Genomic DNA, 56878 nt, shown 5'->3' on the forward strand with positions numbered 1-56878 from the left:
CTGCTGGTGGACATCACCCAGTACGTGATGCTGGAACTGGGCCAGCCGATGCATGCCTTCGACCTGGACACCTTGCAGGGCCCGGTCGGCGTGCGCCACGCGCGCGACGGCGAGACCCTGACCCTGCTCGATGGCCGCGAGGCCGTGCTGGATCCGGCGTTCCTGCTGATCACCGATGCCGATCGGCCGGTGGCGCTGGCAGGCCTGATGGGCGGCCACGCCACCCGCGTGACCGAGACCACCTGCCACGTGTTCCTGGAGGCCGCGCATTTCGCGCCGGCCGCGATCATGGGCCGCGGGCGCAAGCTCGGCCTGCACACCGATGCCGGTCACCGCTTCGAGCGCGGCGTGGATCCGGCGCTGCCGCGGCAGGCGCTGGAGCTGGCCACGCGGCTGGTGCTGGAGCTGGCCGGCGGGCGCGCCGGCCCGGTGGTCGAGGCCGCCTTGCCCGAATTCCTGCCGGCACCGGCACCGATCGCGCTGCGCCGCGCGCGCATCCTGCGCGTGCTCGGCATCGAGATCGCCGACGCCGACGTCGAGCGCATCCTGCGCGCGCTGGGCATGGACGTGGTCGCCTCGGCCGACGGCTGGCAGGTCACCGCGCCGAGCCGCCGCTTCGACATCGCCATCGAAGAGGATCTGATCGAGGAGCTGGCGCGCATCCACGGCTACGACCGCCTGCCGACCACCTTGCCCGGCGGCGCCACGCGCATCGCCATGGACAGCGAGACCCAGCTGGACGAGCGCAGCGTGCGTCGCCAGTTGCTGGCGCGCGATCTGCTGGAAACCATCAACTACGCCTTCGTCGATGCTGCGCTGCTGGACCAGTGGGGCCTGCACGACGGGCGCGTGGCCCTGGCCAATCCGCTCAGCGCCGAACTGGCGGTGATGCGTCCGTCGCTGCTGCCTGGGCTGGTCGCCGCGCTGGGCCGCAACGCCGCGCGCCAGGCCGGGCGCGTGCGCCTGTTCGAGCTTGGCAAGGTGTTCGCCGCGGCGGCGGAAGCCGGCGCCGCGCCGACCGAAACCCAGCGGGTGGCGGCGGCGGTGTGCGGCGATGCCGACGCCCTGCAATGGGGCCTGCCGGCGCGCAAGGTCGATTTCCACGACCTCAAGGGCGACCTGGAAGCCTTGGCCGCGGCCTCCGGCGCACGCCTGGACTACCGGCCGTCGGCGCACCCGTTCGCGCATCCGACCCGGTCGGCCGACGTGTATCGCGACGACGTGCGGATCGGCTGGATCGGCCAACTGCACCCGCGGCTGCTGCAGGCGATGCAGATCGACGTCGATGTGCTGGCGTTCGAGCTGGACCTGGCGCCGCTGGCCGCGCGTGCCCTGCCGCGCGCCGCCGAGCTGTCGCGGTTCCCGTCGGTGCGTCGCGACCTGGCCTTCGTGGTGCCGGACGCGGTGAGTTGGGCGGCGCTGGCGCGCAGCGTGCGCGCGGCGGTGGGGCCCTTGCTGCGCGAGGTCGTGCTGTTCGACCGCTACGTCGGCGCGGGGGTCGAGGCTGGTTGCAAGAGTCTCGCTATGGGCTTGATTTTGCAGGACAACACGCGCACTCTGACGGACCGCGATGTGGAGGCGGTGGTCGCCGATGCGGTGGCCGCGCTGGCGCGGGAACACGACGCGCGGATGCGTGGTTGAGAAGCACAGGGGATAGCAGGGCGATGCCTTCGTGGTGCCGGACGCGGTGAGTTGGGCGGCGCTGGCGCGCAGCGTGCGCGCGGCGGTGGGGCCCTTGCTGCGCGAGGTCGTGCTGTTCGACCGCTACGTCGGCGCGGGGGTCGAGGCTGGTTGCAAGAGTCTCGCTATGGGCTTGATTTTGCAGGACAACACGCGCACTCTGACGGACCGCGATGTGGAGGCGGTGGTCGCCGATGCGGTGGCCGCGCTGGCGCGGGAACACGACGCGCGGATGCGTGGTTGAGAAGCACAGGGGATAGCAGGGCGATGGCGTTGACCAAAGCGGAAATGGCCGAGCGGTTGTTCGACGAAGTCGGGCTGAACAAGCGCGAGGCCAAGGAATTCGTCGATGCGTTCTTCGACGTGCTGCGCGATGCGCTCGAGCAGGGGCGGCAGGTGAAGCTGTCCGGTTTCGGCAACTTCGACCTGCGCCGCAAGAACCAACGACCCGGCCGCAATCCCAAGACCGGCGAAGAGATCCCGATTTCGGCGCGGACGGTGGTGACCTTCCGCCCCGGACAGAAGCTCAAGGAGCGAGTGGAGGCTTATGCTGGACCCGGGCAGTAACCGCGAACTTCCGCCGATTCCGGCCAAGCGCTACTTCACCATCGGTGAGGTCAGCGAGCTGTGCGACGTCAAGCCGCATGTGCTGCGCTATTGGGAGACCGAATTCCCCAGCCTGGAACCGGTCAAGCGGCGCGGCAACCGGCGCTACTACCAGCGCCACGACGTGCTGATGGTGCGGCAGATCCGCAGCCTGCTGTACGAACAGGGCTACACCATCGGCGGCGCGCGCCTGCGCCTGGAAGGCGAGGGTGCCCGCCAGGAATCGGCGCTGAGCAACCAGATCATCAAGCAGGTGCGGCAGGAGCTGGAAGAAGTCCTGCAGTTGCTGCGGCGGTGAGCCATGGCGGCGCTGCTGCCGCTAGGAATGGCCGCGGCAAACCCGCTATAATCGCCAGCTCGCCGCAAGGCGGGTCCGCCTTGACGGCGGAGACGCAACACACCGGGGTATAGCGCAGCCTGGTAGCGCACTAGTCTGGGGGACTAGTGGTCGTCGGTTCGAATCCGGCTACCCCGACCATCTTTCGAAGGCCCATGTCTGCGACATGGGCCTTTTTTGTTTGGGCGCGTCGGATCGGCGGCGCGCGTGCGGCCGGTGTCGGCAATGGGCTGCCCGCCGGGATGGCAACGCGTGTCGATATCGCGACATAGGGCGATCTGTATCGGCGCAGAGAGGCTGGCGCGTCGCCGTAGACAAAATGCGCGGGATTGCGCTGTCCCGCGACGAGGTCGTCGCCCCACCAGAGCGGAAAGCCCCATGGGAACTGAGAGCTGCGCAGCGTCAATGCCTTGACATTGATCACGTTAACATCGCGTCGATGGAACGTTCACGGGTCCTTGCTACGCTGAATAGCCGGACATGTAGTTGAACCCTCACGTTACTGCGTCAAAAAAATGTCGGGTAACGCCTTGGTGGCGGCAGATGCCTGTGCCATAGTGCGTTGCAACACGAAGCTTCGCTGTTGGCCAGGGCCGTTCGTCCCAGGCAGGAATTGACACCGTAATCATCCTCCGACCGGGAACGGAACCCTGGCCGGCTGGGGGAGTGCGGCGCTTCGAAAACCAATCGACAGAGGGCATCAGCATCGCGCATGGGTAAACTTTCCGTGACCTTCCAATGGGCGCTTGCCCTGTTCTGCCTGGGGCTGCTGTCCGCATGCAGCAGCGGGCCGGCGATGCGTACCGACCTGCCGGCGGGCGATCCGCTTGCCGCTTCAATGGGCAAGCCGGAATACCTGCTCGGCCCGGGCGACCTGCTGACGGTCAAGGTGTTCCAGGTCGACGATCTGGAACGGCAGGTGCGGGTCGACAACGAGGGCCGCATCTCGTTGCCGCTGATCGGCGACGTGAAGGCCGCCGGCTCCAGCGTCAATGCGCTGCAGAAGGAGATCGCCGACCGTTACCGCAACGGCTATCTGCAGAACCCGCAGGTGTCGGTGCTGGTCGACGAGTTCACCGGCAACCGGGTCACGGTCACCGGCGCGGTCAGCGAGCCGGGCATCTATCCCATCCAGGGCTCCGCCTTGACCCTGCAGCAGGCACTGTCTCTGGGCAAGGGCGTCAGCGACGTGGCCAGCCGCGGCAATGTGGTGGTGTTCCGCACGGTGGGCGGGCAGAAGATGCTGGCGCGTTTCGATCTGCGCGATATCCAGAAGGGCGCCGCGCCGGATCCGGCGATCTACGGCGGCGACATCGTGGTGGTGTACCGCTCCGATGCGCTGGTACTGCTGCGCACCGTGGTGCAGCTGACCCCGTTCGTGATGGTCTGGAGGGCCTACCGATGAGCGCCTCCACCTTGCCTCCCGTTTCCGCGCCGCGCCCGCGTCCTGTGGGTGCCCCGCTGAGCCCGGCCGACATCGGCCTGCTGGATTACTGGAATGCGCTGTACCGGCAGCGTTGGCTGATCATCGGTATCACCGGGGCAGTCGTCCTGCTGGCGTTGCTGGTCCTCCTGCTGATGACGCCGAAGTACCGCGCCACCAGCGTGCTGCAGATCGAGCGCGAATCGCTCAACGTCGCCAATGTCGCCAACCTGATGCCGGTGGAATCGCCGCAGGATCGCGACTTCTACCAGACGCAGTACGAACTGCTCGGCAGCCGGTCGCTGGCGCGGCAGGTGATTCGCGAGGCCAAGCTGACTGAGGCGCCGGCGTTCAAACCGCTGGTCGATGAGGCCCTGGAGAAGCTGCAGGACAACGGCGACGGGCGTGCGCCGACGCCGCAGGCGCGTGCCGCCGCGGCGGAGAACGCGCTGGTCGGTCCGGTGCTGGACGCCTTGACCATCGAGCCGGTGCGCGACTCGCGGCTGGTGCGGATCAACTTCGATTCGCCCGACCGCGTGCTGGCCACGCGCGTGGCCAACACCTACGCCAAGATGTTCATCGCCTCGACCCAGGAACGCCGCCTGCAGGCGTCCTCGTTCGCCGCGCGCTACCTGTCCGAACGCCTGGCGCAGCTGCGCGACAAGGTCGAGGAGTCGGAGAAGAACGCGGTCGACTATTCCAGCCAGGAACAGATCGTGTCGATGGGCGAGGACAAGCCCTCGCTGCCGACGCAGAACATGAGCGAACTGAATGTGCGCCTGGCCGCGGCGCAGGATGCGCGGATCAAGGCCGAGGCGGCCTGGCGCCAGGCCGGCATCGGCGACGGCATGGGCCTGCCGCAGGTGGTCAGCAACCCGTTGATCCAGAATCTGCGCGCCGAGCAGGCCAAGATGACCGCCGATTACCAGCAGAAGCTGGCGACGTTCCAGCCCGGCTACCCGGAGATGCAGCGCCTGCAGAACCAGATCGCCGAGACCAAGCGGCAGATCGCCGACGAGGTCGCCAACATCCGTAGTGCGCTGAAGAACGACTACGAGTCGGCGCGTCAGCAGGAAACCTTGCTGGCCGACCGCATCGCAGCGCTGAAGAACGACGAACTGGACCTGCAGACCCGCAGCATCCGCTACACCATGCTGCGCCGCGAGGCCGACACCAACCGCCAGCTCTACGACGCGCTGCTGCAGCGCTACAAGGAGATCGGCGTGGTCGGCAACGTAGGCACCAACAACATTTCGATCGTCGACCGCGCCGATGTGCCGGGCAAGCCGAGTTCGCCGAAGAAGCTGCTCGGCCTGGCGCTGGCCTTCGTGTTCGGCCTGTTCCTGGCGGCGGCGGTGGCGCTGGTGCGCTACTTCATCCGCGAGGCCGAAGCCGCGGCGGCGGCCTCGGCGTGATGTCGCGGTGTCATGGCGCGCCGCACCGCGCGAGGCGCGGGTGCGTGCCGCACCGCACACAACAGCATCGGTTCGACGCACAGTCTTCAGTGAGGTGATACGTGGTTCAGCTAGGCAATGAGGTGCTCCATTATTTTCCAGCGCGGTTGTACGAAGACGTTGTTCTGTTGAAGTAATCACGGGCTGCCGTGGACCTGGGGTCGGCGAGGGAGGCGCCGCAGCGGTCCACAGGCAGGCGAAATCGAGGCCCGGCGGCGTCGCATGTTCCCCCGCATGCCGATCGACCGGGTTTGGATAGGAATCCCGATCATGCTTTTGGCAGACCTGAGTAGCGCCACCTATACGACCTCCTCGCCGCGCATGTTGTCCAAGTACGCGGCCGCGGCAGACATCCTGTTGCGCGTGTCCGACCTGACCGTCATGGTCGGCGGCGCGTTGCTCACCCACCGGTTGCTGTTCGGCACCTGGATGCCGGAACCGGCCTACCGGGTGGCGATTGGCACCACCCTGCTGTACGCGGTGATCTGCTTCGCGCTGTTCCCGCTGTACCGCAGCTGGCGCGGGCGCGGCCTGTTGCGCGAGATGATGGTGTTGAGCCTGGCCTGTGGCGGTGTGTTCGCCCTGTTCGCCATGCATGCCTTCGTGGTGCAGTTCGGCCAGCAGGTCTCGCGGCTGTGGATCGGCACCTGGTTCGTCACCAGCCTGGCGACGCTGCTGCTCTCGCGCACCCTGGTGCGCGGAGTGCTCAACCGGCTGCGCTCGGAAGGCGTGGACGTGCAGCGCGTGGTCGTGGTTGGCCTGCGCCATCCGGTGGTGAAGATCCACAACTACCTGAGCCGCAATCCCTGGGTGGGCATGCAGGTGGTGGGCTACTTCAGCAGCGACTACGACCTGTCGGTGGCCGACCATCCGCAGAAGCTGCAGTGCCTGGGCGAGGGCACCGCCGACGCGCTGATCGACTACCTCGACGACCACCAGGTCGAGCAGGTGTGGATCTCGTTGCCGTTGGGCGAACGCGACCATATCAAGCAGCTGCTGCAGCGCATGGACCGCTATCCGATCCAGGTCCGGCTGATTCCCGATCTGTTCGACTTCGGCATGCTCAACCAGTCCGGCGACCAGATCGGCAACGTACCGGTGATCAACCTGCGCCAGGGCGGGGTGGACCGCAACACCTACTTCGTGGTTGCCAAGGCGCTGCAGGACAAGCTGGTGGCCCTGGCCGCACTGGCCGTGCTGTGGCCGCTGATGCTGGCGATCGCGGTGGGCGTGAAGCTGAGCTCGCCGGGTCCGGTGTTCTTTCGCCAGCGCCGCCACGGCCTGGGCGGGCGCGAGTTCTACATGTACAAGTTCCGCTCCATGCGTGTGCAGCAGGAGCCCAGCGACGTGGTGGTGCAGGCCACGCGCGGCGACAGCCGGGTGACCCGTTTCGGTGCGTTCCTGCGCCGCACCAGCCTGGACGAACTGCCGCAGCTGTTCAACGTGCTCGGCGGCAGCATGTCTGTGGTGGGGCCGCGTCCGCACGCGGCGCAGCACAACACCCACTACGAAAAGCTGATCCACCATTACATGCAGCGGCACTACGTCAAGCCGGGCATCACCGGCTGGGCGCAGGTCAACGGCTTCCGCGGCGAGACGCCGGAACTGCGCACGATGAAGAAGCGCATCCAGTACGACCTGGACTACATCCGCCGCTGGTCGTTGTGGCTGGACACGCGGATCATCGTGCTGACCGCGTTCAAGGTGCTCGGGCAGAAGACCGCCTACTGATGCGCCCGATGCGTTTTCTTCCCGCCGACCGTGTACAGCGCCGGCGCCGCCTCCGCGTCGCCGTCGTTCCCGTGCTGCCTGCGTCGAATGACGTGGCGCGCGACACGTTTCTGCCGCGCGTGACGGCAGCCGATGGCCGCGTTGGCGTGCAACGCGCCGCCGCCGCAGCGAGGTGCGCATGCTGAGCGTGCCGGACATGCCGCTGCGCGAGCAGCGCCGCAACCTGCTGATCGAGCTGGTGCTGCTGTTCGCCGTCGGCTACAACTTCGTGCTGGCGGTGATCAACGCCAAGGTGTTCCGGGTCAGCCCGGCGATGACCTACGCGGTGGAACTGGCGGTCTATGCGGCCTGTTTCCTGCTAGGTATGCGCGCGCTGGACCGCAAGCGCATGGCGATGGTGTTCACCGGCATCGCGCTGCTGGCGCTGCTGATGCTGGTGCGCCTGTTCATGGCCTGGACGCTGGATCCGAAGTTCTTCCGCGATGCGCTGATCCCGTTCGCCTTCCTGCTGCTCGGCGCGGCCTACACCGGCTCGCTGCCGCGCATGTTCGTACGCATGGCGCTGCTGGTGTCGCTGGTGGCGGTGTTCGAACTGGCGCTGCCCAAGGTTTACGGCGACGTGGTCAACCCCAAGAGCTATTTCGTCAACGCGCGCGGCGCCAGCGCGTCGAGCTTCTGGAATCAGGACAGCAACCTGTTCGTCAGTGCGACACGGCCGGGCGCGCGCAATTTCCTGCCGTCGTCGAACCTGCCGCGCGCCTCCTCGGTATTCATCGAGCCGGTGACGATGGGTAACTTCATCATCTTCTTCACCGCGATCCTGCTGACGTTCTGGCGCTGGATGCGGCCGTTGGCGATCGTCGCCTCGGTGGCGATGATCGGCTTCCTGATCGTGGCCTCGGACGGGCGCCTGGCCGCCGGTACCTGCGTGATGATGGCGCTGCTGAGTCCGTTGCTGCTGCGTATGGACCAGCGCCTGGGCTTCTTGATCTTCTTCGCGGTGATGGGCGGAGCGTGGCTGCTGGTGTGGGCCTCCGGCATCCAGAGCTACGAGGACACCACATTGGGCCGGGTGTTCTTCACCGTCGATTCGCTCCGCAGGATGAGCGCCGATGCGTGGATGGGGCTGGACGTGGACCAGCCGTACCGTTACTTCGACAGCGGCATCGCCTACTTCATCTCCTCGCAGTCGGTGCTGCTGGTGCTGGCGTTCCTGCTGGCGTACTCGTTCGCGATGCTGATGCGCACCATCGAAGGGCAGCTGTTCAAGAACCTGCTGATCTTCGCCTTCTCGCTGAGCCTGCTGGTTTCCAACGGCTATTTCTCGATCAAGACCGCGGCGCTGTGGTGGTTCGTGTGCGGGTGCCTGTGGCAGATGGCGCCCCGCCTGCGCGAGTCAGCCGCAGTGCCTGCGGCGCCGGCTCCCTGCATCCCGGCGGTGCCGGCATGAGCGCGCCCGCCACGGCCGTCTCCGCGTCCGTGCCGGCGCAGGGGCGCAGCGCACGGGCGAGCGCGCCGCGCGACATGCGCATCGATGCGGCCAAGGCGATCGCGATCCTGCTGGTGGTGTTCGGGCATGCCAAGGGCATTCCGCACGCCTACGTGATCCTGGCCTACAGCTTCCACGTGCCGATGTTCTTCCTGTTGTCAGGCTGGGTCGGCGAGGCCTTCGGCAACCGCCCGCTGAGCCTGGCCACGGTCGGCAAGCTGGCGCGCAGCCTGTTGCTGCCGTACGTGGCGTTCTTCTTCGTCGCCTACGCGTACTGGATGCTGACCCGGCATATCGGCAGCAAGGCGCAACTGTGGGGCGACCGGCCGTGGTGGGAGCCGCTGCTGGGCCTGGTCAGCGGCATCGGGCCCAAGCTCTACGTGATGCCTGCGCTGTGGTTCCTGCCGGCGCTGTTCGTGACCACGCTGGCCTATCTGGCGCTGCGCCGGACGCTGTCGGTGTCGGCCCTGGCCGCGCTGTCGCTGCCGGTGGCGTGGGGCTGGGCCTGCTGGTTTCCGGGGCAGGACATGCGCCTGCCGTTCTCGCTGGACGTGCTGCCGGTGGCGTTGTGCTTCTTCGCGATCGGCGCGCTCGCCGCGACGCGGGCGCAGTGGTGGCCGGCACGGCCGGCCGGCAATGCGCTGGCGGCGGTGCTGCTGGGCGCGGCCTGGTTCGCGATCGCCTGGCACAACGGCCGCGTGGACGTGAACATGCTCAAGTTCGGCGATTCCCCGCTGGAGTTCCTTGCCGCCAGCCTGCTCGGCAGCGCCATGGCGCTGTGCGTTGCTGGGCTGGTGCAGCACTTGGGCTGGCTGCAGTGGATCGGGCGCAACACCTTGCTGATCCTGTGCACGCACACCTTGCTGTTCTCGGTGATGGCCGGCGTCGCCGCCCGCACCGGTCTGGTCCGCGGCGATGCCTGGGGACCGGCCTGGGCGGTGTCGGTGAGTGTGCTGGCGGTACTGGCCAGCGTGCCGATCCGCGTGGTGCTGGTGCGGATCGCGCCGTGGATGATCGGCGTGCGTCGCAGCGCGGTCGCGGGAGCGACGGCATGACGGCGGCGTTGCGGGCCGCGCACGGGCGCGATGGAGGCCGGGCATGAAGGTGGTGCACGTGGTGCGCCAGTTCCATCCGTCGGTCGGCGGCATGGAAGAGGTGGTGCTGAATATCGCGCGCCGCCATCTGCAGCAGGGCCGCGACCAGGTCGAAGTGGTGAGTCTGGAGCGGGTGTTCACCGATCCGCAGCAACGCCTGGCCCCGCGCGACAGCCATCAGGGTGTGCCGATCGTGCGCTTGCCGTACCGCGGCTCCTCGCGCTACCCGCTGGCGCCGTCTGTTTTGTCGGCAGTGCGCGGCGCCGATCTGCTGCACGTGCACGGCATCGATTTCTTCTACGACTTCCTGGCCCTGACCCGGCCGCTGCACCGTGTGCCGATGATCGTCTCTACCCATGGCGGTTTCTTCCATACCACCTATGCCTCGCGCCTGAAGATGCTCTGGTTCAAGACCCTCACCCGTGCCTCCGCACTTGCCTACGCGCGGGTGGTGGCGACCAGTGAGAACGACGGCCAGCTGTTCTCGCAGGTGGTCGCGCCGCAGCGGCTGCGGGTGATCGAGAACGGGGTGGACGTGGACAAGTTCGCCGGGCAGGGCAGCGCCACGCCGGGGCGCACGCTGATCTACTTCGGGCGCTGGTCGGTCAACAAGGGCCTGCTGGAGACCCTGGACCTGGTGCGCGCGCTGGCCGCGCAGGATCCGGCCTGGCAACTGATCGTGGCCGGGCGCGAATACGACTTCAGCATGGCCGACCTGCAGCAGGCGATCGCCGAGCGCTGCCTGCAGCAGCGGGTACGCCTGCAGGTGGCGCCGACCCAGGCGCAACTGGCGCAACTGCTCGGCAGCGCGCAGTACTTCGTCTGCCTGTCGCGGCACGAGGGGTTCGGCCTGGCCGCGGTGGAAGCGATGAGCGCGGGGCTGCTGCCGATCCTCAGCGACATCCCGCCGTTTGCGCGCCTGCAGCGCGAGTCGGGGCAGGGCGTGCTGGTCGATCCGGCCGATGCGCAGACAGCCGCGGCCACGGTGCGTGCCTTCGCCGCCGGCACCGATGCGGACTTTGCCGCGCAGCGCGCAGCGGCAATGGCCTACGCGCATCGCTACGACTGGGACCGTGTGGTCGGCGCCTATCTGGACGAATATCGCCTGGCGCTGGGCGGCACGGAGGGCGGCCGATGAGCGGCGAGAGCCAGCGCCATGGCACGTCGCAGCAGGCCGCGCCGGCGGTCACCGTGCTGCTGTCCACCGAGCGTCCGACCGCGACCACCAATCCCTATCTGACCCAGCTCTACGCGGCGTTGCCGCCGCAGGTGCAACTGCGCTTCTTCTCGATGCGCGCGGCGCTGCTGTCGCGCTACGACGTGCTGCACCTGCACTGGCCGGAGTACCTGCTGCGGCATCGCACGGCGCTCGGCACGCTGGCCAAGCAGCTCTGTATCGCCGTTCTGCTGCTGCGCCTGCGCCTGGCCGGCGTGCCGCTGGTGCGCACCCTGCACAACGTGGCGCCGCACGAGGACAAGGGCCGGCGCGAACGCCTGCTGCTGCGCTGTATCGACCGCCAGACCGTGCGCTGGATCCGCATCAATGCGACCACGCCCGCACGCGTGCCGGCCACCGACACCATCCTGCACGGCCATTACCGCGACTGGTACGCGACGCTGCCGCAACCGCCGCGGGTGCGCGGGCGCCTGCTGCACTTCGGGCTGCTGCGCCCGTACAAGGGCGTGGAGACGTTGATCGCGACGTTCGGCGCATTGCCCGATCCCCAACTCAGCCTGCGCATCGCCGGCAACCCGATCGATGCGCAGATCCGCGGCGTGGTCGAGCGCGCCTGCGCCGAGGACCCGCGGATCAGTGCGCGCCTGCAGTACGTGGAGGACGCGGTGCTGGCGCAGGAGGTCGGGGAGGCGGAACTGGTGGTGCTGCCGTACCGGCAGATGCACAACTCCGGCACCTTGCTGCTGGCGCTGTCGCTGGCGCGCCCGGTGCTGGCGCCGTGGAGCGAGGCCAATGCCGCCATCGCCGACGAAGTCGGCGCGCAGTGGGTGCAGCTGTACCAGGGCGAGCTGGATGCGGCGCAACTGGCGCAGGCCCTGGCGCACGCGCAGCAGTTGCCCGCCGACGCCGTGCCGGACCTGTCGCGGCGCGACTGGAACGGTATCGGCCTGCAGCATTACCGCAGCTATCTGCAGGCGCTGACCGTGCGCCGCGGGGAGGACGCATGAGTAGCGCCGAGACCCCGCGGCCGGCAGCGCCGCAACCCGGACTGGGCGCGCGCGCCGCCGGCGGCGCGGCGGTGACCATGGCCGGGCAGCTGGCCAAGATGGTGGTGCAGTTCGGCGGCATCATTCTGCTGGCGCGGCTGCTGACGCCCTACGACTACGGCCTGATGGCGATGGTGACGGCGATCGTCGGCATGGCCGAGATCCTGCGCGACTTCGGCCTTTCCTCGGCGGCGATCCAGGCCAAGCACGTCAGCCGCGAGCAGCGCGACAACCTGTTCTGGATCAACAGCGGCATCGGCCTGGCGTTGGCGATCGTGGTGTTCCTGTCCTCGTCGTGGATCGCGCACTTCTACCGCGAGCCGGCCTTGCTCGGCATCTCGCAGGCGCTGGCGGTGACCTTCCTGCTCAACGGCATGACCACGCAGTACCGCGCGCACCTGAGCCGTGCGCTACGCTTCGGCCAGGTCTCGCTGAGCGACGTCGGCGCGCAGGTGCTGGGCCTGCTGGCCGGCGTCGGCGTGGCCCTGGCCGGCTACGGCTACTGGGCGCTGGTCTGGCAGCAGGTGGTGCAGGCGCTGGTCAATCTGCTGATCGCCGGCGCCTGCGCGCGCTGGCTGCCGCGCGGCTACCGGCGCGATGCGCCGATGCGCACCTTCCTGAGCTTCGGCTGGAACCTGATGGCCGCGCAGCTGCTCGGCTATGCCAGCCGCAACGTCGGCCAGGTGATCATCGGCCACCGCATCGGCGCCGAGGCGCTGGGCCTGTACAACCGCGCATTCCAGCTGCTGATGATGCCGCTGAACCAGATCAACGCACCGGCCACCTCGGTGGCGCTGCCGGTGCTGTCGCAGCTGCAGGACGACCCGCCGCGCTTCGGCAACTTCCTGCTGCGCGGGCAGACGGTGATGGTGCACCTGATCGTCGCGCTGTTCTCCTTCGCCTGCGCGCTGGCGATGCCGTTGATCGTGCTGGTGCTGGGCGAACAGTGGCGGCCGGCAGTGCCGCTGTTCCAGGTGCTGACCCTCGGCGGCATCTTCCAGACCGCGTCCTACGCCACTTACTGGGTGTTCCTGGCGCTGGGCCTGATGCGCCAGCAACTGGTGTATTCGGTGGTCGGGCGGGTCATGCTGATCGCCTGCATCTTCGCCGGCTCGCTGTGGGGCGTGATGGGCGTGACCGTGGGCTACACGCTGGGCTTGTTGGTGATGTGGCCGCTGTCGGTGATCTGGATCGCGCGCATCGCGCCGCAGATCCCGGCCTGGGAACTGTTCAACAACGCCTTGCGCGCGGTGCTCGGCTACGGCGTCTGCGGCGTTGCCGCGTACTTTGCCGCACAGCAGTGGGGTGGCACGTCGTTGTGGCTGCAACTGATCGTCGGCGCGGTGGCGATGGCGCTGGGCTGCCTGCTGGTGTTCGCGCTGTGGCCGGCGTTCCGCCGCGACGTGCTGGCGATCCTGCAGATGCGCACGCTGCTGCGCCAGGCGCGGGGGCCGCGATGAACGCCGGATTGCCGCGTCTTTCTTTCCCTTCCACCCGCCTAGGAGCGAGCGCATGAGCGATTCTTCCGCAGCGGCGCTGCCCGCATCGGCACCGGCCGCGGCCACCAGTGGGCGTGCGCCGTGCTATCTGGTGCTGTCGGCGCACGACTACCGCACGCCGCGTCGCGCCAACATCCACTTCATTGCCGACGAGCTGGCCAAGCGCGGCCCCACGCGGTTCTTCTCGCTGCGCTACAGCCTGCTGTCGCGGCTCAAGGGCGACCTGCGCCTGCCGCTGGACGCGACCGCCAACCAGGTGGTCCGCCACAACGGCGTGGACTGCTATCTGTGGCGCGCGCTGCTGCATCCGTTCAACACCCGGCGGCGCTGGCTGCGGCCGCTGGAAGACCTGATGTTCAAGGTCTACGCGGCGCGCGCGCCGGCCACGTTGATCCGCTGGATGCGCGAGGCCGACGTGATCGTGTTCGAAAGCGGCATCGCGGTGGCGTTCATCGCGCTGGCGGCGCGGATCAACCCGACCGCACGCAAGGTGTACCGCGCCTCCGATGGGTTGAGCACGATCAACGTCGCCGACTACATCGAGCGCGAATTCGACCGCGTGGCGCCGAGCCTGGACGTGATCGCACTGGTGTCGCCGGCGATGGCCGAGGAGGTCGCCAGCCGCCACAACGTGTACCACGTCGGCCACGGCGTGGACCACGATCTGCACACGTTGGGCGACCCGTCGCCGTACGGCGAGGGCATCCATGCTGTGGCGGTGGGCTCGATGCTGTTCGATCCTGATTTCTTCGTCGCCGCCAGCCGCGCCTTCCCGCAGGTCACCTTCCACGTGATCGGCTCGGGCATGGGGCGCGCGCCGGGCTATGGCGACAACGTGGTGGTGTACGGCGAGATGAAGCACGCCGAGACCATCCGCTACATCAAGCACGCCCGCTTCGGCATCGCCCCGTACGCGTCCGAGCAGGTGCCGGCGTATCTGGCCGACAGTTCGATGAAGCTGCTGCAGTACGACTTCTTCGGCCTGCCGGCCGTCTGTCCCAATGCCGTGGTCGGCCGCTATCCGTCGCGCTTCGGTTACACGCCCGGCGACGAGGCGTCGATCATCACGGCGATCGGGCAGGCGCTGCAGGCGCCGCACGTGCGCCATCGGCAGTGCCTGAGCTGGTCCGATACCACCGACCGGGTGCTGGACCCGGCCGCCTACCCGGAGACCCGTCTGTTCGCCGACGGCGTGGCCTGAGTCCAGGCCCCGGCTTGTCCGCCGTACCCCCCGCGCAACCAAGGAGGACCGATGTCCGCATTGCAAAAATGGATCGATTACGAAGAGCGCCGGGCGCTGTTCTGGTGGAAGCCGAAGAACGGCGAGATCAACGTGGGCGATCATCTTTCCAAGATCATCGTCTCCAACGTGCTCGGCCAGCGCGACCGCACCTTGCTGGACAAGCGCGACAAGCGCACGCGGCTGATCGCGATCGGCTCGGTGCTGCACTTCGCCCGCGACGGCGACACCGTGTGGGGCAGCGGCGTCAACGGCAAGATTCCCGCCGACCGCCATACCTTCCGCCAGCTCGATGTGCGTGCGGTGCGCGGCCCCAAGACCCGCGCGTTCCTGCGCGAGCGCGGCCTGCAGGTGCCGGAGGTCTACGGCGATCCTGGTTTGCTGATGCCGTTGTTCTTCCCGCGCGAGGCGCTGTTGGCGCCATCGGCGCGGCAGCCGTTCCTGGTGGTGCCGCACTTCAACGAACCGTTGGACAAGTATGCGCAGTACAAGGACCACCTGGTGCTGCCGAACCGCCAGCCGGCCGCCTTCGTGCGGCAATTGCTCGGCGCCGATCTGGTCGTGTCCAGTTCCCTGCACGGGTTGATCCTGGCCGAAGCCTACGGCGTGCCGTCGGTGTACCTGGACTGGGGCAACGGCGAGGACCGCTTCAAGTACGACGACTACTACGCCGGCACCGGCCGCGGCCGCTGGCATGCCGGGCACACGGTGGAGGAATGCGTGGCGCTGGGCGGCAATACCGTGTTCGACCTGGCCGCGGTGCAACGCGGCCTGCTGGAGAGCTTTCCGCATGACCTCTGGTGAACGCGCGACCGGCGAGGTGCTGGCGCTGGGCGGCTATCCGATCCTGCGCAGCACCGAGACCGAGTTCGTTGCCGCGTTGTTGCAGGCGCTGGCGCGCGGCGAGCGCCGCCAGGTGTTTTTCGCCAACACCAACTTCGTGGTGCAGTGCCAGGCTCTGTGCGAGCGCCTGGCCGCGCCGGACGTGTGCATCGTCAACGACGGCATCGGCATGGACCTGGGCGCGCTGCTGGTGCACGGCCGCCGCTTCGCCGGCAACCTCAACGGCACCGATCTGATTCCGGCGCTGTGCCGGCAGAGCCCGCGGCCGCTGCGCTTCTTCCTGCTCGGCGGCCGTCCCGGCGTGGCCGACGCCGCGGCGCAGACCTTGCGGCAGTCGCTGGGGCAGCAGGTGGTCGGTACCTGCGATGGCTATGCCGAGTTCGCCGCGGCCGGCGACGGGCTGGCCGCACGCATCAACGCCAGTGGCGCCGACGTGCTGCTGGTGGCGTTCGGCAATCCGCTGCAGGAGCGGTGGCTGCTGCAGCAGGCGGGACAACTGCAGGTGCCGCTGGCGTTCGGCGTGGGCGCGCTGCTGGACTTCCTGTCCGGCACCGCCCGGCGTGCGCCGGCCTGGGTGCGCCGGCTGCGCCTGGAATGGATCTACCGCCTGCTGCGCGAGCCGCGGCGCCTGCTCAAGCGCTACAGCTGGGACCTGCTGGTGTTCTTCGCGCTGTGCCTGCGGCATGGCAGGCGGCTGGGCGCCATGCCGCCTGCACGCGACTCGCTGCGCCCCTCGTGACGTCGAGCGGCCGCCGCCGCGGAAATGGCGCGGCCTGACATCCGCACGGCCGTGCGCCGGATTAGACTGGACGCATGTCCAGCGCCGCCGCTTTCCGAATCGCCGCCTTGGTGCGCGACCTGTCGCTGCTGCCGCACCCGGAGGGCGGGCGCTACGCGCGCGTGCATACCTCGGCCCTGATGGTGCAGCACGAGCAGACGTTGCGCCCGGCCTGCACCGCGATCCGCTTCCTGCTGGCGCAGGGCGAAGTCAGCAATTGGCACCGCATCGATGCCGACGAGACCTGGCAATGGGAAGAGGGCGGTGCTCTGGAACTGCTGGGCTTCGATCCGCAGCATGGCCTGCAGCGCTACCGCCTGGATGCCAGCGAGCGCGGCGGCATGCCGTCGGTGGTGATCGCGGCCGGCACCTGGCAGGCCGCGCGTCCGCTGGCCGACTACTGCCTGGTGCGCTGCGTGGTGGCGCCGGGGTTCCTGTGGGAGCGCTTCGAACTGCTGGCGGACACCGACCCGCTGGCCACGCACCTGCCGAAGCTGGCGGACTGATGCCGGGGCGGCGCGGGGTGCGCGCAGCGACCGCGCCGGGGGCCGTTGCGCGCCGGCTCGGCCCGGCGTTGTGCCTGGCGGCGGCGTTGCTGGCGGCGGGCGTGCCCGCCGTGCAGGCGCAGACCGCGACGCCGGCCGCACCAGCCCATCCGCCGGTGGTCGACCTGGAGGCGGTGCTGGTGAGCGGGCGCCAGCCCGGCCCGGGGCTGTGGCAGGTCCGCCGCGGCGATCACGTGCTGTGGATCCTCGGCACGGTGTCGCCGCTGCCCAAGCGCATGCAGTGGGAATCGGGCGAAGTGGAGCGGGTGATCGCCCAATCGCAACAGGTGATCGCGGCGCCGACCCTCACCCTGGACTCGGGCCTGGGCATGTTCCGCAGCCTGATGCTGCTGCCGTCCTTGCTCAAGGCGCGGCGCAATCCCGACGACCGCACCCTGCAGCAGGTGCTGCCGCCGGAGCTGTATGCGCGTTGGCTGCCGCTGAAGGCGCGCTACCTGGGCCGCGACAGCAGCGTGGAACGCTGGCGGCCGGTGTTCGCGGCGCAGGAGCTGTACGAAGCGGCGATGCGCACTTCCGGCCTGAGCCTGGGCAGCGTCGTGCAGCCGGTGATCGCGCGTGCGGCCAAGCGCGCCAGGGTGCCGATCGTGCCGGTGGTGATGGAGGTCAAGGTGCCCGACGCCAAGCGCGCGCTGCAGGAGTTCCGGGCGACCTCGCTCAACGACAGTGCCTGTTTCGCGCGCACCTTGCAGGTCATCGATCGCGACCTGGAGACGATGCGCCAGCGCGCCAATGCGTGGTCCGAAGGCGATCTGGACACGCTGGCCGCGTTGCCCGCCAACGATCAGTACCGGGTCTGCCTGGACGCGGTCGGCGAAGCGGCGATCGCGCGCAAGCTGGGCCTGGGCGATGTGCGCCAGCGTGCGCAGGCGGCCTGGTTGCAGGTGGCCGAGCGGGCGCTGGCGCAGAACCGCTCCAGTTTCGCGGCGTTGCCGATGCAGACCCTGCAGGAGCCGGGCGGGCCGCTGGATCGGCTACGCGCCAGCGGCGCCGAGGTGATCGCGCCTTAGGTCACGCGCTTGAGACGCCGGCGCAATCGGAAGCGGCATGCGGCGCATCGAGAACCGTGCGCAATGCCGCAAGCAGGCACGGCATGCGCCAACCGCCGTGCCGTTGCTCTGCTCGCAATCGCGACGGGTCAGCCCGCCGCGGTGCGCGGTGCGCTGGCGCTGGCGCTGGTGGCCAGTTGCGGCCAGCGCTTCAGCACCGCGGCGCGGATGCCGGCGGCGTCGATGCCGGCTTCGGCCAGCAATTGCTCGCGGCTGGCGTGGTGCTGGAACGCGTCGGGCAGGCCCAGGTGCAGCACCGGGCGCAGCACGCCTTCGGCGTTGAGCAGCTCGGCCACGCCGGAACCGGCACCGCCGGCCACCACGTTGTCCTCGATGGTCACGAAGCCTTCGTGGCTCTGCGCCAGCTCCAACAGCAGGGCGCGGTCCAGCGGCTTGACGAAGCGCATGTTGACCACGCTCAGGCCGAGCTCGCGGCCGACCTGTTCGGCCGCCGCCAGGGTCGCACCGAACGCCAGCAGCGCCACCGTGTGGCCCTGCGCGCGCACTTGCGCCTTGCCGATCGGCAGGGGTTCCAGCGTGGTCCCGGGGGCGACCCCGGGGCCGGTGCCGCGCGGGTAGCGCACCGCGGCCGGGCCGGCATGGTGCAGGCCGGTGCTGAGCAGTTGCCGGCACTCGGCTTCGTCGGCCGGCGCCATCACCACCAGGTGCGGCACGCAGCGCAGGAAACTCAGGTCCAGGTTGCCGGCGTGGGTGGCGCCATCCGGGCCGACCACGCCGCCGCGGTCGATCGCGAACAGCACATCGAGCTGCTGCACCGCCACGTCGTGCACCAACTGGTCGTAGCCGCGCTGCAGGAAGGTGGAATAGATCGCCACCACGGGCTTGGCACCGTGCACGGCCATGCCCGCGGCCAGGGTCACCGCGTGCTGCTCGGCGATGGCCACGTCGAAATAGCGTTGCGGGTATTCCTTGCTGAAACGCACCAGGCCCGAGCCCTCGCGCATCGCCGGGGTGATCGCCAGCAGCGCCGGCTCGGCCGCGGCCATGTCGCAGATCCAGTCGCCGAACACGTCGGTGTAGGTCGGCGCCTTGGCGCCCGGCTTGGCCACCAGACCCTTGCTCGGATCGAACGGGCCCACGGCGTGGTAGCCGATCTGGTCGCCCTCGGCCAGTTCGTAGCCCTTGCCCTTGGTGGTGATGACGTGCAGCAGCTGCGGACCCTTGAGGGTCTTGAGCGTCTTCAGCGCGCCGAGCAGCGCCGGCAGGTCGTGGCCGTCGATCGGGCCGGTGTAGTGGAAGCCCATTTCCTCGAACAGCGTGGACGGCACGAACATACCCTTCCAGTGCTCTTCCCAGCGCCGCACGAAGCGTGCGGTGGGGTTGCTCTTCTTGTCGCCGAGGATCTTCTTGCCGCCCTCGCGGATGGCGTTGAGGGTCTTGCTGCCGCTCATCCGCCCCAGCATCTTGGTGACCCCGCCGACCGCCTCGGAGATCGACATGCGGTTGTCGTTGAGGATCACCAGCAGGTTCGGTTCCGGGTCCATACCGCCGGCGTGGTTCAGCGCCTCGTAGGCCATGCCCGCGGTCATCGCGCCGTCGCCGATCACCGCCACCACCTTACGTTCGTCGCCCATGCGCTGCAGCGCCACCGCCATGCCCAGCGCGGCCGAGATCGAGGTGGAGGAATGGCCGACGCCGAAGGTGTCGTACTCGCTTTCCTCGCGCTTGGGGAACGGCGCCACGCCATCGGCCTGCTTGACCGTGTGGATGCGGTCGCGGCGCCCGGTGAGGATCTTGTGCGGATAGGTCTGGTGGCCGACGTCCCACACCAGTTGGTCGACCGGCGTGTCGTACAGGTAGTGCAGGGCGACGGTGAGTTCGATCACGCCCAGCCCGGCGCCGAAATGGCCGCCGCTCTTGCCGACGCACTCGATCAGAAAGGCGCGCAGTTCCTCGGCGATGGCCGGCAGCTCCGATTCATCGAAGCGACGCAGTTCTTCGGGGACCTGGATGCGCGAGAGGCGCGGATAGCGGGTGGGGTCGATCATCGGAATGGAGGTTCAGCGGACCTGTCATTTTCCTCTCCATTCCGGGCACGCGCAATCAACCCGTTCATCCGCGGGCGCGTGGATGGCCGGTTTCGGCCGGGGTGCGGCAATCCGTCGCAGCGGGCGTGACGGCGGCGTGAGGCCGCGCGGCTACAACGAGAGCTTCGAGCGCTTCGGCAACTGCGCCTTCAGGAACGACATCTGGTCGGCCAGGATATTGCGGTTGGACAGGATCAGATGCTCGATCCAGCTCGGCCGGTACGGCACTGCCAGCAGCGGCATCGACGCCTGCTGCGGGGTGCGGTTGCCCTTGCGCGAATTGCAGTGGAAGCACGCGGTGACCACGTTCTCCCAGATGTCGCGGCCGCCCTTGGACACCGGCAGCACATGGTCGCGGGTCAGTTGCGGGCGGCTGAACTGCTGGCCGCAGTACAGGCACAGTTGCGCGTCGCGGGCGAACAGCGCGGTGTTGGTCAGGGTCGGGGTGGGGTCGAGCGCACGCGCATGCGCGTGGCCGCGCGCGGCGATGATCGGGTGCAGCTCCAGCACGCTGCGCTCGCCGCTGGCGCGACAGATGCCACCGTGGATATGCAGGCACGGCTCGCCCAGGGTCCAGGCCACCGCGCCGCGTGCGTACAGGCAGGCGGCGTCCTGCCAGTTGATCCAGTCCAGCACGCGGCCATGCGCGTCCAGCGACAGCAGCCGGACCGAAGGCAGGTGGGAAGGGGACGCCGCAGGCGACGGGACCGCGGCCGAGGCGCCGCAGGCCCCGGTATCGATCAGACCAAGCGTTGTTGTGTCTGTCTCCATCGGGAAGACAGCTTATACCCGATTGGTGACGGTTTGTGTATCGGCCGCGGCGGGCCGTGCGGCCCCGGCACGGCGTGCATGCCGGGGCCGCGTCCGGACCTGGATGTGCGACTCAGAACTGCGCGTCGGCCAGCGTCATCAGCGGCGCGGCGCCGCTGTCGATGGCCGCGGCGTGGGTCAGCGTGCGCGGCAGCAGCCGGGCGTAGTAGAAGCGCGCGGTCTCGCGCTTGGACTGCTTGAACGCCTCGCCATGCGCCGAGGCCTCGGCTGCGGCGACGCTGCGCGCCCACCAGTAGGCCAGCACCACGTAGCCGGAATAGAACACGTAGTCGTAGCTGGCCGCGCCCAGTTCCTCGGGATTGCCGGCGGCGCGCTGCAGGATGCGCTTGGTCAGCGCCGCCCACTCGGCGGCCTTCTCGCGCAGCGGGGCGATGAATTCGGCTACCGCCGGGCTGTCGGCGTGCTCGGCCAGGAAGGCCTCGATCTGCGCCAGGAACAGCTTCAGCCCCGCGCCCTGGCTGGACGCGGTCTTGCGCCCGATCAGGTCCAGCGCCTGGATACCGGTGGTGCCTTCGTACAGGGTGGTGATGCGGGCGTCGCGCGCCAACTGCTCCATGCCGTGTTCGTGGATGTAGCCGTGGCCGCCGAAGCACTGCAGCGCGTGGTAGGTGTTCTCCACCGCCCACTCGGTCTGGCAGGCCTTGGAGATCGGGGTGAGGAAGCTGACCAGCACGTCGGCCTGCTCGCGCTCGGCCGGGTCCTGGGCGCTGTGCGCGATGTCGATCAGGGTGGCGGCATGCAGCGCCAGCAGGCGGCTGCCTTCGGTCAGCGCCTTCACCGTCAGCAGCATGCGGCGCACGTCCGGATGCACCAGGATCGGGTCGGCCGGCTTCTCCGGCAGCTTGGCGCCGCTCAGCGAACGCGACTGCAGGCGCTCGCGGGCGTAATGCAGCGCGTTCTGGTAGGCGCGCTCGGACAGGCCGATGCCCTGCAGGCCGACGCCGAGGCGCGCGGTGTTCATCATGGTGAACATGGCCTGGAGGCCCTTGTGCGGCTGCCCGACCAGGTAGCCCTCGGCGCCGTCGAAGTTCATCACGCAGGTGGCCGAGCCGTGGATGCCCATCTTGTGCTCCAGCGAGCCGCAGCGCAGCGCGTTGCGCTCGCCGACGCTGCCGTCGCGGGCGACCTTGAACTTCGGCACCACCAGCAGGGAGATGCCCTTGGCGCCGGCCGGCGCGTCCGGCAGCCGCGCCAGCACCAGGTGCACGATGTTGTCGGTGAAGTCGTGCTCGCCGGCGGTGATGAAGATCTTGGTGCCGCTGACCGACCAGCTGCCGTCGGCGTTGGGTTCGGCGCGGGTCTTGAGCAGCCCCAGGTCGGTGCCGCAGTGCGGTTCGGTCAGGCACATGGTGCCGGTCCAGCGGCCATCTACCAGCGGCTTCAGAAACACCTCCTGCTGCCAGGCCTCGCCGTGCTGCTTGAGCGCCTCGACTGCGCCGTGCGACAGCAGCGGGAAGTTGCCCCAGGCCAGGTTGGCGGCGTTGACCATTTCGTTGAGCGGCACGCCCAGGGTGTGCGGCAGGCCCTGGCCGCCGAACTCGGCGGCGGCGGTCAGCCCGGTCCAGCCGCCCTCGGCGAACTGCCGGTAGGCCTCGCGGAAGCCGGGCGCGGTGGTCACCGCGCCGGTGGCCTTGTCCAGGGTGCAGCCGTGCTCGTCGCCGACCCGGTTCAGCGGCGCCAGCACGGTGCCGGTGAAGCGCGCCGCTTCTTCCAGCACCGCATCGATCAGTTCGGCATTGGCGTCGGCATGGCCGAGGCGGGCAAACAGCGCCTCCACCTGCAGCACGTCGTGCAGCGCGAAGCGGAGATCGGTCAACGGGGCTTGATAGGTGCTCATGCGATCGCTCGTGACGAGGGCCGCGGTGCGGCCGAGGCGCCCAGGATACTATGGCGTATGGAGTATGCGCAGCCGCGCCGAACCCGCCGCTGCGCGGCGCCGTTCAGTCGAGCAGGCCGTGGCGGACCGCGTAGCGCACCAGTTCGGCGGTATTGCGCATGCCCAGCTTGTTGAGCACGCGGAAGCGGTGGTTCTCGGCGGTCTTGACGCTAATCTGCAGCACTCGCGCGATCTCCTTGGTGGTGCGGCCCTCCACGATCAGGTGGAACACCTCGCGTTCGCGCGCGGTCAGGCTGCGGTAGGGATCGGGCGGCAGCGCCTGCGGCTGCTGCATCTGCGCCACCAGTGCCTGCGCGGCCTGCGGCGAAAAGTGGCCGCGGCCGGCGTGCAGGTTGCGCACCGCGGCGATCAGGTCGGCGCTGGCGCTGTCCTTGAGCAGATAGCCGGAGGCGCCGGCGCGCACCGCGTGCAGCACGTATTCGTGTTCCTCGTGCATGGTCAGCACCAGGATCCGCGCCAGCGGCACGGTCTCGCACAGCCGCCGGACCACGTCGATGCCGTTGAGCCGCGGCATCGAGATGTCCACGATCGCCACATCCGGGCTGGTCGCCTCGGCCTTGGCCAGCGCCTCGATGCCGTCGGCGGCCTGCGCCACCACCTGGATGCCGTCGATCGCGTCGAGCACGGCGACCAGGCTTTCGCGCACCAGGGTGTGGTCGTCGGCGATGAGGACCCGGATCGGCGCGCTCATGCCGGTGCGCTCCAAGCGCGCCGACAGGCGGGATGTCGCGGCGTGTGCAGCGCCGCGCGGGTGTCGGGGCGGGGCAGGGCGATCACGTTCAATCGGCCTCCAGCGGGACCCGGATCTGCACGCAGCAGCCCTCGCCCGGGGACGATTGCAGGCGCAGGCTGCCGCCGCTCAGGCGCAGGCGTTCACGCAGGCCGCTCAGGCCGCTGCCGCCGGCCACCAGCGCCTGCTGCGGGTCGCAGCCGCGGCCGTCGTCGAGCACCTGCAGATGCGCCCAGCCGTCGCGGGCCACCAGCCGCAACAGCACCGACTGCGCAGCCGCGTGCTTCAGCGCATTGGTCAGCGCTTCCTGCGCGCTGCGGAACAGCAGGGTCTGCAGCGCTTCGTCCAGCGTCGGCAGCGGGCCGATCTCGACGCTGACCGGGGTGGCGCCGGCGGCGGACTGGCTGCGGCCGAGCCAGCCCAGCGCGGCTTCCAGTCCCAGGTCGTCGAGGATCGGCGGGCGCAGCAAGCGCGACATCTGCCGGGTGTCTTCCAGTGCCTGCGTACACAGCTGGATGGCGTCCTCGAGCGGCGCGCGCAACGCGGCGTCGGCCGCGCCGAGCGCCGCGCCCAGTTGCGCCAACCGGTGCTTGAGCACGGTGAGGTTCTGGCCGACGCCGTCGTGCAGTTCGCGCGCCAGGCGCCGGCGTTCGTCCTCCTGCACCTTGACCACGGCGCGGCCGAGGCGGCGGAATTCGCGTTCGTTGGCTTCCAGCCGCTGCAGCAGCAGGCGGTAGCGTTCGGCGGCGGTCGTGGCGGCGTCGTTCATGGCGTGGTCTGTGCGCGCGCGACAGTGGCCTGTGCCGCGGCGCGGCGGGCGCGTTGTGCGGCGGCGTGGTCGCCGAGCGCGTCCAGGCGCTGCGCGGCCTGCGTGTGCAGGGCGGCGGCGAACAACGGGCTGCCGCGCAGCAGCAGGGCCTGCGCCTGCGCATAGCGCGCCGCGACCTGGTCGGTCGCGCCGTAGCGCAGCGCCTGCTGCAGATAGCGCAGGCGCAGCCCGGCATTGCCCAGGCGGGCGACGTCGCCCTCCAGCGCGGCGAGCGCGGATTCGTCGTGCGCCGCGTGTACCTGGACCTGCAGTTGCAGCAGGCGGGTGCCGCTGGCGCGTGCCAGCGCCTCGGCCTGGCGCAGCGCGGCGGCGGCCGCGGCGTCATCGCCGTCGCGTTCGGCCAGTTGCGCCTGCAGCAGCGCCGCGCTCGCGCGCTGTTCGCTGGACACCGAGGCGGGCGCTTGCCGCTGCACCTGCTGCAGCGCCAGCCGCGCCTGCGCCGGGTCGTCCAGCGCCAGCCACACCTGCGCGCGCAGCAGGGCGATGTCGGTCTGCCCGCGCTGGTCGCGGCTCTGCTGGAACAGCCGCTGCGCCTGGTCCAGTTCGGTCAGCGCCACCGCGCGCTGGCCTTGCCAAAACGCCAGTTCGGCCAGGTTGCGCCGGCTCACCGCCACTTCCTCGAGCATCTGGTGGCGCTCGGCCTCGCGCAACGCTTGGCTCAGCAAGGTCTGCGCCTGGGTCCAGTGGCCGCGTGCGGTGGCCAGCAGGCCGAGATTCTGCGCGGTGCGCACGCGGCCGGTGGCGTCGTTGAGGTCGGCATAGGCGCGCGCGGCCTGTTCCCAGAATGCCTGGGCGCTGTCCAGGTCGCCCAACTGGAAATGCGCGAAGCCGATGTTGTTGAGCGTCTCGGCGACGCCGTGCGCATCGGCGATCGCGCGCCAGGCGGTCAGCGCGCCGCGGAACGCCTGCAGCGCCTGCGGATAGTCGCCGCGCTCCTCGGCCAGCAGGCCGAGTTCGTTGGCGGCGGCGGCCTGACCGTCGCGGTCGCCGAGTTCGACGTACAGCGCCTGTGCCTGCTGCAGTTTCTGTTCGGCCTCGGCGAAGGCGCCGCCGATGCTCAGCGTGCCGGCCAGGTTGCGCAGGCTGGTGGCGACGCCGCGGCGATTGCCGACCTGCCGGCGCAGTTCCACCGCGCGCAGGTACTGCGCCTGTGCCTGCTGCGCCAGGCCGAGCCGGCCATAGCCCACGCCCAATGCGTTCACCGTCTCCGCTTCGCCATAGAGGTCGCGGCCGCGGCGGAACAGCAGTTGCGCGCGCAGCAGGTCGTCGTCCACCGCGGTGGCGGCGTTGCCGCTGAGGATCGCCAGCTTGCCCAGCGCCAACCACAGCCGGGGGTCGTCGGGGTCGCGCTGCGCCAGCGCACGCAGGCGATCGCGTGCCGCGTCCAGGTGGCCGGCCTGCGCCTGGATGCGCGCGACCTGCAACTGCACCTCGCTGTCGTCGGGCCGGGCCGTGGCCAACGCCTGCCAGGCGCTGTCGGCAGCGGCGAGATCGTCTTCGGCTTCCAGGCGCAGCGCCGCCAGCAGGGCCAGGGTGCGCGGTCGCGCCGGCGCCGCAGGCGCGCGCGCATCCAGCGCCTCGCGCGCCTTCTGTTCTTCGCCGATGGCTTGCGCCGCGACCACCTCGGCCAGGCGCAACGGCGCGGACTGCGGCGCCTGCGCGCTGGCCTCGGCGAACTGCTGCAGCGCCTGCGCGCTGTCGTCGTGCTGCTGCGCTGCCAGGCCGCGCGCATACGCCTGCAGCGCGGCAGGTGCGGGCAGGTCGTCGGGCAGGGTGGCGCCTTCGCCGAGCAGCGCCCTGGACGCGATCGGCAACCAGGCGGCGTAGGCCGCGGCCGGATCGGCGGCGGTCGGTCCGTCGATGTGTTGCGGCGCGCCGCTGGCCGGGTGCAGCAGCGCCTGCAGGCGCCAGCCAGCGCCTTGGTGTTGCAGGCTCGGCTGCAGCACGCGCTGCGCCGAAGCGAGCCGGCGCAGCGCCGCCACGTCCAGCGGCGCCTGGCCGGTGGGGTCGTACTGGCGCAACGCCTGCCGGGTGCGCGCGTCATCGACCACGGTCAGCGTTTCGCCGAGGCTGCCGCGCAGCCAACTGCCGAGCGCCAGGCGTTGCTCGGCGCTGCCCGGGTCGCCGGCCAGCGGCAGGACCAGCAGGCGCGGCAGCGGTTGCGCGGCGACCACCGGCGGCGGGGCGCTGGCGCGTTGCGCCTGCCACTGCCAGGCACCGACGCCAAGCAGGGCAACACCGGCGAGCGTCGCGGCCAGGCCCAGGCCGAGCCGGCGCCAGCGCCGACGATCGCGCGGTAATTGCCGGCGCTCGATCGCCACGATGACCTCGCCGGCGTGCTGCAAGCGGTCGCGCGGCTGCGGGCGCAGCAGCCGCTGCAGCAACCGCACTAGCCAGCCCGGCACGTCCGCGCGCAGCCGGTCCACCGGCGGCGGCTCACGCAGCATGCGCTGGGCCAGGGTCTCGGACAGGGTGCCGCCGGCGAACGGCACCTGCCCGGCGAGCATTTCGTAGAGGATCAGGCCCAGCGCGTAGAGGTCGCTGCGCGGGTCGAGCGCGTCGCCGCGCGCCTGTTCCGGCGACAGGTAGGCGGGCGTGCCGATGACGTTGCCCAGGGTCGCGCCGAGACCGCTGCTGGCCATCGAGCAGGCCACGCCGAAGTCGCTGATCAGCGCATCGCCGCCACGCTGCAGCAGGATGTTGGCCGGCTTGAGGTCGCGGTGCACGACGCCGCGCGCATGCGCCGCCTGCAGGCCGCGGGCGATGTCGCCGGCGATGCGCAGGGCGGTGTCGACGTCCAGCCGTTCCTCGCGCTGCAGCCGCGCCTCCAGCGACTCGCCGTCCACGTAGTCCATGCTGATCAGCCAGCGTCCGGCGTGTTCGGCCAGGTCGTGGATGCGCATCACGTGCGGGCTGGACACCTGCCGCGCCAGCAGCAGTTCCTGGCGGAAGCGGGCGAAGGCCTGCGGCCGTTGCGCCAGCTCCGGGCGCAGCAGCTTCACCGCCACGTCGATGCCCAGCGCCTGGTCGTGGGCCAGGTACACCAGGCCCATGCCGCCGATGCCGAGCAAACGCTCGATGCGGAAGCGGCCCGCCAGCACGTCGCCCGGGGTCAGGCTCTCCTGCGCGTAAAGGCCGGTGACGGTGGCCGCATCGCTCATGCCGGCCCAGGCCCCTGTTCCGCACCGGTGTCGCGCAGCGCCTGGCGTGCGGCGATCCACAGCGCGGCGCGCTCGCAGAAGGCCTCGAGCAACTGCATGTCCAGCGCGCCGATGGCGCTGCCGGCGCGGCGGCTGTCGGCATAGATCGCGCCGAGCACGCGGGTGCCGTCGCGCAGCGGCAGGCACAGCAGGGTGCGCAGGCCGGCGGCGCAGACCGAGGCGCGCTCGGCCAGCCACGGCACGCCACCGACGTCGTGGGCCACGGTGGCCTGGCCGTCGCGCAGGGCGCGGTGCAGGGCGCCCTCGCTGCCGGGGAGGCTGTGCTGCAGCGGCCGCGGCCCGATCCCGTGGCTGGCCGCGACGCGCTGGCCGTGCGAATCGGTCAGAACCAGTAGGCCGCGTTCGGCCTGGGCCAGTTCGACCACCGCGTCCAGGCTGGCGCCGAGCAGATCGTCGAGACCGCCGATCTGGGCAAGCCCTTGGGTGAGGGCGGTGGCGCGATCGCAGCGGGCGCGCTGGCGGCGTTCGGCCAGGTCCGCATCGGCCGGGCTGAGCGGGGCGAACTCGGCGTAGATGTCGCCAAAGCGCAGCCAGGTCGCGGTCTCCAGCGCGATCGGCGCGGCCACCCGCACGCCATCGCGGAAGCTGCCGTTCTTGCTGCCCAGGTCGTGCAACTGCCAGTGGCCGTCGGCCTGCGGCTGCAGTTGCGCGTGCCAGCGCGACACCGAAGGGTGTTCCAGCGCCAGCGCGTTGTCGGCCGCGCGGCCGATCGCCAGGGTCTGCCCGGCGGCGAGCAGCAGCGTCGGTGCCGGCGCGTCGGGCAGGTAGGCAGTCAGGCGCGCGGGCATCGCGGCGTGTCCTCCGTCGCGGTGGGTGCGACCGGTCCCGCAGCGCTCAAGGCGCGTAGAGACGTTGGTAGTCGATGGAGAAGCGCAGCGTCGCGGCGCCGGCCAGCAGTTCGCCGGCGGGGTTGCCTGCGCTCATGCCGGCGTTCCAGGTTTGCGCGATGCCATGGCCGGCGCGCGACGACACCTGCTCGCGGAACCCGTCCAGCGCGACTGTGGCAGCGGTGTAGTCGGCATTGGCCAGGGCGCTCTGTACGCTGTTCAGCATCGCGGCCAGCGGCGCTGCCTCACTGGCGGGTAACTGCGCCACCAGCGCCTGCAGCCGGCTCAGCTTGGCGGCCACCACGTTGGCGGTCGGGCGCAGGTCGTGGAGCACGATGAACTGCGAGAAGCCGCCGGTGGTGCCGCGGGCGCGGACGCTGCCGGGGGCAATCTCGTCGGTGATGTCGCGGAAATCGCCGCCCTCCGGGGCCTTGAACAGGCGCAGGGTGCTGTCGGCGGTATAGGCCAGCGCATGGGTGTGCAGCTCCACATGCACGACGCGCCGGAACGTCAGGCCGCCGCTCGGTGGCGGTGTCACCGTGATCAGCAGCGGCAACTGCGACGGCACCTGGCCGGTTTGCGTGCTGGGCAGCCGCGGCAGCAAGGCCGTGACCTGGGCCGGGGTCAGCAGTTCTGCGCTCAGGCCGAGGTTGGCCGGGCTGAGACCGCTGGCGTTGTCGAACTCCAGCGTCAGTTCCGCGAGCGGGTGCGGGCCGGCGCCGATTGCCGCCGTCGCCACATTGCCGCTCACGTCCACCTGCACCGGCAGTGGTTGCGCGGCGAGCCCGCCGCACGCCGCGACGGCGCAGAACAGCAGGCAAACCCTTGCGAACATCGTGTGCATCTGAAACCCCCTGTTGCATGTGCCGGCACTGCGCACCGCGCCTGCGTTCCGCCCGGCACCGCGGCGCGCGGCAGCGGCCTTCGTCCAGATCATACCGATCCGTACGGGTGATGCACGCGGCCCTGGGTGTTTCCACCCACGTGCAGTAGGGGCGATCCCGGATAGGCGCCACCGCGCGGCCGCGTCAGGCTGCAGTCACCCGCCCGTCCCGGGCCCACCAACCGGAGATTCCAGATGCCCATCCGTCGTCCCGCACTCGCCATCGGCATTTGCGCTGTGCTCGCCAGTGGAGTCTTCGCTGGCGGCAAGGCCGAAGCCGCCGCGCATCTGGACAGCCTGCTGGAGTCCAAGCTGGCCAGCACGCCGCTGACCGACGAGTTGCAGATCGTCATCACCTACAAGCAGTCCAAGCCGGTTTCGGCGGCGCAGCTGACCGTGTTGCACGACCTGGGCATCACCCGCGGCGTCAGCATGCAGACCCTGCCGATCGCCGGTGCGCTGGCCACGCCGGAGGAGATCCTGGCGCTGGCCGAGCGCGACGACGTCGCTTCGATCTACTACAACGCGCCGCTGCGCTACTTCAACCAGGACGCGCGCCAGGCCACCGGGGTCGACCGCGCGCAGAGCAATCCGGGCGACTTCGGCCGCACCGTGCCGTACACCGGCCGCGGCGTCGGCGTGCTGATCAACGACTCGGGCATCGACGCCACCCACCGCGACCTGGCCTATGGCGACCGCGTGGTGCAGAACGTGCTGGCCAACACCAACCTGCACAATCTGAACTCGATGCTGCCGGTCACCTACCTGGAGGGCGTGCCGAACACCGACGCCGGTTCCGGCCATGGCACCCACTGCGCCGGCACGGTCGGCGGCAGCGGCGCGCAGTCCGGCGGCAAGTACCGCGGCGTGGCGACCGGCGCCAGCCTGGTCGGCTACGGCTCCAGCGGTGTGCTGCTGGTGCTGGATGCGGTGGGCGGCCTGGACTACGCGGCCTCGCACCAGAACAGCTTCAAGGATCCGATCCGCGTCGTCAGCAACTCCTGGGGTACCTCCGGCAAGTTCGACCCGGCCGACCCGGTCAACGTCGCCACCTACGAGCTGTACAAGCGCGGCATCGTCAGCGTGTTCGCCGCCGGCAACGACGGTCCCAAGGAGGACACCCACAACCCGTATGCGCAGGCGCCGTGGGTGATCTCGGTCGCCGCCGGCAATGTCGACGGCACGCTGGCCGACTTCTCCTCGCGCGGCAAGGCCGGCGAGCGCGATACCTTCACCACCGCCGACGGCAAGAGCTGGACCCACATCAACCAGCCCAGCATCACCGCGCCGGGCGTGGATATCATCTCCACCCGCGCCTCCACCGGCCTGTTGCCGCCGCTGGCCGCGCAGAAGGACGAAAAGCTGATCGCGCCGGCGCAGCTGCCGTTCTACACCACCATGAGCGGCACCTCGATGGCCACGCCGCATGTGGCGGGTGTGGTGGCGCTGGTGCTGGAGGCCAATCCGAACCTGACCCCGGACCAGGTCAAGGACCTGATCGAGCGCACCGCCACACCGATGGCGGGACGTGCGTCCTGGGAAGTGGGCGCCGGCTATCTCAACGCCTACTCGGCGCTGCGCGAAGCCAGCAAGAAGTGACCGGATCGGGCGGACGCCAGCGTCCGCCCGATCCGCTGCAAGCGCAGTCGACCGCCGTGTCGGTGCTTGCGATGCAGTCCGGAGGCCGCCGTTCTTCGACCAAATGAAGCGCCGTCCGATCGACTGATGTCGTTGACGTTTTCGCGGTTGCCTTCGATCACGCTGTCGCCGTTCGGCGGCGTGGTCGGCAGCCACCGCGATCCCCCGTGCTGGACGTGCGGGGTTCCACCGCTCCCCGGAATGGCGTCCGGGAATCGGAATGGGCCCCGCACGTCCCGCATTCCTTTCGGCCGCACCGCGCGCCGATGCGCCGGATCGGGCACGCCGCTCCCGCCCCCTGTTTTTGCCGCATGTCGGCGCCCTCTGCCTGCAATGCACTCTGTTGCCGTTCCAGCCGCGGTGTTCGCTGGGTCGGGTGGCATGCCCCGGCGTGTGGCTCGCCGTGCAGTGCCGACTGCCGCGAGCGGCGACAGGGGAGCGCACCCTCCAATCCCGTGGTAGTTGCATGCGCCGCGGCTGAGTGTTTCCACCCGGCCGGCCTGGGTGCGATACCGGATTGGCCGCGCATCGGCGCGCCCGGCACGCTGCGGTGGCCGCCCGCTACGGGCTTCGACGATCCGGAGATTCCGCAATGTCCATTCGCCGTCCCGTTCTTGCCGTGGGTATCTGCGCCGTCCTCGCCGGCGGTGTGTTCGCCGGCGGCGACGCCCTGGCCGCTGCCCATCTCGACCAAGTACTGGAAGCCAAGCTCGCTGCTGCGCCGGCCGGTGACGCACTGCAGATCGTGATCACCTACGATCAGTCCGGGCCGGTCTCGGCCTCGCAACTCACCGCGCTGCATGCGCTGGGCATCACCCGTGGGATCACCATGCGCACGCTGCCGATCGCTGGCGCGCTGGCCACGCCTGCCGAGATCCGCGCGCTGGCGCAGCGCGACGACGTCGCCTCGATCTACTACAACGCACCGCTGCGCTATTTCAACAAGGAAGCCCGCGAGCTGACCGGCGTGGACCGCGCGCAGGGCAATCCCGGCGATTTCGGCCGCGCGCTGCCCTACAGTGGCCGCGGCGTCGGGGTGATGATCAACGACTCCGGCATCGATGCCACCCATCGCGATCTCGCCTACGGCACCCGCGTCGTGCAGAACGTGCTGGGCACCACCAACCTGGCCAACGTCGATGCGATGCTGCCGATCACCTATGCAGAGGGCGTGCCCAACACCGACCTCGGCTCCGGCCATGGCACGCACTGCGCCGGCACGGTCGGCGGCACCGGCGCGCAGTCCAACGGCGCCTATCGCGGCGTGGCGACCGGCGCCAGTCTGGTCGGCTACGGATCCGGCGCGGTGCTGCTGATCCTGGACGCGGTCGGCGGTCTGGATTATGCGGCCACGCATCAGTTCAGCTTCAAGGATCCGATCCGCGTCACCAGCAATTCCTGGGGCTCCTCCGGCAAGTTCGATCCGCAGAATCCGGTCAACGTCGCCACCTACGAGTTGTACAAGCGCGGCATCGTCAGCGTGTTCGCCGCCGGCAATGACGGCCCCAACGAGGACACCCACAATCCGTACGCGCAGGCGCCGTGGGTGATCTCGGTGGCCGCGGGCGAGAAGGACGGCACGCTGGCCGACTTCTCCTCGCGCGGCAAGCGCGGCGAGAGCGGCAGCTTCACCATGGCCGACGGCAAGACCTGGACCTATCTCAACGAGCCGACGATCAGCGCGCCCGGCGTGGACATCGTCTCCACCCGCGATTCCACCGGCGCGCTGCCGCCGTTGGCCGCGGACAAGGACAGCAAGCTGATCGCCCCTGCGCAACTGCCGTTCTACACCACCATGAGCGGTACCTCGATGGCCACCCCGCACGTGGCCGGCATCGTCGCGCTGCTGCTGGAGGCCAATCCGGACCTGACCCCGGACCAGGTCAAGGACCTGCTCGAACGCACTGCCACCAACATCCCCGGGCGCACATACTGGGAGGCTGGCGCGGGCTACGTGAATGCCTATGCCTCGCTGTTGGAAGCGAGCAAGCAGCGCAGCGGCTTCGGCAAGACGGTCAATTCCCTGCATCCGTTCTACAGCAATGCGCTGGTGCTGCCCGGCGGCAGCCAGCCGTTCGAGGTGGCGTTCTCGCCGGTGGGCACGCCGCAGACCCAGGCGTTCACCGTCGGCAAGGACGTCGCCTGGGTCAGCGCCAAGGCCACCATCGACGCAAACACCCAGGCGCTGGTGCTGACCGATCCGGACGGCGTCAGCCATGGCTCGCCGGTGGCGTTGCCGTTGCTGGGCAGCACGGTCAGTGTCGGTGCGCCGGGCAAGCCGGGCACCTGGACCATCAGTGTGCGCGGCATCGGTTCGATCAGCGGCGTGCCGGTGGCGCCCAAGGGCAGCAACGGCATCGCGGCCCCGGGCACGGTGCGCGGCACCCTGGATTTCCTGCGCAGCGGCGGCTACACCGGCCTCAACGACGTCGCCAGCGGCGATCGCGATCGCGGCGCGGTGGAGTACGCAGTCGCCAACCGCCTGATCGACGGTTACGCCGATGGCCTGTTCCGCCCGCAGAATCCGCTCAAGCGCGCGGAGTTGGCGCGTTACCTGGTGATGGGCGCCGGCGTGCGCCAGGCGCTGCCGGCCACGCCCAGCTTCAGCGGGCTCGGCCGCAACGACCCGGCCTATCCGTTCGCCGAGGCGGCGGTGGGCAAGGGCGGGGTGCTGCGCGACCTGCAGCAGAACCAGGCCGCGGTGCTGGGGCTGGTCGCCGGCGATTTCCGCCCCAACGACGCTGTCAGCAAACTGCAGCTGGCGTATTCGCTGGTGCAGGCGCTGGGCCTGCAGACGCAGGCGCTGGCCTTCGACGGCACGCTGTCGGTGAGTTACAACAACCAGCGCCTGCCGATCGAGGACGTGGCGGCGATCCCGAGCAACCTGCGCGGCTATGTGCAGCTGGCGCTGGATGCCGGCATCCTCAACGCGCGCTTCGCGGTGACCCAGGGGCCGCAGGACCTGCAGCCGACCCTGCATGCCTACTTCGATCCGGGCAGCACGGTGTCGCGCAGCGGCTATGCGGTGATCGCCGGGCGCTTCCTCGGCGTCAATCGGCAGGCCAAGGACTGAGGACTGCGGTGACCGCGGCGACAGCATGCGCGCAGGTGCAAGGCCTGCGCCGTGCTGGTTTTCTGCGGTAGGCGTCTGCTGCGGCTACGAGCGCGCCACCGGCAACCCGTTGTTGCCGCGGCTCGGCGGGATCTGTCCTTGCAACGTGTGGGAGCGGCTTCAGCCGCGACGCGATGTAGCAGGAATGCGCGTCGCGGCTCAAGCCGCTCCTGCAAATGACGTTTCGTCGTTGTTGGAGCTGCCCCGAAAACCGCTCCTACACGTGAGCCCGCCTGATCGCTGGAGGCCCCATAGGCGCGGCATCAGTTTTCCCGCGGATGCACGCTGACCGTGGCGGTCATGCCCGCAGCGAGCAGGGTGCCCTGCGGCACGCTGGCCGGATCGATGCGGATGCGCACCGGCACGCGCTGCGCCAGGCGGATCCAGTTGAAGGTGGGGCTGACGTTGGCCAGCAGCGAGGTGCCGGTCGGATTGTCGCTGTCGGAAATGCCGCGGGCGATGCCCTCGACCTGGCCGTGCAGCATCAGGCCGCCGCTCATCAGGCGGATGTCGGCGCGGTCGCCGACGTGGACCCGCGGCAGCTTGGTTTCCTCGAAATAGCCGTAGACCCACATCGCATCGTCGCGCACCAGCGCCAGGCGCGCACTGCCGGCCTGGGCGTAGTCGCCGACGCGCACTTCCAGATTGGTGATGTAGCCGTCGGCGGTGGCGCGGACCTGGGTGCGCTGCAGATCCAGCTCGGCCAGGTCGAGCGCGGCCTGCGCCTGTTCCACCGATGCCACCGCCTGCGCCTGCGCCGCGGTGGCCTGGCCGCGCAGCGCCGCGCTGCGGTGCACGTCGGCCTGCGCCGAACGCGCAGTGGCTTCGGCGTCCGAGCGCGCTTCGGCGGAGATCACCGCGGCGGCACGCGCGCGCCGTTCGGCCTGGGCGCGGCGCATCTGGAATTCCGCTTCGCTGGCTGCCTGGGTGGCGGCCGCCGCGGACAGGCTGGCGCCGGCCGCACGCGCCTGCGCCTGCGCGACCGCAAGGTTGGCGCGGGCCTTTTCCAGGGCCAGCTCGTAGCGCTTGCGGTCCACGCTGAACAGCAGGTCGCCGCGCTTGACGTGCTGGTTGTCGCGCACGGCGACCGCATCGACCAGGCCGGACACGTCCGGCGCGATCCGCACCACTTCCGCGCGCACGCGGCCGTCGCGGGTCCAGGGCGAGAGCATGTAATGGCGCCACAGCGCATGCGCCAGCAGGGCGGCGACCAGCACCACGATGGCGGTCAGGGCGAAACGGATCAGGGCAGGGGTCTTCATGGCGGGACTCACGGAAGAAGGAGCAGGCCGAGTGCGGCGAAGGCGCCGACGTAGACGGCCAGACGGAACAGGGAGGGATGCCAGGCGTAGCGATACAGGCCGGCGCGGCCGGCGACCGCGTCCAGCGCCCAGGCCACCAGCAGCAGGGCCACGCCCAGCACCAGCAGGCCGGGCACGTACACGCCGGCGATCGAGAGTTCAGCGGGCAGCAGCATCGTCGGCTCCTGGGGTGGCGGTGGTCGGCGCAGGCGTATCGGCCAGCGCGGCGAGAACGGAATCGGCGTCGAGCAGCGCGCCGCGCAGCAGCAACAAGTGCTCGCGGGTGGGCTTCCAGCGCAGCGGTACCGCGCCTTCCACCTGGCTGGCGGCCAGCGCTGCCTCCACCCGCTGCAAGGCGTGCCGGTGCCGTTGCGGACTGGGATCGAGATACAGGTCGGCCAGTGCCTGCACGGCGGCCTCCACTGCGGTGGCCAAAGCCGGCGGCAGCGTGCCTTCGGCCGCATCGCGGCGCAGTTCGACCAGGGTGCGCCCGGTTTCGTGCACCGACAGCGCCCAGCCGAGCAGGTCGCGCAGTTCGTCGCTGCCCGGCGGGGTGTGCGCGACGATCTGCTGGAACAGGTCGCGGTTGACGCTCTCCAGTTGCAGCGCCAGCCCCGGCAGCGGCGCACGCGCGGCCAGCGTGGTCTGCCGCCGCAGCCGCTCCAGCAGGCGCCGGCGCTGCCAGCGGGTGCCGATCACCGGCGGCACGAATACGAACGTCGCGCTCACCGCCAGCGTCCCCAGCAGCAGCGGCACCACGCTGTTGAAGGTGGCCGCGGCGTTGAAGCTTGGCGTCGGCTGGACCGCCAGGATCGAAACGAAGGCCAGGTTGGCGCCGGTGGCGAAGCCGTACAGCGCCGGTTTCGAGGCCAGGTACAGGGTCACCAGCAGGAACGGCAGGGTGCCGGCGACGAACAGCACATAGCCGTCCATCTGCGGCAGCACCAGCAACTGGCACACCACGCCGAGCACGATGCCGAACACGAACCCCTTGAACAGCGAGCGCGCGGCAGCGGGCGCGTTGGCGCTGGACGACAGGATCGCGCTCAGCGCCACTGCCTGGAACACCGCGGTGGCGCCGCTGATCCAGCCGGCCTGGATCCACAGCCAGCACATCGTCGCCACCAGCAGCGCGCTGCGCAGCGCGGTCAGTGCGGCCGCGGCGTAGTCGTTGCCGCGCACGAACACCGCGGTGTCGCCGCGGTCCTGCGGCGTGCGCCACTGCTGCGGCGCGACCAGGGTCGCCTCGGTGGCCACGTAGTCGTGCAGGTCGGCGAAGAACCGCTGCAGCAGCGACACGCCGGTGTCGAATCCCTCGTGCCGTGCCGCCGGCAGGGCCGCACGCGCTTCGGCCGCACGCGTCGCCAGCGCATCGCGGCACGCCGCCAGCTTGCGCGCGGTCGCGGCCGCGCCCTCGCGTCCGCCACGATCGCTGAGCGCGGCCTTCAGCGGCCGATACAGGCCGATCAGCGCCTCGGCCACCTCCGCATCGCCGCTGCGCAGCAGCCGGTTGATGTAGTGGTGCAGCGCCTGGAAGCTGGTCGATACCGCCATGAAGCGCTGGTTGAGCAGGCGCAGGCGGCCGCTGCGCACCCGTGCCTCCGGATCCTCGAACACCACCGAACTGCGCAGGTCCTCGATGGTCACCGCGTCGCGCACGAAGCGCAGGTGCGCCTGCTCCATCGCCTCACGCGGCAACTGGCCGCCGGTGGCGTCGCGGACGAAGTCCAGGAAGCCGTCGGACGCGCGGCGCACGGTGTCGCGCAGGGTCTGGCGCAGCCGGCTGGGAAACACCACGTCGCTGACGATGCCGGTCACCAGCAGGCCCAGCACCACCTCGGTTACCCGCGCCACCACCAGGTTGAACACGTTCTGCGGCTGGTTCACCGCCGGCAGCGCGATCAGCGCCACCGTGTAGCCGGACAGCACGAAGGCATAGGCCTTGAAGTTGCGGTACAGCAGCGCGCCGCCGGTGCAGGCGCCGATCCACAGCGACAGCGCCAGCACGAACAGCACCGGCTCCTGCGGGAACAGCGCCACCATCGTCAGCGCGGCGACGCTGCCGATCAGCGTGCCCAGCACCCGGTAGAAGCCCTTGGCGAAGACCATGCCGGTCTGCCGGTGCATCACCACCACCACGGTGATCATCGCGGTCATCGGCGAGGCCAGGTCCAGACGCAGGGCGATCCAGCCGGCCAGATAGATCGACAGCAGCGTGCGCAGCACGAACAGCCAGGCCTCGCCTTCGCCGCGCAGGGCGTCGGCCAGCAGGGTGCGCAGGCCTGGCGCTGCCTCGGCAGCGGCGGCGGCGTTGGGGTGCTGCGCGCTCATGCGGCGTCCTCGACCCCGCGCAGCAGGGTCTTCAGCAGCGCCTGCAACTGCGCCAGCGCCGCCGGATCCAGGTGCCGCACATACGTGTCGAGCTGGACGGAGAGGTCGGGGATCAGCGCCTCGATCAGGCGCTCGCCGGCCTCGGTCAGGCGCAGCAGCAGCATGCGCCGGTCCTCGGCACTGGGCATGCGCTGGATCAGGCCCTTGTCGACCAGCTGACTGGTCAGACGGGTGATGTTGGCCGACTTCTCGCCCGCCGCGTCGCTCAGCTGGGACGGGTTCAAGATTCCGTCGGGGCTGGCGTCGATCATCATCAGCACGTTGTATTCGGCGTAGCTCAGGCCATAGGGCCGCAACACCTCGTTGCTCTGGTCGAGGCTGAGCTTGTGCAGCAGCTTGATCAGCCGCAGGACCAGCGCGGCTTGCCGCGGGAAGTGCGGATGCTTGCGGGCGGTCACGTCCAGGCGCTGCTCGGTGGCGGCGAAGCGACTCATACGCGGCTCGATGATTTGTATATGTGTAAATAATACATTTATGTATTAATTTTGCGGTAACGCCGGCTGAACGCGGCCCGCTGAAGGGGGAGTCCAGGAAAAACGCGCGGACAGGCCTGCGCCGAGGGCGCAACGCATTAGCGTGGCGCGTGGAAGGTCGAGGCAGCGCCTGTGTCCGGTGAAGCGCAGGTCGACGCGCAGGCGCGTTCCGCGCCCCGGAAACCGGGATGTCGCGTTCGAGAGAGAGAGAGAGCGGGGCAGGTGGCGCCTCAGCGCCACCGCCGGGTCAACGCAGCACGCCGTCCAGGCCGGGCGCGGGCGAGAGCATGTTGCGGGTGTCGATCTCGAAGCTGCGCGGCTTCTTGTCTTCCGGCGTCGCGGCGATGCTGCCCTTCAGGGTGTACTCCAGACTGCGGCGGCCGGCCAGGGCGTCGGCGACGGCCATGCGCGCGCTCGAGCTGGGCTTCAGCGCGACGCTCACCACGTCCGCCGTCTCCGGGCCGATCGAAATGCCGGGCGCGGCCTGCAGGCTGCCGGCCGCTTCGCCGCCCACACCCAGGTCCAGGCGCAGGGTGTCGTAGCGCATCGGAATGCTGCTGTAGTTCTGCAGGCGCAGGTCCACCTTCCAACTGCCGTCCATGTTGACCGTCAGTTGCTGCACGCTGGCGGCCGGGTCGGACACACGCCGCACGATGCCGTCGCCGCAGGCGCCGAGCAACGCGGTGCACAACACGAGCAAGCCGAGGCGGAGCGGGTGACGCATGGGCGGAATCCACGGAAAGGAAGACCGGCGAAGACTACACCACACCCCTGTCTGCCGTGGTGGCGCAGCGATGGCGGAGCCTGCCCCGGACTGCGCGGGCTGCGGAAGCTGGCGGCATGCCGGCGGTCGCGCGCGTGACGTGACGCAAGGCCGACAGCGGACACGCTCTATTGGCGCCTTCGCTTGGTGTCGAGCGCTTCCGCCACTGGAATGGCAGGCCCGCCCAACCTAGCTGCGCGATGGCGTCGTCCACGTCGTGCCATCTGCCGTCAGCCCTCAATCCGGCATGCGGCCGGCCTGTGGGCCGGCCATTACTCCGTTCCGTTATGCCATCCACCTCCGTTGCTGCTTCTCCGATCGCCCTTGGCGCAGCAACCCACCAGATCATCCAGGCTGACCCGCACGTGCCTGCGGACGTTCAGGTACGGCGGAATGACCGCGGCTGGCCGGGCGTCCGGTCGGTGTCCTCGGCGATCCGGCCAGCGGCCATCACCAAGGCGTCCCTGCCGTGCGCCGGCCGGATGCCGAGGACGTGTCCAGCATCGCGCCCCCTCGGATCGGACGCAGTCGGCGCAGGCCGCGGCGGTCGGTAGGAAAATTCTGCAACATTGCGCTTGCCCAATCCCGATCACCTCGCTATGATGCGCGTCCTCGCACCGGTCCTGCCGCGTTGCGCAGTGGCCGAGTAGCTCAGTTGGTAGAGCAGGGGATTGAAAATCCCCGTGTCGGCGGTTCGATTCCGTCCTCGGCCACCATTCTTTCAGGGCTTGCAGCAATGCGGGCCCTTTTCTTTTGCCGCGAGGGTTTGCGGCATCTGCATGCCTTGGCGGTGTGTTGTGCTGCCTTGGTCGCCGTCGTCGAAGGTGGCGTACGGCGTCGCCATTCGGCGCCCTGGCCGATCTCCTGCGCTATGCGGATTTCCGCATGCGCGAGGCCTGTTGCGACGGTCCTTTGCCCTGATCGGGTGTGAAGAAGGTGTGTCCACGTCCGTAGACAACTGCACCCAGTTCACGGTTTTTCGGGATCTTCCGCTCAATCAATGGCGCTGCCTGTCGTAATCATAGGCACGGGCAATCGGGGGGGGACCTGCCAATGACCAGCGGATTCGGACGGAGATGTGGCGGCGTGGCCCTGCTGTTGGCCATGGCCGGCAACGCCGTGGCGGCCCCTTCCGACCGGACCGAGCATGCGGGCGAGCAGGGCGGTCCCGGTGCGGATGCGCCCTACATCGAGCAGGTCGGTTCCGAGTGCGTGATGGTCAATACCTACCTGCAGCGGCGCGACGGGGTGGTCGAGCGCGTGGTGCTGCGCGAGCCGGTGCAGTGCGCCAGCCGGCCGGACCAGCGCTCCATGGCCGATCTGAGCAACTGACCGCCGCGCCATGACGGCCGGCGTCCCGCGCAGCGCTTTACATCGCTGCGCCGCTCCTGCATAAGCTGCTGCTTCCCGTCCATCGGAACCTGCGCATGCGCCTTTCGCCGATCGCGCTGCTGTTGCTGGCGTGCCTGTTGTGCCTCGCACCGCCGCTGCGCGCCGCGCAGCCGGTGAGCTCGGTCGCCGCGTTCGATCTCGGCCGTTATGCCGGGCAATGGCACGAGATCGCGCATCTGCCGGTTTCCTTCCAGAAGAAATGCGTCGGCGACGTCACCGCGGCCTATGTGCTGCGCGACGACGGTCAGGTCGGCGTGCGCAACGCCTGCCGCACCGCCAGCGGCGACACGCTGGCGGCCGACGGTGTGGCCCGGCGGGTGGAGGGCCATCCCGGGCGGCTGCAGGTGCGCTTCGCGCCGGATTGGCTGGCCTGGCTGCCGATGGTGTGGGCCGACTACTGGGTGATCGCGCTCGACCCGGATTATCAATGGGCGCTGATCGGCGAACCCGGACGCAAGTACCTGTGGGTGCTGTCGCGCTCGCCGCGCATGCAGCGCAGCGTGTTCGAGGGCATCAAGGCCAAGGCGGTGGCGATGGGGTACGACCTCGACCCGCTGCTGGTGGTCGCGCCGCTGGACTGAGTGGACGCTGCCGGCGCGTCGTTGCGGGCGGATCGGTGTCACATGGGCGACAGGCGCTGAGGATTGGGCCATCGCTGGGACTTTGCCGCGCGCTGTACGACGCTTGGGGCAGCGACTTGCAGTTCGCTGTGGCCGGCTGCTTCCGCCGGCGGTGGCTGGCGCCCTGGAAGATGTGCCTTGGCGCCTGCTGTCTGGCAGTGCATCGTGCATGCCGGGTGACGCGTCGCAGGCCACCGTGTGGGACGGATGCTGCAACCGCTCGGCGTCAGCCGGGAAATGCCGTCAGTGCCGCGGCCAGCAGGTCTGCGCTGTCGCCGTCGCGCAGCGCCTGCAGGGCGTTGCGGCCATCGGCCAGGCGCACCTCCCGCAGCCATTGCGACAGCGTCGCCAGATCGCTGCCGCAGCCGTTCCAGGCCACGCAGATGGTGTCGCCGACATTGTGCAGGTCGGCGTGGTTCAGATGCTCCAGGGTGCCGTCATACGCCAGCCAGGCGAGTGCGCGTTGCGCATCCTCCGGTGCGCCATAGGCGGCGCCGTCGATCAGCGACAGCAGGTCGCTGCTGTCGGCGCGCCGCCCGGCCCGGCGCCGTTCGGCGCGACGCATGCCCTGCAGGATCGCCTTGATCCTTTCTTCGTGAATGCTGTCGGTCATGAGCGGCGAGGCGATGCGGGTGGACGGGTCACTCTGCGCGCTCGGCACGCAGTTGCAGTTCGCCGTCGGCCAGGCGTGCGCGCAGCCGATCGCCGGGCGCCACCTGGGCGGCCGAGCGCACCACGCTGCCGTCGTCGACGCGGGTCAGGATGCTGTAGCCGCGCGCCACGGTCGCCAACGGGCTGACCGTCTCTAGGGCGCGCGCCAGTGCGCGCAGGCGCTGTGCATCGGTCTGCAGTTGCCGCGCCATCGCCGCCTGCGGACGTCGGCCCAGCGCCAGCAGGCGCACCCGCAGCATCGCCAGCCGCCGTTGCGGCTGCGCGGCGCGCAGCACCGCGGCGGCATGGCGCAACTGGGCATGCCGGCGTTCCTGCTGTTGACGCCATACCGCCGCCAGCCGCCGTCCGATCTCCTGCTGGCGGCGCTGCAGCAACTGCAGGCGCACCTGCGGGCTCTGCGCCTGCAGGCGCAGCAGGGCGCGGTCGGCGCGTTGCTGCGCTTGCCGCAGCCGGTGCTGCTGCCAGCGCAGCAACGCGGCATGCTGGGAGCGCAGGCGCGCGCCGAGATCGCGCTGATCGGGCACCAGCAATTCGGCGGCGACCGACGGGGTGGGCGCGCGCAGGTCGGCGGCGAAATCGGCCAGGGTCACGTCGGTCTCGTGGCCGACGGCCGACACCACAGGGGTGACTGCCGCGGCGATGGTGCGTGCCAGGTGTTCGTCGTTGAACGCCCACAGGTCCTCGAGCGAACCGCCGCCGCGGGTCAGCAGGATCGCGTCGTAGCGGCCGCTGGCGTCTGCCTGGCGCAGCAACGTGGCGATCTGCGCCGCGGCGCTGTCGCCCTGGACCAGGCTCGGCAGGATGTCCACCTGCAGCAGCGGCATGCGCCGGCCGAGCACGCTCAACACGTCGCGCACCGCGGCGCCGCTGGGCGAGGTGATGACCGCCAGGCGCCGCACGAAGCCGGGCAGGGCGCGCTTGCGCTCGCTGGCGAACAGGCCTTCGGCGGCGAGCCGGGCCTTGAGCTCCTCGAACGCCCGGCGCAACGCGCCTTCGCCGGCTTCCTCCAGATGATCCAGCACCAACTGGTAGTCGCCGCGCGCTTCGTACAGGGTCAGGCGCCCGCGCGCCAGCACCCGCAGGCCTTCGCGCGGCACGAACCGCAGCCATTGGCTCTTGGGCTTGAACATCGCGCAGCGCACCTGCGCGCGCGCATCCTTCAGGGTGAAATAGAGGTGGCCGGACGAGGGGCGGGTGACGTTGCCCAGTTCGCCTTCCACCCAGGCCAGCGGGAAGGCGCTCTCCAGCAGGTCGCGGGCCAGCGTGTTGAGCTGGCTGGGGCTGAGGATCTGGTCGGCGCGATCGGACATGCGGGCAGTGCAGGGCGTACGGACGCCTATCCTCGCACGTCGGCAGCTGCGTCCGGCTGCGTCGACTTGGCTGCATGCCGGGCCAGCGCCCACTGCACGTGCTCGCGCACCAGCGGCGAGGGATGCTGCGCGCGCGCGCCTAGCGCGGCCAGTACCTGTGGCGTGGTCGGCGCGTTGCCCAGCGCCACTGCCAGATTGCGCAGCCAGCGCTCGTGACCGCTGCGGCGGATCGCGCTGCCTTCGGTGCGGCGCAGGAACTCGTCTTCCTCCCAGGCGAACAACTGCGCCAGCGTGGCCTTGTCCAGATCGTTGCGCGCGCGGAAGTCCGGCTCGTCGCTGCGCTTGGCGAACTTGTTCCAGGGGCAGATCAGCTGGCAGTCGTCGCAGCCGAAGATGCGGTTGCCGATCGCCGCGCGCAGTTCCTCGGGAATCGCGCCGTCGTGTTCGATGGTGAGGTAGGCGATGCAGCGGCGCGCATCGAGTCGGTACGGCGCGACGATCGCCTGGGTGGGGCAGACGTCGATGCAGCGCGTGCAGGTGCCGCAGTGGGCGCTGGCCGGCGGGTCGATCGGCAGCGGCAGATCGACGTAGATCTCGCCGAGGAAGAACCAGGAGCCGCCGTTGCGGTCGATCAGGCAGGTGTGCTTGCCGATCCAGCCCAGGCCGGCGTCGCGCGCCAGGGCGCGTTCGAGCACCGGCGCCGAATCGACGAACACGCGGTGGCCGAACGGGCCGATCTCGTCCTGGATGCGCTCGGCCAGCTTCTGCAGACGGTTGCGCATCAGCTTGTGGTAGTCGCGGCCCAGCGCATAGCGCGCGACGTAGGCGCGCTCGCCGTCGCGCAGCGTGTCCCAGGCCGAATCGTCGTCGTTGCGGCCGTAGTCCAGGCCCACCGAGATCACCCGCAATGTGCCGGGGATCAGCTCCGCCGGGCGGGAACGCTTGTCGCCGTGCTGGGCCATCCAGTGCATCGTGCCGTACAGGCCCTGTTCCAGCCAGTCGCGCAGATGCGCCTCGTCCTGCTGCAGTTCGATGCCGGCGATACCGCAGCGCTGGAAGCCCAACGTGCGCGCCAGCGCGCGGATGCGCGCGGCCGCGGTGTGGGGATCGGCGATGTCGAGGCGGGCGGACATCGCGCAAGTTTAGAATCCCGTGCATGTACGACTGCTTCGATCTCCATGCCACCGCGGACGCGCGCCGCATCGATGCGCAGGCCACCGCGCTGCTGGGCGGCGACGGCTACACGCTGATGCAGCGCGCCGGCCAGGCCGGGTGGCAGACGCTGCTGCAGCGCTGGCCGCAGGCGCAGCGCATCCTGGTGGCCTGCGGCAGCGGCAACAACGGTGGCGATGGCTACGTGCTGGCGCGGCTGGCGCATCGCGCCGGGCGCCAGGTGCGTGTGCTGCAGTTGTCCGGGCGCGGCCCGCAATCGCCGCTGGCGCAGCGCGCCTGCACCGACTACATCGGCGTCGGCGGTCGCATCGAGGAGTTCGACGCGGCACTGGCGCCGGCCGACGTGGTGGTCGATGCGCTGCTGGGCATCGGCCTCAATCGCGCGCCGGACGCCGAACTGGCGGCGCTGCTCGGCGCGCTGGGAGGACTTGGCGCGCCGGTACTGGCGCTGGATGTGCCCAGCGGCGTGGACGCCGAAACCGGCAGCGTGCCCGGCGCGGTGTTGCCGGCGACGCTGACCTTGCAGTTCATCGTGGCCCACGCCGGCTTGCATACCGGTGCGGCCTTGAACCATGTCGGCGAGCGCGCACTGGCCACGCTGGCGGTGCCGCCGGCTGCGTTCGCCGGTTGCGTGCCGCGCGCACAGGCCTGGACCGTCGGCGCCTTGCGCCGCCATCTGGCGCCGCGCCGGCAGGACAGCCACAAAGGCGACTCCGGGCATGTGCTGTGCGTCGGCGGCAATCTCGGCAGCGGCGGAGCGGTGATGCTCAGTGCCGAATCGGCCCTGCGCAGCGGGGCCGGCCTGGTCAGCGTGGCGACCCGCAGCGCGCACGTGGCACCGCTGCTGGCGCGCTGCCCGGAGGCGATGGCGCATGTGGTCGACGAGGCGGCGGCGCTGGCGCCGTTGCTGCGCAAGGCCAGCGTGGTGGCGCTCGGTCCCGGGCTGGGCCAGGACGCCTGGGCGCAGACGCTGTGGCAGACGGTCCTGGCCGATTCGGACCGCGCGCTGATCCTGGATGCCGATGCATTGAACCTGCTTGCGCAGGCGCCGCGGCCCGTCCCGCAGGCGGTACTGACCCCGCACCCGGGCGAGGCCGGGCGCCTGCTCGGCATTTCAACGGCCGAGGTGCAATGCGATCGCTTCGCGGCCGCCGCGGCCTTGGCCGAACGCTACCAGGCGACGATTGTGCTGAAGGGGGCCGGCAGCCTGGTCGCCGCGCCCGGGCAGACGCCGCGGGTGATCGCCGCCGGCAATCCGGGCATGGCGGTCGGCGGCATGGGCGATCTGTTGACCGGGGTGATCGCGGCGCTGCGCGCGCAAGGGTTGCCGGCGTTCGAGGCGGCCAGCGTCGGCGCGCTGCTGCATGCCGGCGCCGGCGATCGCGCGGCCGCCGACGGCCAGCGCGGCCTGCTGCCCACCGACCTGTTGCCGGCGCTGCGGCGCCTGTCCAATCCGGAATCCGAACCATGAGCCTCAGCTTGTTCCTGCTCGACAGCGAGGCCACCGAGCGCCTCGGCCGCGTGCTGGCCGCGACCCGCCCGGCGCAGGCCGCGGTGCATCTGCACGGGGATCTGGGTGCCGGCAAATCGACCCTGGCACGGGCGCTGCTGCGCGCGCTCGGGGTGCAGGGCGCGATCCGCAGCCCCACCTACACCCTGGTGGAGCGTTACCCGCTGGCCGATGGCGAGGCCTGGCACCTGGATCTGTACCGCATCGGCGTGGCGGGCGAGCTGGATTTCCTCGGGCTGGACGAGGGCGGGGCCACGCTGTGGCTGGTGGAATGGCCCGAGCGCGGCGGCGACGTGCTGGCGCCCGCCGATCTGGACGTGCGCCTGGCGGTGCGCGGCGACGGGCGTCTTGTCGCCCTGCAGGCGCGTACCGAGGTGGGGACCGCCTGGCTGGCGCAGCTGGTCCAGCAGGCCGACTTGCAGGGACTTTTTGCCGGCTGACGCTAGAAAGTGAAGGCAGGTTATGGATTATTAAGGGAAAACCGCTTGCCTTTGACTCCCGGCGATGTTTGAATCGCGTTATGCGCCCGGGGACCCGTTTTTTCGCCAGTTTCGCCGCTGCCGCAGGCTGGTGCCTGGCGGCGCAGACGGCGTTTGCCGGGCAGGTGCAGTCGGTCTCGCTCGACAACGGCGCCACCGGCACCCGCGCCGAGATCCGTCTGCAGGGCAGCGGTGGCTTCAGCACGCTGTCGCTGGCCAATCCCAATCGCCTGGTCGTCGATCTTCCCGATTCCTCCGCTGCCAAGGGCCTGAAGCTGCCGGCCGGCGGCGGCGTGGTCAGCGCAGTGCGCACCGGGCATCCGGTGCCGGGCACCCTGCGCATCGTGTTCGACCTGAGCAGTTCGGTGGTGGCGTTCAAGCCGCAGATGCAGACCATCGGCGGCAGTTCGGTGCTGGTGATCGAGTGGCCGGGCGAGGCACCGGCGGGCAAGACGGTCGCCGCCGACGCGCCGGCAGCCGTGGCCCCGCTGCCGCAGGCCGCGCCTGTCGCAGCGCCCAAGCCGGTAGTGGATGCGCGTGCCGAAGCGGCGCGTGCGACTGCGGCGCTGACTTCGTCGGTGGTGCAGCGTGCCAGCCAGCCGGCGCCGACCCCGGTGCAGCCGCCCGCCGCGCCCACGCCAGCCCCGACCGTCGTTGCCTCTGCGCCGAGCGTTGCTGCCGCGGTGGCCGGCCGTCCTATGCCCGGCGTTGTGCCGACGCCGGCGCCTGCGACAGTCGCGCCGCCGGCGAACGCGCCGTCCGAGCGTGACGACGCGGACGACGATGCGGCGGTGGCTGCTGCCGCCGAAGCACGGCCGGTGATGCCGAGCGCGGCCTCGCGGGTGAAGATGGCGCCCGGCATGCGTCCGCTGATCGTGGCCATCGATCCCGGCCATGGCGGCCAGGATCCCGGCGCCAGTGGTCCGACCGGCAAGCATGAGAAGGACGTGACCCTGGCGATCGGCCGCGAACTGGCGCGCCAGATCAACGCCACGCCGGGCATGAAGGCCTACATGACCCGCACCACCGACGTGTTCATTCCTCTGCCGATGCGCGCGCAGAAGGCGCGTGCGGCCAAGGCCGACATCTTCATTTCGATCCACGCCGACGCAGCCGAGAACCGCAGCGCGACCGGCTCCTCGGTGTACGTGCTGTCGACCAAGGGCGCGTCCTCGCAGCGCGCGCGCTGGCTGGCGGACAAGGAAAACGCCGCCGACCTGATCGGCGGCGTGCGCCTGCAGAAAACCGACAGTACGCTTGCCAACGTCTTGCTGGACCTGGCCCAGAGCGGCCACATGAAGTCCTCCGAAGATGCGGCCGAGCAAGTGCTGGGCGGACTCAAGCGGATCGGCAACAACCACAAGCCCGAGATCGAGCGCGCGAACTTCGCGGTGCTGCGCACCTCGGACATGCCGGCGATGCTGGTCGAGACTGCCTTCATCTCCAACCCGGACGAAGAGCGCCGGCTGACCGATCCGGCCTACCAGCGCCGCATCGCCGGTGCCGTGCTCGATGGCGTCAGCACCTTCTTCACCCGGCAGCCGCCGCCGGGCACGCTGTTCGCCGCGCGCGCGCAGGCCGAGGCGGAAGCGGCCAGCACGGTGGCCGGCGGCAGCCGTTGAGGCGCTATCATTAACGGCTGATCCTCGATGACGGCGTCCGCGCCGCGAGCCGTGCCGATGTTCTTCTTCTGCTGTCGTTTTCGTCCTGTCGCCTCGACCGGCGCGCGTCTGTGCGCGCATGGAGCGAGCACGGCATGAGCATCCGTCAGCTGCCCGAGATCCTGATCAACCAGATCGCCGCCGGCGAAGTGGTCGAGCGTCCGGCCTCTGTCGTCAAGGAACTGGTGGAGAACGCGCTGGACGCCGGTGCGCACCGCGTCGACATCGATCTGGAAGAAGGCGGCGTGCGCCTGATCCGCATCCGCGACGACGGTGGCGGCATCGCGCCCGAGGAACTGCCGCTGGCAATCTCGCGGCACGCGACCAGCAAGATCGCCTCGCTGGACGACCTGGAATCGGTGGGCACGCTCGGGTTTCGCGGCGAAGCGTTGCCGTCGATCGCCTCGGTCAGCCGCTTCACCCTGGCCTCGCGCCGATCCGGAGACGAACACGGCGCAGCGCTGCAGGTCGAAGGCGGCAAGGTCGGCGAGGTGCAGCCGCGCGCATTGCCGCCGGGCACCCTGGTCGAGGTCCGCGAGCTGTTCTACAACGTGCCGGCGCGGCGCAAGTTCCTGCGCGCCGAACGCACCGAACTGGGCCACATCGAGGAGTGGCTGCGTTCGCTGGCGCTGGCGCGCCCCGACGTGGAGCTGCGCGTCTCGCACAACGGCAAGCCGTCGCGGCGCTACAAGCCGGGCGATCTGTACTCGGACGCGCGCCTGGGCGAGACCCTGGGCGAAGACTTCGCAAAGCAGGCGCTGCGCGTGGACCACAGCGGTGCCGGCCTGCGCCTGCATGGCTGGATCGCGCAGCCGCATTACTCGCGCGCCAGCGCCGACCAGCAATACCTCTACGTCAACGGCCGTTCTGTGCGCGATCGCAGTGTCGCTCATGCGGTGAAGATGGCCTACGGCGATGTGCTGTTCCATGGCCGCCAGCCGGCTTATGTGCTGTTCCTGGAACTGGAACCGGCGCGGGTGGACGTCAACGTGCATCCGGCCAAGCACGAGGTGCGTTTCCGCGATGCGCGGCTGATCCATGATTTCGTCTACCGCACGCTGCAGGATGCGCTGGCGCAGACCCGTGCCGGCAGCCTGCCCGGCGCGATCGGCGCCGACGCCGCGCTGCCGCCGCCAGCCGCGGGTACTGCGGCCTGGGCGGGCACAGGCGCGCCGAACAGTGGCGGTGGTGGTGGTGGTGGGGGCGGGCAGGGCTACGGTTACGGCGCGCAGTGGCGCCCGGCGCAATCGCCGCTGGGCTTGCGCGTGGAAGAGGCGCCTGCAGCGTACGCGGCGCTGTACGCGCCCACCGCCGATGCGGGAAGCGCCGCCGGCCTGCCGCGGCAGACCCAGGACCCTGCCGGCGGCCTGCCGCCGACTGCCGCCGACAGCGGCGTGCCGCCGCTCGGCTACGCCATCGCGCAATTGCACGGCATCTACATCCTGGCCGAGAACGCCGACGGCCTGATCGTGGTCGATATGCACGCCGCGCACGAGCGCATCGGCTACGAGCGTTTGAAGACCGCGCACGATGGCATCGGCCTGCATGCGCAGCCGCTGCTGGTGCCGATCACCCTGGCAGTCGGCGAACGCGATGCCGACACCGCCGAGCGCGAGGCGGAGACGCTGGCCGCGCTCGGGTTCGAGATCACCCGCAGCGGACCGCAATCGCTGCACGTGCGCAGCATTCCCGCACTGCTGGCGCAGGCCGAGCCGGAGGCCTTGCTGCGCGACGTGCTCACCGACCTGCGCGAACACGGCCACAGCGGTCGTGTCGCCGGCGCGCGCGATGCGCTGCTGTCGACCATGGCCTGCCACGGCGCGGTGCGCGCCAACCGCCGCCTCACCATTCCGGAAATGAACGCACTGCTGCGCGACATGGAGGCCACCGAGCGCTCCGGACAATGCAATCATGGGCGTCCGACCTGGGCGCGGTTCACCCTGGGCGAGATCGATCGTTGGTTCCTGCGGGGGCGGTGATGGACAAGCGGATGTGGACGACGGCGCTGCTGGCGGCGCTCGTCGCCTTGGGCGGATGCGGCAAGCAGGCGCCGGCACCGGCCGCGCCGAAGGCGATGGACGCACGGTTCGTGGCGGACGAACAAGCCTGGCGTGCGCAGCGCCAGCGCGAACTGCAGGCGCCGGACGGCTGGACCAGCCTGGTCGGCCTGCACTGGCTGGAACTGAAGGAGCACTACGTCGGCAGCGGCCCGGACAGCGGCATCCGCCTGGCGGTGGGGCCGGCGCGGATGGCGCTGGTGTCGCAGGCGCAGCGCGAGGTGTACCTGACGCCCGAGCGTGGCGCCGGACTGAGCGTCGCCGGTGCGCCGGTGCAGGGGCGCATCCGCGTGTACAGCGACCACGATCCGCAGCCGACGGTGATCGACTTCGACGACGGCAAGGGCAAGCTCAGCCTGATCGAACGTGGCGGCCGTTATGCGCTGCGGGTCAAGCACGCCGATGCGCCGACCCGGCTGGGTTTCGCAGGCGTGCCGTACTGGCCGCTGGCCGAATCCTGGCGCGTGCGCGGGCGTTTCGTGCCCAATCCACCGGGCACGACCCTGCCCATCGTCGACATCATCGGCGTCACCACGCCATCGCCGAATCCCGGTGCGCTGGAGTTCGAGCGCGGCGGCAAGCGCTACCGCCTGCAGGCGATCGGCGAACCCGGCCAGCCGCTGTTCGTGGTGTTCGCCGACCGCACCAGCGGTCGCGGCAGCTACCCCGCCGGGCGCTTCCTGGACGTGGACCCGCCCGCGGCCGACGGCAGCGTGGTGCTGGATTTCAACCGCGCCTACGACCCGCCGTGCGCGTTCACCCCGTTTGCCACCTGTCCGTTGCCGCCGCCGGAGAACCGCCTCGACCTGGCGGTGGATGCCGGCGAGAAGGCCTACGCCGCCGCCCATTGACCCGAGGATGCCGATGACCCCGTTCCCGCGCCTGTTGCGCCGCTTGCTGGTGGGCCTGTCGCTGTGCCTGGCGTTGCCGGCCTTGGCCCGCACGCCGCCGCCGGTGGCCGCGACGCCTGTCGCGCCCGCCGCCGCAGCGCCTACGGTGGTGCCGCCCACGCCGCTGTTGTGGAAGGTCAGCGGCCCGCGCGGCACGCTGTACCTGCTGGGCTCGTTCCACATGCTCAAGGCCGACGACTATCCGCTGGCGCGCGAAGTCGATGCGGCCTACGCGGCGTCGCCGCGGCTGCTGTTCGAACTGGCGCCGAAGGACGTGGATGCGCCGCAGCTGGGTGCGCAGATGCTGCAGGCGGCGCAACGCCACGACGGCAAGCGGCTGCAGGACGATCTGGACCCGGCGACCTGGGAGCGGCTGCGCCGCTATGCCGCCGGCCACGGCCTGCCGCTGGCGCAGATGAGCGGCTTCGAGCCGTGGTTCGTCGGCCTCAGCATCAGCATCGCCGACATGAAGGCGCAGGGCCTGGAGGCCGATGCCGGGCTGGATCGTCATTTCATGACACTGGCCTTGCAGGACGGCAAGAGTGCCGAGGGCCTGGAGACCGCGCAGGCGCAGATCGACCTGCTCGACGGCATGGACCCGGTGGAGCAGAAGCAGATGCTGACCGAGGCGCTGGACGATGCCGAGCAGGGCGCGGCGCAGACGCTGCGCCTGCACGATGCCTGGCGCCGCGGCGACGAGCGCCAGCTGTGGCAGGAGATCGGCGCGCAGATGAAGCGCGACTACCCGCGGCTGTACCAGCGCATCGACGTGGAGCGCAACCAGGCCTGGCTGCCGCGCCTGGAGCAGCGCCTGAAGGACGGTGGCGGCGACACTCTGGTGGTGGTGGGTGCGCTGCACCTGCTCGGGCCGGACGGCGTGGTCGATGGCCTGCGCGCGCGTGGTTACAAGGTCGAGCGGATCTGCGGGAATTGCAAGCCGGCGCGTTCGCGCTGACGGGAAGGTGCGTCACACGTGTGGTTGGCGTGCGGCCGTACCCTCATCCGCCCCTGCGGGGCACCTTCTCCCGAGGGGAGAAGGGAGAGCAAAAGCCCCTCTCCCGCCGGGAGAGGGGGTGGGGTGAGGGTAGGGGTGCGAAGCGCCCCGCCGAACCTCACCCGGTCGCAGGACTCAGCGCGGACGCGACTTCGGTGCGGCGCCCGCCGGCGGTTCGCCAGGCTTGCCGGTGCCCGCGCCAGCGGCCGGGCGGCCGAAGCCGGCGCCGAGGTTGCGCTGGAATTCCTGCCACAGCTCCAGGTTGCGCTCGGTGAGCTGGTTCATCATGGTCCACGGGGTCTGCCCCAGCAGATTGCCCATCTGCTGGCGGAACTGCTGCTGCTGGTCGAGGAACACCTGCATGCTGCGCTCCAGGTAGTTGCCCATGAAGCCCTGCAGCGAGTCGCCGTAGAAGCGGATGATCTGGCTGAGCAACTGCGTGGACAGCATCGGTTCGCCGTCCTGTTCCTGGTCGGCGATGATCTGCAGCAGCACTGCGCGGCTGAGGTCTTCGCCGGTTTTGGCGTCGCGGACTTCGAATTCCTCGCCGTCGATGATCAGCTGGCGGACGTCTTCGATGGTGATGTAACTGGAGATCTCGGTGTCGTAGAGGCGGCGATTGGGATACTTCTTGATGATGCGAATCTCAGCCATGAAGCGATCGCTCTGTGACGGTAGGCGCGCAGCATGGCGCAGCGCAGCAGGGCTTGCAACCGCCGAAAGTACCTGAACACGCGGGTGCAGCAAAAAAATCATGCTGCGCAGCATTCGCAGCGCAGCAAAAGTCCACAGGCCGCCGTGGCGGCCAATGCGGGATAGCGTTACCTCGCGCGAATGCCGCCGCCTGAGCGATTCAGCCGCTCACCACCCCATGTGGTGGCCGCCGTTGATGTCCAGGTTCGAGCCGGTGATCCACGCGGCCTCTTCGGCGACCAGGAACGCCACGGCGTAGGCGATCTCCTCCGGCTTGCCGAGGCGCCCGGTGGGGATGTCGGCGGCGATCTTGGCGCGCACTTCCTCCGGCACCGCCATCACCATGTCGGTGGCGACATAGCCGGGCGAGACCGTGTTGACGGTGATGCCGTAGCTGGCGTTCTCGCGCGCCAGGGAAATGGTGAAGCCGTGCATGCCGGCCTTGGCCGCAGCGTAGTTGGCCTGGCCGTACTGGCCCTTGAGGCCGTTGATCGAACTGATCTGGATGACCCGCCCCCAACGCTTCTGGCGCATGCCCTCGATCACCGGGCGGGTGACGTTGAACACCGAGTTGAGGTTGGTGTTGATGACTTCGTGCCATTGCTCGGCGGTCATCTTGTGGAAGGTGGTGTCGCGGGTGATGCCGGCGTTGTTGACCAGGATCTCGACCGGGCCGAGTTGGCGTTCGACCTCACGCACCAGGGTCTGCGCGTGTTCGGGCGAGGCGACGTCGCCGGGGACGATGGCGACGTCGTGGCCACGCTCGCGCATGCGCTGCTGCCAGGCCAGGGCCTTGGCCTGGTCGCGGTAGTTGCTGGCCACGCGGTGGCCCTGCGCGGCCAGCCGCTCGCAGATTGCGGTGCCGATGCCGCCGGTGCCGCCGGTGACCAGCGCAACGCGTGATGTCATGGATGTCGCTCCGGATAGAAATGGTGGGAAAGGACGGCCGCGGCGCGGCCCAGGGTCCGATTCTAGTCAGCCTTGATGTCGGTGGGGATAGCCGGTGCGACTGGCGTCGCATCGTCCACGCGTCGGTCCTGCGCCGGCAACCGCGCCGGGTCGAAGGCGCGCAGCGCGGCGGCCAGCAGCGCCGGTACCGACCCGGCGCCGGCCAACGCTGCCGGCGGCTGGCCCAGCGTCGCCCAGACCAGGCGCAGCGCCGGCAGCGGGTCGGCATCGTCCAGCGGCAGCGCCGCGTGCGACTTGGACAGCTTGCGGCCATCGGCGTCGAGCAGCAGCGGCAGGTGCAGGTAGCGCGGCGTGGGCAGGCTCAGCGCACGCTGCAGCAGGATCTGCCGCGGCGTGGAGTCCAGCAGGTCGGCGCCGCGCACCACGTCGGTGATGCCTTGCGCGGCATCGTCGACCACCACGGCCAGTTGGTACGCCCAGCAGCCGTCGGCGCGCAGCAGCACCACATCGCCGACCTTGGCATGGACGTCCTGGGCCAGCCGGCCGCGCACCGCGTCGTCGAAGGCCACCACGCTGGCCGCACCGGACGGCACGCGCAGACGGATGGCCGGCTGTGCGCGTGGCGCGTCGGTGACGCAAGCGTGGTGCACGCCCCCCTGCGCCGCCAGGGCGCTGCGGCTGCAACTGCAGGAGAAGGCGAGGCCGGCCTGCAGCAGCCGCTGCAGGGCGTCGCGGTAGATCGGATCGCGCTCGCTCTGCCGCAGCACCGGTCCGTCGGCCTCCAGGCCGCAGGCGCGCAGGCTCGCCAGTTGCCGTTCGGCGGCGCCGGGCACGCTGCGCGGGCGGTCCACGTCCTCGATGCGCAGCAACCACTGGCCGCCGGCGTGGCGGGCGAGCAACCAACTGCCGAAGGCGGCGAGCAGCGAACCCAGGTGCAGCGGGCCGGTGGGCGAGGGCGCGAAGCGGCCGCGGTAGGGAGGCGGGGACATGGACAAGCTGAATCCTCGGTCAGGTACGCGCTTGAATTCAAGCGGCCGACACCGCAGATTCGAGCCAATCCTTCCATTTAATCTGTGCGGAGCCCACGCTCACATGTTCAATCGTATCGTCCTGTTCCTCATCACCAACCTGGCGGTGCTGGTGCTGGCCGGCATTGTCATGTCCGTGTTCGGGGTCAACCCCAACCAGATGGGCGGCCTGCTGGTGATGGCCGCGATCTTCGGCTTCGGCGGCTCGCTGGTGTCGCTGCTGCTGTCCAAGTTCATGGCCAAGCGCGCCACCGGTGCGCAAGTGATCACCGAGCCGCGCAACCACACCGAGCGCTGGTTGCTGCAGACCGTGCAGCGCCAGGCGCAGGCCGCCGGCATCGGCATGCCCGAGGTCGCCGTGTACGACGGCCCGGAGATCAACGCCTTCGCCACCGGCGCCAACCGCAACAATGCGCTGGTCGCCGTTTCCACCGGCCTGCTGCAGAACATGACCGAGGACGAGGCCGAGGCAGTGCTGGGCCATGAAATCAGCCACATCGCCAACGGCGACATGGTGACCATGGCATTGCTGCAGGGCGTGCTCAACACCTTCGTGATCGTATTGGCGCGCGTGGTCGGCGGCGTGGTCGACAGCTACCTGTCCGGCAACCGCGATGGCCGCCGCGGCCTGGCCTACTACGCGATCGTGATGGTGCTGGAGCTGGTGTTCGGCCTGTTCGCGACGATGATCGCGATGTGGTTCTCGCGCTACCGCGAGTTCCGCGCCGACGCCGGCGGCGCCAGCCTGGCCGGCCGCGCCAAGATGATCGCGGCGCTGCAGCGGCTGGAACTCAACCATGGTCAGAGCACCTTGCCGTCGCAGGTGCAGGCCTTCGGCATCGCCGGTGGCCTGGGCCAGGGCCTGCGCAAGCTGTTCATGAGCCACCCGCCGCTGTCCGAGCGCATCGCCACCCTGCGCGCCTCGCACGTCAACGCGACGGTGAGCTGATAGTTCGCTAGATCGACACGCCGGCCGGCGGAGCGCAGGCTCCGCCGGCCGTTGCTTTTGCGAATCCCCAATCCCCAATCCCGAATCGCGGCCCCTCAGGCAAAATCGAACGTCATCCCCGGCGCCGCCAGGCCGACGAATTCGCCCTGCACGTAGTCGACGCCGGCGCTGAACAGCAGGCTCATCGAGGTCGCGTCGGACACGAACTCGGCGATGGTGCGGATGCTCGCCGACTGCGCGCGCGCGGTGATCTCGCGGATCTTGTCCTGGTGCTCGCGGGTCTGGGTCAGGTCCTGGGTGAAGCCGCGGTCCAGCTTCAGGAACGAGGGCTGGAAGTGCGCCAGCAACTGGAACGAGTCCAGGCCGGAGCCGAACTGTTCCAGCCCGACCTTGCAGCCCAGGGCGGTGGCATCGGCCAGGAACTGCTGCGCGTTGCGCAGGTGGGTGAACACCTTGGCCTCCGGCGTCTGCAGCCACAGGCGGTCGCCGGGCACGCCGTGCGTCGCCAGTTCGCGCCGGATCAGGTCGACCATCTGGGTGTCGGCGAAGGCCTCCGGGCTGACCTTGACCAGCAGGCTGGTGGCGTGGCCGGCGCGCTGGCGTTCGCCGATCACGGCGATCGCGCGCGCGACCACCCAACGGTCGATCTCGGCGGTCAGGCCATGCTCGGCGGCGATGCCGAGGAAGGTCGACGGGCCGATCAGTTCGTCGTTGCGTTCCAGGCGCAGGTAGGCCTCGTACAGCTCGTGCGGTTCGCCCTGCAGGTTCAGCACCGGCTGGTAGTGCAGCAGGAAGCCGTCGCCGGCCAGGGCCTCGCGCAGGTGCTGGACCCAGCGCTGCACGCGCTCTTCCTCGAGTCGGTCGGCCGCGCCCGGGTCGAAGATCTTGCAGGCGTTGCCGCCCAGTTCGACGGTCGCCTGCACGTTCTCGCTGGCGCGGGCCAGGACCTGGCCGACGCTGGCGATCTTCTCGCCGATCTGCACGCCGCCGATGCTGACGGTGACCGTGGCCGAGCGCTCGCCGACGCTGAACACCTGGCTGGCGTAGGCCTGCAGCAGGCGCTCGGCCAGCGCCGCGGTGCGCGCGTAGTCGCCTTCCAGCAGCAGCGCGAAGTTGTGCTCGCCGAAGCGCGCCGCCTGCACGTCGCCGTCGATGGCCGCGGCCAGGTGCTGGGCCAATGCGGCGACCAGCGCATCGGCCGAATCCAGGCCGATGTCGGCCAACAGGCGTGCGTAATGATCCGGCTCGACCAGCAGGAAGCCGTACTGGCCCTCGCCGCGGCCGACCTGGGCCACCGCGGTTTCCAGCGCCAGCATGAAGGTCGGGCGGTTGAGCAGACCGGTGACCTGGTCGCGCTGGCGCAGGTCCTCGACCTCGCGCGCCAGTTCCGGGTCGAACTCCTCGCGGCGGCGGAACACCACCTGCACGCAGGCCTCGCCCTCGTAGCTGGCGGTGGCGAATTCCATCGTCGCCGGAAAGCTGTCGCCTTCCAGGGTGCGCGCGTCCACCTGGTACTGCGCCGGCGGCGGCTCGCCCTTGCTCAGCGACTTCAGCAACTGCTTGAAACCTTCCACGTGTTGCGGGGCGA

Annotated in this window: 47 protein-coding genes, 2 tRNA genes and 1 pseudogene (2 of these 50 only partly in view); 30 read left to right on the forward strand and 20 right to left on the reverse strand. The window is 70.1% G+C overall.

Features of this window, described 5'->3' with window-relative positions; translation table 11 throughout:
• The 18 genes and pseudogenes from pheT to CEK66_RS03660 all read left to right on the forward strand — a co-directional run.
• Nucleotides 1-1641, forward strand: the 3' portion of a protein-coding gene (pheT, locus tag CEK66_RS03575) for a phenylalanine--tRNA ligase subunit beta (RefSeq protein ID WP_152235972.1). The gene continues 738 nt to the left of window position 1, outside the view; the window shows 1641 of its 2379 coding nt (coding positions 739-2379); the start codon falls outside the window, past its left edge; it ends in the stop codon at nucleotides 1639-1641.
• 16 nt (nucleotides 1642-1657) lie between these two features.
• Nucleotides 1658-1924 (forward strand): annotated as a pseudogene (locus CEK66_RS03580) (phenylalanine--tRNA ligase subunit beta); the annotation flags it as partial.
• A 23-nt stretch (nucleotides 1925-1947) separates the two neighbouring features.
• Entirely contained in the window at nucleotides 1948-2247 is a 300-nt protein-coding gene (locus CEK66_RS03585) for an integration host factor subunit alpha (RefSeq protein WP_003466661.1), read from the forward strand.
• Nucleotides 2228-2584, forward strand: coding sequence for a MerR family transcriptional regulator (locus CEK66_RS03590; protein ID WP_009597860.1), 357 nt, complete (start codon nucleotides 2228-2230; stop codon nucleotides 2582-2584). The genes CEK66_RS03585 and CEK66_RS03590 overlap by 20 nt, the downstream gene beginning before the upstream one ends.
• Nucleotides 2585-2687: 103 nt before the next feature.
• Nucleotides 2688-2764, forward strand: a tRNA-Pro gene (locus CEK66_RS03595).
• A gap of 571 nt (nucleotides 2765-3335) precedes the next feature.
• Nucleotides 3336-4028, forward strand: coding sequence for a polysaccharide biosynthesis/export family protein (locus tag CEK66_RS03600; protein WP_043092309.1), 693 nt, complete (start codon nucleotides 3336-3338; stop codon nucleotides 4026-4028).
• Nucleotides 4025-5461, forward strand: coding sequence for a GumC family protein (locus CEK66_RS03605; RefSeq protein WP_152235973.1), 1437 nt, complete (start codon nucleotides 4025-4027; stop codon nucleotides 5459-5461). Before CEK66_RS03600 ends, CEK66_RS03605 begins: the two co-directional genes overlap by 4 nt.
• Before the next feature lie 309 nt (nucleotides 5462-5770).
• The gene (locus tag CEK66_RS03610) at nucleotides 5771-7231 is read left to right on the forward strand and encodes an undecaprenyl-phosphate glucose phosphotransferase (RefSeq protein WP_148829266.1); all 1461 of its coding nucleotides are present in this window, start codon (nucleotides 5771-5773) and stop codon (nucleotides 7229-7231) included.
• A 178-nt stretch (nucleotides 7232-7409) separates the two neighbouring features.
• Nucleotides 7410-8681, forward strand: coding sequence for a polysaccharide biosynthesis protein GumE (locus CEK66_RS03615; protein ID WP_152235974.1), 1272 nt, complete (start codon nucleotides 7410-7412; stop codon nucleotides 8679-8681).
• Nucleotides 8678-9775 (forward strand): acyltransferase family protein, encoded by a 1098-nt coding sequence (locus tag CEK66_RS03620; protein ID WP_152235975.1) that lies wholly within the window; start codon nucleotides 8678-8680, stop codon nucleotides 9773-9775. The genes CEK66_RS03615 and CEK66_RS03620 overlap by 4 nt, the downstream gene beginning before the upstream one ends.
• A 43-nt stretch (nucleotides 9776-9818) precedes the next feature.
• Complete coding sequence (locus CEK66_RS03625; RefSeq protein WP_152235976.1) at nucleotides 9819-10952, forward strand: glycosyltransferase family 4 protein; 1134 nt, start codon at nucleotides 9819-9821, stop codon at nucleotides 10950-10952.
• Entirely contained in the window at nucleotides 10949-11998 is a 1050-nt protein-coding gene (locus tag CEK66_RS03630; protein ID WP_152235977.1) for a GDP-mannose--glycolipid 4-beta-D-mannosyltransferase, read from the forward strand. The genes CEK66_RS03625 and CEK66_RS03630 overlap by 4 nt, the downstream gene beginning before the upstream one ends.
• Nucleotides 11995-13497, forward strand: coding sequence for a lipopolysaccharide biosynthesis protein (locus tag CEK66_RS03635; protein WP_152235978.1), 1503 nt, complete (start codon nucleotides 11995-11997; stop codon nucleotides 13495-13497). The genes CEK66_RS03630 and CEK66_RS03635 overlap by 4 nt, the downstream gene beginning before the upstream one ends.
• A gap of 52 nt (nucleotides 13498-13549) precedes the next feature.
• Nucleotides 13550-14737: a glycosyltransferase gene (locus CEK66_RS03640; protein ID WP_152235979.1), complete on the forward strand. Its 1188-nt coding sequence runs from the start codon at nucleotides 13550-13552 to the stop codon at nucleotides 14735-14737.
• Between the two features lie 51 nt (nucleotides 14738-14788).
• A complete protein-coding gene (locus CEK66_RS03645; protein ID WP_017910240.1) occupies nucleotides 14789-15580 on the forward strand; it encodes a polysaccharide pyruvyl transferase family protein in 792 nt (263 codons plus the stop codon).
• A complete protein-coding gene (locus CEK66_RS03650) occupies nucleotides 15567-16358 on the forward strand; it encodes a WecB/TagA/CpsF family glycosyltransferase (protein WP_152235980.1) in 792 nt (263 codons plus the stop codon). The genes CEK66_RS03645 and CEK66_RS03650 overlap by 14 nt, the downstream gene beginning before the upstream one ends.
• Nucleotides 16359-16432: 74 nt before the next feature.
• Nucleotides 16433-16903, forward strand: coding sequence for a cupin domain-containing protein (locus tag CEK66_RS03655; RefSeq protein ID WP_017916102.1), 471 nt, complete (start codon nucleotides 16433-16435; stop codon nucleotides 16901-16903).
• A gap of 17 nt (nucleotides 16904-16920) precedes the next feature.
• Nucleotides 16921-17970 (forward strand): TraB/GumN family protein, encoded by a 1050-nt coding sequence (locus CEK66_RS03660; RefSeq protein ID WP_226978483.1) that lies wholly within the window; start codon nucleotides 16921-16923, stop codon nucleotides 17968-17970.
• Between the two features lie 128 nt (nucleotides 17971-18098).
• On the opposite strand, the gene dxs is transcribed toward CEK66_RS03660, so the two are convergent.
• The 8 genes from dxs to CEK66_RS03700 form a co-directional block, all read right to left on the reverse strand.
• Nucleotides 18099-20018, reverse strand: a complete 1920-nt coding sequence (gene dxs / locus CEK66_RS03665; protein WP_152235982.1) for a 1-deoxy-D-xylulose-5-phosphate synthase — start codon at nucleotides 20016-20018, stop codon at nucleotides 18099-18101.
• 150 nt (nucleotides 20019-20168) lie between these two features.
• Nucleotides 20169-20828, reverse strand: coding sequence for an HNH endonuclease (locus CEK66_RS03670; protein WP_026143548.1), 660 nt, complete (start codon nucleotides 20826-20828; stop codon nucleotides 20169-20171).
• Between the two features lie 112 nt (nucleotides 20829-20940).
• Nucleotides 20941-22725, reverse strand: coding sequence for an acyl-CoA dehydrogenase C-terminal domain-containing protein (locus CEK66_RS03675; RefSeq protein WP_152235983.1), 1785 nt, complete (start codon nucleotides 22723-22725; stop codon nucleotides 20941-20943).
• 103 nt (nucleotides 22726-22828) lie between these two features.
• Nucleotides 22829-23476: a response regulator transcription factor gene (locus CEK66_RS03680; RefSeq protein WP_017911263.1), complete on the reverse strand. Its 648-nt coding sequence runs from the start codon at nucleotides 23474-23476 to the stop codon at nucleotides 22829-22831.
• Between the two features lie 88 nt (nucleotides 23477-23564).
• Nucleotides 23565-24284 carry a sensor histidine kinase gene (locus CEK66_RS03685; RefSeq protein WP_017911264.1) on the reverse strand — a complete coding sequence of 240 codons (720 nt, stop codon included), beginning with the start codon at nucleotides 24282-24284 and terminating at the stop codon, nucleotides 23565-23567.
• Nucleotides 24281-27505, reverse strand: a complete 3225-nt coding sequence (locus CEK66_RS03690) for a serine/threonine-protein kinase (RefSeq protein WP_152235984.1) — start codon at nucleotides 27503-27505, stop codon at nucleotides 24281-24283. The genes CEK66_RS03685 and CEK66_RS03690 overlap by 4 nt, the downstream gene beginning before the upstream one ends.
• Nucleotides 27502-28353, reverse strand: a complete 852-nt coding sequence (locus tag CEK66_RS03695; protein ID WP_152235985.1) for an FHA domain-containing protein — start codon at nucleotides 28351-28353, stop codon at nucleotides 27502-27504. The genes CEK66_RS03690 and CEK66_RS03695 overlap by 4 nt, the downstream gene beginning before the upstream one ends.
• Nucleotides 28354-28399: 46 nt before the next feature.
• Entirely contained in the window at nucleotides 28400-29329 is a 930-nt protein-coding gene (locus tag CEK66_RS03700) for a DUF6689 family protein (protein ID WP_226978484.1), read from the reverse strand.
• Between the two features lie 141 nt (nucleotides 29330-29470).
• Between CEK66_RS03700 and CEK66_RS03705 the strand changes: the two genes are divergently transcribed.
• The gene (locus tag CEK66_RS03705; RefSeq protein ID WP_017912698.1) at nucleotides 29471-30874 is read left to right on the forward strand and encodes a S8 family serine peptidase; all 1404 of its coding nucleotides are present in this window, start codon (nucleotides 29471-29473) and stop codon (nucleotides 30872-30874) included.
• A gap of 631 nt (nucleotides 30875-31505) precedes the next feature.
• On the forward strand, nucleotides 31506-33986 hold the full coding sequence (locus tag CEK66_RS03710; protein ID WP_152235986.1) for a S8 family serine peptidase: 2481 nt from the start codon (nucleotides 31506-31508) through the stop codon (nucleotides 33984-33986).
• A 302-nt stretch (nucleotides 33987-34288) separates the two neighbouring features.
• Here CEK66_RS03710 and CEK66_RS03715 read toward each other — a convergent pair whose 3' ends face one another.
• From CEK66_RS03715 to CEK66_RS03735, 5 genes are all read right to left on the reverse strand, one after another.
• Complete coding sequence (locus CEK66_RS03715; protein WP_043092294.1) at nucleotides 34289-35287, reverse strand: HlyD family secretion protein; 999 nt, start codon at nucleotides 35285-35287, stop codon at nucleotides 34289-34291.
• A gap of 8 nt (nucleotides 35288-35295) precedes the next feature.
• Nucleotides 35296-35502, reverse strand: coding sequence for a DUF1656 domain-containing protein (locus CEK66_RS03720; RefSeq protein ID WP_017911897.1), 207 nt, complete (start codon nucleotides 35500-35502; stop codon nucleotides 35296-35298).
• The gene (locus CEK66_RS03725; RefSeq protein ID WP_152235987.1) at nucleotides 35486-37657 is read right to left on the reverse strand and encodes an FUSC family protein; all 2172 of its coding nucleotides are present in this window, start codon (nucleotides 37655-37657) and stop codon (nucleotides 35486-35488) included. Before CEK66_RS03725 ends, CEK66_RS03720 begins: the two co-directional genes overlap by 17 nt.
• Nucleotides 37654-38151 carry a MarR family transcriptional regulator gene (locus tag CEK66_RS03730; protein WP_152235988.1) on the reverse strand — a complete coding sequence of 166 codons (498 nt, stop codon included), beginning with the start codon at nucleotides 38149-38151 and terminating at the stop codon, nucleotides 37654-37656. Before CEK66_RS03730 ends, CEK66_RS03725 begins: the two co-directional genes overlap by 4 nt.
• 286 nt (nucleotides 38152-38437) lie before the next feature.
• Nucleotides 38438-38914, reverse strand: coding sequence for an LEA type 2 family protein (locus CEK66_RS03735; RefSeq protein ID WP_043092291.1), 477 nt, complete (start codon nucleotides 38912-38914; stop codon nucleotides 38438-38440).
• A gap of 679 nt (nucleotides 38915-39593) precedes the next feature.
• Between CEK66_RS03735 and CEK66_RS03740 the strand changes: the two genes are divergently transcribed.
• From CEK66_RS03740 to CEK66_RS03750, 3 genes are all read left to right on the forward strand, one after another.
• Nucleotides 39594-39669, forward strand: a tRNA-Phe gene (locus CEK66_RS03740).
• Nucleotides 39670-40006: 337 nt separating this feature from the next.
• Nucleotides 40007-40285 (forward strand): hypothetical protein, encoded by a 279-nt coding sequence (locus CEK66_RS03745; RefSeq protein WP_226978485.1) that lies wholly within the window; start codon nucleotides 40007-40009, stop codon nucleotides 40283-40285.
• A gap of 95 nt (nucleotides 40286-40380) precedes the next feature.
• Nucleotides 40381-40926 carry a lipocalin family protein gene (locus CEK66_RS03750; protein ID WP_043092287.1) on the forward strand — a complete coding sequence of 182 codons (546 nt, stop codon included), beginning with the start codon at nucleotides 40381-40383 and terminating at the stop codon, nucleotides 40924-40926.
• A 265-nt stretch (nucleotides 40927-41191) separates the two neighbouring features.
• Here CEK66_RS03750 and CEK66_RS03755 read toward each other — a convergent pair whose 3' ends face one another.
• Genes CEK66_RS03755 through queG form a run of 3 tightly spaced genes read right to left on the reverse strand, consistent with a single transcriptional unit; the run spans nucleotide 41192 to nucleotide 44080 of the window.
• Nucleotides 41192-41578 (reverse strand): hypothetical protein, encoded by a 387-nt coding sequence (locus CEK66_RS03755; protein ID WP_152235990.1) that lies wholly within the window; start codon nucleotides 41576-41578, stop codon nucleotides 41192-41194.
• A gap of 28 nt (nucleotides 41579-41606) precedes the next feature.
• Nucleotides 41607-42947 carry an exodeoxyribonuclease VII large subunit gene (gene xseA, locus CEK66_RS03760; protein ID WP_152235991.1) on the reverse strand — a complete coding sequence of 447 codons (1341 nt, stop codon included), beginning with the start codon at nucleotides 42945-42947 and terminating at the stop codon, nucleotides 41607-41609.
• A gap of 26 nt (nucleotides 42948-42973) precedes the next feature.
• On the reverse strand, nucleotides 42974-44080 hold the full coding sequence (gene queG / locus CEK66_RS03765) for a tRNA epoxyqueuosine(34) reductase QueG (RefSeq protein WP_152235992.1): 1107 nt from the start codon (nucleotides 44078-44080) through the stop codon (nucleotides 42974-42976).
• A gap of 23 nt (nucleotides 44081-44103) precedes the next feature.
• Between queG and CEK66_RS03770 the strand changes: the two genes are divergently transcribed.
• From CEK66_RS03770 to CEK66_RS03795, 6 genes are all read left to right on the forward strand, one after another.
• Nucleotides 44104-45591: an NAD(P)H-hydrate dehydratase gene (locus CEK66_RS03770; protein WP_152235993.1), complete on the forward strand. Its 1488-nt coding sequence runs from the start codon at nucleotides 44104-44106 to the stop codon at nucleotides 45589-45591.
• A complete protein-coding gene (gene tsaE, locus CEK66_RS03775; protein WP_152235994.1) occupies nucleotides 45588-46070 on the forward strand; it encodes a tRNA (adenosine(37)-N6)-threonylcarbamoyltransferase complex ATPase subunit type 1 TsaE in 483 nt (160 codons plus the stop codon). The genes CEK66_RS03770 and tsaE overlap by 4 nt, the downstream gene beginning before the upstream one ends.
• Before the next feature lie 80 nt (nucleotides 46071-46150).
• The gene (locus CEK66_RS03780) at nucleotides 46151-47731 is read left to right on the forward strand and encodes an N-acetylmuramoyl-L-alanine amidase (protein WP_152235995.1); all 1581 of its coding nucleotides are present in this window, start codon (nucleotides 46151-46153) and stop codon (nucleotides 47729-47731) included.
• Between the two features lie 134 nt (nucleotides 47732-47865).
• The gene (gene mutL, locus CEK66_RS03785; protein WP_152235996.1) at nucleotides 47866-49749 is read left to right on the forward strand and encodes a DNA mismatch repair endonuclease MutL; all 1884 of its coding nucleotides are present in this window, start codon (nucleotides 47866-47868) and stop codon (nucleotides 49747-49749) included.
• Nucleotides 49749-50678, forward strand: a complete 930-nt coding sequence (locus CEK66_RS03790; RefSeq protein ID WP_152235997.1) for a DUF1684 domain-containing protein — start codon at nucleotides 49749-49751, stop codon at nucleotides 50676-50678. Before mutL ends, CEK66_RS03790 begins: the two co-directional genes overlap by 1 nt.
• Nucleotides 50679-50691: 13 nt before the next feature.
• A complete protein-coding gene (locus CEK66_RS03795) occupies nucleotides 50692-51672 on the forward strand; it encodes a TraB/GumN family protein (protein WP_152235998.1) in 981 nt (326 codons plus the stop codon).
• A 174-nt stretch (nucleotides 51673-51846) separates the two neighbouring features.
• Here CEK66_RS03795 and phaR read toward each other — a convergent pair whose 3' ends face one another.
• The 3 genes from phaR to gluQRS form a co-directional block, all read right to left on the reverse strand.
• On the reverse strand, nucleotides 51847-52365 hold the full coding sequence (gene phaR, locus CEK66_RS03800; RefSeq protein ID WP_017909334.1) for a polyhydroxyalkanoate synthesis repressor PhaR: 519 nt from the start codon (nucleotides 52363-52365) through the stop codon (nucleotides 51847-51849).
• Nucleotides 52366-52572: 207 nt separating this feature from the next.
• Nucleotides 52573-53313: a beta-ketoacyl-ACP reductase gene (locus CEK66_RS03805; protein ID WP_017909333.1), complete on the reverse strand. Its 741-nt coding sequence runs from the start codon at nucleotides 53311-53313 to the stop codon at nucleotides 52573-52575.
• 62 nt (nucleotides 53314-53375) lie between these two features.
• Nucleotides 53376-54302, reverse strand: a complete 927-nt coding sequence (gene gluQRS, locus CEK66_RS03810; protein ID WP_152235999.1) for a tRNA glutamyl-Q(34) synthetase GluQRS — start codon at nucleotides 54300-54302, stop codon at nucleotides 53376-53378.
• Nucleotides 54303-54405: 103 nt separating this feature from the next.
• Here gluQRS and htpX point away from each other — a divergent pair, with 103 nt between their 5' ends.
• The gene (gene htpX, locus CEK66_RS03815) at nucleotides 54406-55290 is read left to right on the forward strand and encodes a protease HtpX (protein ID WP_017909331.1); all 885 of its coding nucleotides are present in this window, start codon (nucleotides 54406-54408) and stop codon (nucleotides 55288-55290) included.
• Between the two features lie 95 nt (nucleotides 55291-55385).
• On the opposite strand, the gene CEK66_RS03820 is transcribed toward htpX, so the two are convergent.
• On the reverse strand, nucleotides 55386-56878 hold the 3' portion of the coding sequence (locus CEK66_RS03820) for an EAL domain-containing protein (RefSeq protein ID WP_152236000.1). 580 nt of this gene lie beyond the right edge of the window; the window shows 1493 of its 2073 coding nt (coding positions 581-2073); its start codon lies beyond the right edge, outside the window; its stop codon occupies nucleotides 55386-55388.

This window comes from Xanthomonas sp. LMG 12460, assembly GCF_009192895.1.
Lineage (GTDB): Bacteria > Pseudomonadota > Gammaproteobacteria > Xanthomonadales > Xanthomonadaceae > Xanthomonas_A > Xanthomonas_A sontii.

Coding starts and splice junctions, on each gene's coding strand:
- CEK66_RS03585 (WP_003466661.1), top strand. CDS start 1,948: ATGGCGTTGACCAAAGCGGAAATGGCCGAGCGGTTGTTCGACGAAGTC.
- CEK66_RS03590 (WP_009597860.1), top strand. CDS start 2,228: ATGCTGGACCCGGGCAGTAACCGCGAACTTCCGCCGATTCCGGCCAAG.
- CEK66_RS03600 (WP_043092309.1), top strand. CDS start 3,336: ATGGGTAAACTTTCCGTGACCTTCCAATGGGCGCTTGCCCTGTTCTGC.
- CEK66_RS03605 (WP_152235973.1), top strand. CDS start 4,025: ATGAGCGCCTCCACCTTGCCTCCCGTTTCCGCGCCGCGCCCGCGTCCT.
- CEK66_RS03610 (WP_148829266.1), top strand. CDS start 5,771: ATGCTTTTGGCAGACCTGAGTAGCGCCACCTATACGACCTCCTCGCCG.
- CEK66_RS03615 (WP_152235974.1), top strand. CDS start 7,410: ATGCTGAGCGTGCCGGACATGCCGCTGCGCGAGCAGCGCCGCAACCTG.
- CEK66_RS03620 (WP_152235975.1), top strand. CDS start 8,678: ATGAGCGCGCCCGCCACGGCCGTCTCCGCGTCCGTGCCGGCGCAGGGG.
- CEK66_RS03625 (WP_152235976.1), top strand. CDS start 9,819: ATGAAGGTGGTGCACGTGGTGCGCCAGTTCCATCCGTCGGTCGGCGGC.
- CEK66_RS03630 (WP_152235977.1), top strand. CDS start 10,949: ATGAGCGGCGAGAGCCAGCGCCATGGCACGTCGCAGCAGGCCGCGCCG.
- CEK66_RS03635 (WP_152235978.1), top strand. CDS start 11,995: ATGAGTAGCGCCGAGACCCCGCGGCCGGCAGCGCCGCAACCCGGACTG.
- CEK66_RS03640 (WP_152235979.1), top strand. CDS start 13,550: ATGAGCGATTCTTCCGCAGCGGCGCTGCCCGCATCGGCACCGGCCGCG.
- CEK66_RS03645 (WP_017910240.1), top strand. CDS start 14,789: ATGTCCGCATTGCAAAAATGGATCGATTACGAAGAGCGCCGGGCGCTG.
- CEK66_RS03650 (WP_152235980.1), top strand. CDS start 15,567: ATGACCTCTGGTGAACGCGCGACCGGCGAGGTGCTGGCGCTGGGCGGC.
- CEK66_RS03655 (WP_017916102.1), top strand. CDS start 16,433: ATGTCCAGCGCCGCCGCTTTCCGAATCGCCGCCTTGGTGCGCGACCTG.
- dxs (WP_152235982.1), bottom strand. CDS start 20,018: ATGATCGACCCCACCCGCTATCCGCGCCTCTCGCGCATCCAGGTCCCC.
- CEK66_RS03670 (WP_026143548.1), bottom strand. CDS start 20,828: ATGGAGACAGACACAACAACGCTTGGTCTGATCGATACCGGGGCCTGC.
- CEK66_RS03675 (WP_152235983.1), bottom strand. CDS start 22,725: ATGAGCACCTATCAAGCCCCGTTGACCGATCTCCGCTTCGCGCTGCAC.
- CEK66_RS03680 (WP_017911263.1), bottom strand. CDS start 23,476: ATGAGCGCGCCGATCCGGGTCCTCATCGCCGACGACCACACCCTGGTG.
- CEK66_RS03685 (WP_017911264.1), bottom strand. CDS start 24,284: ATGAACGACGCCGCCACGACCGCCGCCGAACGCTACCGCCTGCTGCTG.
- CEK66_RS03690 (WP_152235984.1), bottom strand. CDS start 27,505: ATGAGCGATGCGGCCACCGTCACCGGCCTTTACGCGCAGGAGAGCCTG.
- CEK66_RS03695 (WP_152235985.1), bottom strand. CDS start 28,353: ATGCCCGCGCGCCTGACTGCCTACCTGCCCGACGCGCCGGCACCGACG.
- CEK66_RS03700 (WP_226978484.1), bottom strand. CDS start 29,329: ATGATCTGGACGAAGGCCGCTGCCGCGCGCCGCGGTGCCGGGCGGAAC.
- CEK66_RS03705 (WP_017912698.1), top strand. CDS start 29,471: ATGCCCATCCGTCGTCCCGCACTCGCCATCGGCATTTGCGCTGTGCTC.
- CEK66_RS03710 (WP_152235986.1), top strand. CDS start 31,506: ATGTCCATTCGCCGTCCCGTTCTTGCCGTGGGTATCTGCGCCGTCCTC.
- CEK66_RS03715 (WP_043092294.1), bottom strand. CDS start 35,287: ATGAAGACCCCTGCCCTGATCCGTTTCGCCCTGACCGCCATCGTGGTG.
- CEK66_RS03720 (WP_017911897.1), bottom strand. CDS start 35,502: ATGCTGCTGCCCGCTGAACTCTCGATCGCCGGCGTGTACGTGCCCGGC.
- CEK66_RS03725 (WP_152235987.1), bottom strand. CDS start 37,657: ATGAGCGCGCAGCACCCCAACGCCGCCGCCGCTGCCGAGGCAGCGCCA.
- CEK66_RS03730 (WP_152235988.1), bottom strand. CDS start 38,151: ATGAGTCGCTTCGCCGCCACCGAGCAGCGCCTGGACGTGACCGCCCGC.
- CEK66_RS03735 (WP_043092291.1), bottom strand. CDS start 38,914: ATGCGTCACCCGCTCCGCCTCGGCTTGCTCGTGTTGTGCACCGCGTTG.
- CEK66_RS03745 (WP_226978485.1), top strand. CDS start 40,007: ATGACCAGCGGATTCGGACGGAGATGTGGCGGCGTGGCCCTGCTGTTG.
- CEK66_RS03750 (WP_043092287.1), top strand. CDS start 40,381: ATGCGCCTTTCGCCGATCGCGCTGCTGTTGCTGGCGTGCCTGTTGTGC.
- CEK66_RS03755 (WP_152235990.1), bottom strand. CDS start 41,578: ATGACCGACAGCATTCACGAAGAAAGGATCAAGGCGATCCTGCAGGGC.
- xseA (WP_152235991.1), bottom strand. CDS start 42,947: ATGTCCGATCGCGCCGACCAGATCCTCAGCCCCAGCCAGCTCAACACG.
- queG (WP_152235992.1), bottom strand. CDS start 44,080: ATGTCCGCCCGCCTCGACATCGCCGATCCCCACACCGCGGCCGCGCGC.
- CEK66_RS03770 (WP_152235993.1), top strand. CDS start 44,104: ATGTACGACTGCTTCGATCTCCATGCCACCGCGGACGCGCGCCGCATC.
- tsaE (WP_152235994.1), top strand. CDS start 45,588: ATGAGCCTCAGCTTGTTCCTGCTCGACAGCGAGGCCACCGAGCGCCTC.
- CEK66_RS03780 (WP_152235995.1), top strand. CDS start 46,151: ATGCGCCCGGGGACCCGTTTTTTCGCCAGTTTCGCCGCTGCCGCAGGC.
- mutL (WP_152235996.1), top strand. CDS start 47,866: ATGAGCATCCGTCAGCTGCCCGAGATCCTGATCAACCAGATCGCCGCC.
- CEK66_RS03790 (WP_152235997.1), top strand. CDS start 49,749: ATGGACAAGCGGATGTGGACGACGGCGCTGCTGGCGGCGCTCGTCGCC.
- CEK66_RS03795 (WP_152235998.1), top strand. CDS start 50,692: ATGACCCCGTTCCCGCGCCTGTTGCGCCGCTTGCTGGTGGGCCTGTCG.
- phaR (WP_017909334.1), bottom strand. CDS start 52,365: ATGGCTGAGATTCGCATCATCAAGAAGTATCCCAATCGCCGCCTCTAC.
- CEK66_RS03805 (WP_017909333.1), bottom strand. CDS start 53,313: ATGACATCACGCGTTGCGCTGGTCACCGGCGGCACCGGCGGCATCGGC.
- gluQRS (WP_152235999.1), bottom strand. CDS start 54,302: ATGTCCCCGCCTCCCTACCGCGGCCGCTTCGCGCCCTCGCCCACCGGC.
- htpX (WP_017909331.1), top strand. CDS start 54,406: ATGTTCAATCGTATCGTCCTGTTCCTCATCACCAACCTGGCGGTGCTG.